Consider the following 57,671-nt stretch of genomic DNA (forward strand, 5'->3'; position numbering starts at 1 on the left):
CGTGCCCTGCTGGTCATGCAGATTGACCTCGACCTTCATCGACAAACCGATGCGCAGCGGATTGCCGGCCAGCTGTTTGGGATCCACTGCAATCCTTACCGGCACGCGCTGCACGATCTTGATCCAGTTGCCACTGGCGTTCTGCGCCGGCAACAGCGAGAAGGCGCTGCCGGTGCCCAGACCAAGGCTTTGGATGCGACCGGTGTAGCTGACGCCACTGCCGTACAGATCCGAATGCAGCTCCACTTCCTGGCCCAGGCGCATGTGCTTGAGCTGGGTTTCCTTGAAGTTGGCTTCCACCCACACCTGCTCCAGCGGTACCACCGCCATCAGCACGCTACCCGGCTGCACGCGCTGGCCGACCTGCGCCGAACGCCGCGCGACATAGCCCGACACCGGCGCAACCACGCCGGTGCGCGCATGATTCAAATAGGCCTGGCGCAGCTGCGCCGCGGCAGTCTGCACGTCCGGCTGATTGGCCAGCGCGCTGTCGTCGACCAGTGCACGGTTACGCTCGAAGCTCTCGCGCGAACCGCTCACAGCGACTTCGGCGGCGGCGAGCTCTTCGCGCGCATGCGCCAGTTCTTCGTTGGAAATCGCACCGCTGGCAGCCAGATTCTTGCGCCGCGCGAAATCGGCACGTGCGCTGCGCAAGGCCACCTCGCGCGACGACAGTTCGGCCTGTGCGCCTTCGACGCTGCGATACAGACCACGCACCTGACGCACGGTCTTGGCGAGGTTGGCTTGTGCCTGCTGCAACGCGACCTCGCTATCGGCCGGGTCCAGCTGCACCAGCAACTGGCCGCGCTCCACGCGCATACCGTCTTCGGCGCCGATGCTGACCACCGTGCCGCCCACCATCGGGGTGATCTGCACCTGGTTGCCCTGCACGTAAGCGTCGTCGGTGTCTTCGTGCCAGCGGCCGACCAGGAAGTACCACGCCACGATGCCGATGATCGCCAGGATCACCACAATGGCCACGAGACGCAGCAGCATGCGGCGCTTGCTCGGGGCAGCGGGCGCGGGTTGGGGAGAAGTTGCAGTGGTCTGGCTCATCGTCGCTGTCTCAGGAATGCGGTTGTGCGGAAGTGGGCGCGGTGCGTGCGGTATCGCGTGCGGGTTCGGGCGTGAATCCGCCGCCCAGCGCACGCTGCAACCTCACCGAGGCCAAAAGTTGTTGCGATTGCAGGCCGGCCATGCGCTCGCGTGCGACCAGCAATTGCTCCTGCACGCTGAGCACTTCCAGGTAACTGCCGATGCCGGCGCGGTAGCGTTGCTGCGCGAGATCGAAGGCCGCAGTCACGGTCTGCACGGCGTCGTTCTGCGCACGCGCACGCTGCTCCAGCGAACGCACCGCAGTGACCTGGTCGGCCACCTCGCGCAGCGCGTCGAGCACCTTCTGGTTGTAATCGGCCACCGCCAGGTCGTACTGCGCATCGCTGCCGGCCAGGCCGGCGCGCAGCTTGCCGCCATCGAAGATCGGCAGGCTCAAGGCTGGCGCCACCAGCCCGAACACCGAACCGCTTTCCAGCAGCTTGCCGACGTCCGGGTTGATTACCCCGCCCAGGGCGGTGAGGTTGAGACTGGGATAGAAGCGGGTCTTGGCGACCGCGATGCCCTTGTCGGCCGCCTCCACACGCCAGCGCGCGGCGACCACGTCCGGGCGACGGCCGAGCAGATCGGCCGGCAGGTTGCTCGGCAACTGCAGCGCGATCGTTGCAGCCAATGTCGGGCGGGCAATGTCCAGCCCGCGATCCGGGCCCTGCCCGACCAAGGCGGCCAGCGCGGTACGGGCTTGGTCGATCTGCTGTTGCGCGGACTGCACCTGTTGCTGCGCGGCGGGCACGCGCGCCTGTGATTGGCGCACCTGCAATTCGCTATCGATGCCGGCACTGCGACGCTGCCGGGTCAGCTCCAGGGTCTTCTGCGCGCGGGCCAACTCATCGTTGGCCACATCGTGCAGGTTCCATGCGTAGGCGAGCTGCGCGTAGCCTTCGGCGATTGCGGCCGACAGGTTGAGGCGCGCCGCCTGCGCGTCCACTTCGGACGCATGCGCCTGGTCGACAGCCGCTTCCCACGCAGTACGCTTGCCGCCCCACAGATCGATGCCGTAACGGAAATCCAGCGCCGCCTGCGCGCTGCCACCGTAGCTGCCGCCGAGTTCGTCGCCGACCATCGATTCGGGCAGTTGCAGACCGGTGTAGCCGCCAGACACCGACAGGCTCGGGCCACGATCGGCCTGCGCGGTGCCGGTGCGCGCCTGGGCCTGGCGCAGGCGCGCGTCGGCGGCCGCCAGGCTGGGGCTGTGCTGCAGGCCTTCGGCAATCAGGGCGTCCAGTTGCGGGTCGCCCAGGGCGCGCCACCAATCGCTGGCCGGCCATGCGGCCGGGCTCAGGGTGGCGTGCGCCAGGGTGCGTTCGGCGTGTAGTGCGCCAGGTTCGAGCACGCTGCCTTGCGGGGCCAGGCCATGGCTGCTGGCGCAGGCCGCCAGCGCCAACGTCAGCGCGGTGAGGACCAGCGGCCGCAGCAAGCGCGGGCGCGACGTCTGGATCGGGGAACTAGCAGCGTTCATGAGTTGAGTGCATCGCGGACACGGATAAGAAGAGAAGTGAGTTGCTCGCGTTCGGGCACGGCCAGATCGCGCAGACCGTGCTCGATCGCACGCTCGCCGCGCAGCTTCAGCCGCTCCCACAGCGCCACGCCCTGTTCGGTCATCACGATCTGCAGCGCGCGCCGATCCTGCGCATGCGGCTCGCGGCGCACCGCGCCGAGCGCTTCTAGCTTGTCGAGCAGGCGGGTGACCGCGCTCGGGGTCTGGTCCAGCGCCAGCGCCAGTTCGTTGGCCGTGCACGGCGAGCGCACCGCCAGGATCTTCAGCCCGACGTAGTGGCTGAAACCGAAATCGGGCAGCTCGCCCTTCATCTCGGCATCGAGCTGGCGCATCAGTGCATCGCGCACTTGGCGCAACAGCAGGCCGAACGACGGCGAGGTGGCGGAGAGATCATCCATAGCGGCACATTTTGTTCCGAAAAATATATTTGTCAACGCAAATATCCCGGAAGGGATTAAACCGCCAGCAAGGATCGCCACCTTACGCGCCTGTTGCGCTGGCCCGGTAATACAATTGCGCCAATGACTATCGAAAACCCGCCAACCACCATCGACGCGCTGCCACCAGGCGTGCGCGCCAGCTTTGAATGGGCCGATGGCCCGGAAGTGATCGCGTTCCTGGCCGATCTGCGCGCGGTATGGGCACCGGAGACCGACTGGCATGCGCACGTGCGCGGCCAGCTGATGTATGTGGAGCAAGGCGTACTGACCGTGCACACCGAACAAGGCACCCTGTCGCTACCGCCGGGGTGTGCCGGCTGGATGCCGCCCGGCCAGAAGCACACGGTCGAGTTGGCCGGGCCGATGCGCGGCTGGGGCGTGGTGGTCAGGCCGGATGCCTGCGCCACGCTGCCGACGCAAGGCGGGGTGATCCGTCTGACCGGGTTGGCGCGCGAAGTCATCATGCGCGCGGCCGGCTGGCCGCTGCACCAGCCGCTGGATGCCGCCCGGCAACGGCTGGCGGCAGTGCTGCTGGACGAACTGTGCCAGGCGCAGATCGACCACCTGCATCTGCCGATGCCGGCCGACCGCCGGCTGTTGCGCATCGCCCGGCAGCTGCTCGACACCCCTGCCGACCCGCGCCCGCTCGACGCCTGGGCCGACTGGGGCGGGTTGTCGGCACGCAGCCTGAGCCGGCATTTTCGCCACGAGACCGGGCTGAGTTTCGCGCAGTGGCGGCAACAGGCGCGGCTGGCCGAAGGCCTGCGGCGCCTCAGTCAGGGCACGCCGGTCGCACAGGTGGCCGACCAGCTCGGATACAGCAGCCCCAGCGCCTTCGTCAGCGTGTTCCACCGCCATTTCGGCGCTCCACCGACGCGGTATCTGGCCGGCACGCACGCGCGCGGCTTGGCATCCCCCGCCGCATCAGGATAATCGGCGCTCTTCGAGCTCGCGCTACGGCGCAGGCTCTTCTTTCGTAGGACCTGGCTTTACATGACCGATCTGACCCGCCCCACCTTCCACGGCTTCGAACAGCTGCCGCTGCGCGAGTACGCCGAACGCGCCTATCTCGACTATTCGATGTACGTGGTGCTCGACCGCGCCCTGCCGTTCCTGGGTGACGGCCTGAAGCCGGTGCAGCGGCGCATCATCTTCGCAATGAGCGAGCTGGGCCTGAACGCAGCCGCCAAGCCGAAGAAGTCCGCACGCACCGTGGGCGATGTGATCGGCAAGTACCATCCGCACGGCGACAGCGCCTGCTACGAAGCGCTGGTGCTGATGGCGCAGCCGTTCTCCTACCGCTATCCGCTGATCGAGGGCCAGGGCAACTTCGGCTCCACCGACGACCCCAAGTCGTTCGCGGCGATGCGCTACACCGAATCCAAGCTGACCCCGATCGCCGAAGTGCTGCTGGGCGAGATCAGCCAGGGCACCACCGACTGGGCCGCCAATTTCGACGGCACCCTGGAAGAGCCGACCTGGTTGCCCGCGCGCCTGCCGCACCTGCTGCTCAACGGCACCACCGGCATCGCGGTGGGCATGGCTACCGACGTGCCGCCGCACAACCTCAACGAGATCGTCAGCGCGCTGCTGCGACTGCTCGACAACCCCGATGCCACGGTCGCCGAACTGTGCGAGCACGTGCTGGGCCCGGACTACCCCACCACTGCCGAGATCATCACCCCGGTGGCCGACCTGCGCGCCATCTACGAGACCGGCCACGGCAGCGTGCGTGCGCGTGCCACCTACAAGAAAGAACACGCCAACATCGTCATCGACGCGCTGCCCTATCAGGTGTCGCCGTCCAAGGTGATCGAGCAGATCGCCCAGCAGATGCGCGCCAAGAAGCTGCCGTGGCTGGAAGACATCCGCGACGAGTCCGACCACACCAGCCCGGTGCGGGTGGTGCTGGTGCCGCGCTCCAACCGCGTCGATGCCGAACAGCTGATGGGCCACCTGTTCGTCACTACCGATCTTGAGCGCAGCTACCGCGTCAACCTCAACGTGATCGGCCTGGATGGCCGCCCGCAGGTCAAGAACCTGCGCCAGTTGCTGAGCGAATGGCTGACCTTCCGCAGCGATACCGTCACCCGCCGCCTCAACCATCGCCTGCAGAAGGTCGAGCGTCGCCTGCACCTGTTGGAAGGCCTGTTGATCGCCTTCCTCAATCTGGACGAAGTGATTCGCATCGTCCGCAGCGAGGACGAACCCAAGCCGGTGTTGATCGCCCGTTTCGCGCTCAGCGAGGAACAGGCCGAATACATCCTGGAAACCAAGCTGCGTCAGCTGGCGCGCCTGGAAGAAATGAAGATCCGCGGCGAGCAGGAAGCATTGGCCAAGGAACGCGCGCAGTTGATGGCGATCCTGGAAAGCAAGACCAAGCTGAAGAAGCTGATCAAGGACGAGCTCACCGCCGACGCCAAGAAGTTCGGCGATGCGCGTCGCTCGCCGCTGGTGCAGCGTGGCGCCGCGCAGGCGATCGACGAAACCGAAATGGTCGCCAGCGAACCGATGACCGTGGTGTTGTCGGAGAAGGGCTGGGTGCGTGCGGCCAAGGGCCATGAGGTCGATCCGGCCGGCATGGCCTACCGCGATGGTGACAGCCTGCTGGCGGCGGTGCGTAGCCGCAGCACGCATCAGGTGGCCTTCCTGGATTCGGAAGGCCGCGCCTATTCGACCGCCGTGCATACCCTGCCCTCGGCGCGTGGCAATGGCGAACCATTGACCGGGCGTTTCTCGCCGGGCTCGGGCGCCGCGTTCCAGGTCATGGCCAGCGCCGACAACGCCACCCGCTTCGTGCTGGCGTCCTCGCACGGCTATGGCTTCGTCACCCGCTTCGAAAACCTCACCGGCCGCAACAAGGCCGGCAAGGCAATGCTCAACCTGACCGCCGGCTCGCACGTACTCACACCCGCGCAGGTGAGCAACCCGCAGACCGACCGCATCGTCGCCGTCACCAGCGCCGGCAACCTGCTGGCGGTGCCGGCCACCGACGTGCCCGAGCTGGACAAGGGCAAAGGCAACAAGATCATCGAGATCCCCAAGGCCAAGCTCGGCACCGAGCGCGTGGTGGCGGTGGTCGCGGTGGCGCCCGGCAACACGCTGCTAGTGCGCAGCGGCGCGCGCACCATGAGCCTGTCGTTCAAGGATCTGGACACGTATGTGGGGACGCGTGCGAGTCGTGGGGCGTTGTTGCCGAGAGGGTGGCAGAAAGTGGATGGACTGGAAGTGCAGTAACGGGCTGTCATCCAATCGGCGCGCGGCGGCGCGTTCGCCAGTGTCGCCGCCGCGTTTCACCGAGGCGCGGCAGAAGCTAGGAGGACGGGATCTTCCATTGCAATGAATCACCAACGCACCGCGTTGCGGCGCATTGGCTGGGAGGTTCAATGCTGTACGCGGATGGCCAAGCATCAAAAGCCGGTGATCTCATCGAGATCGACGCGCAATACCGCGGGAATGTCGTTGCCTGCATGGACACGGCCGATTATCTTCCGGGCCACGAGAGCTGGAGCTATCTTGGCCACGGCATCATGGTCGACACGGATTTTTGTGGCCTGGTTCATTACGACCAGGCCTCTGCCGATGCAGAGGGACTGCTGCTCATTGCGCGTCTGCCAGCCAGTTGAATCACGCAGTCAGATCCATCGGTGGCGCGCGGCTTGATTGAAGCAATTGCTGTAGCGTCGCGGCGGAAGCGCCGGACAGAGTTCGGTGCGCCCTCCTCCCGGCATGCAACCACCCAGCCGGCGATTTGATCGATGCGCTTGGCTGAAAAAACGAACTTCATCACCTGCAGCACTGAGCAGCCGCGCCGCGCTACGCACACAGGCACGATTTTTTCATAAGCGCGATGCCGCACTGCGTTGCACCAACACGACGAGACCATGAACACAGATTTCTGGCTGCAACGCTGGCAGGACGGACAGACCGGCTTCCATCAGGACGAGGTGATGCCGCTGCTGCAGAAGCACTGGCCCGCGTTGCAGTTGCCACACGCTGCACGCGTGTTGGTGCCGCTCTGCGGCAAGACGCTGGATATGCATTGGCTGGCTGCGCAAGGCCATCGTGTGCTGGGCGTAGAGGTCTCGCCGCTGGCGGTGACGCAGTTCTTCGATGACGCCAACCTGCAACCGCAGCGCCACACCAGCAGCGCGGGCGAACATTTCATCGCCGGCCCGATCGAGATCATCTGCGGCGACGCCTTCGCGCTGGACGCGCAGGTGCTGGCCGAGTGCATGGCGGTCTACGACCGCGCCGCGCTGGTGGCCTTGCCGGCGGACCTGCGCCAGCAGTATCTGCAAACCACCTACGCGCGCTTGCCTGCAATGTGTCGCGGGTTGCTGATCACGCTGGACTATCCGCAAGTCGAAAAGGCCGGCCCGCCTTTCGCGGTGGATGCTGCCCAGGTGCAGGCGCTGTTTCAGGCGCAATGGCAGGTGCAGCAGCTGGAACAGCGCGACATCCTGGATCAGGAACCGCGCTTCCGTGCCGACGACGTCACCGCGCTATCCACCGCGGTGTATCGACTGCAACGCCGCTGACAGCGTCGAGACAAGGTCTGCAGCGCCAATTCCGGAGTCGGCAAGGCCGCAATGAAAAACGCCGGCATAGGGCCGGCGATCTGCAGCAATTGAGCGAATGGCGTCACCACGAAGGTCGGCACATCTCAGCAAGCCAGTGCAACCCGCTGGCCATGCCTCACATCCCGTTGCAGCCTCAACCACCAGCGTGCGGCCTTGCACCGCACGCTGGTCCAGCAATCCCCCAATCAACCGGCCACGGGGCCCTTGTCGATCTTCGATGTCTGGTACAGCTCCAGACCGATCCGCTTGATCAGGCCCAATTGCTGCTCCAGCCACCAGGCATGGTCTTCTTCGGTGTCCTGCAGCTGCTTGAGCAGGATGTCGCGGCTGACGTAGTCGCCGTGCTCTTCGCACAGCTTCATGCCGGCAGCGAGATTGGCGCGCACTTCGTATTCCACGACCAGATCGCGTTCGAGCATCTCCACCACGGTCTTGCCTGGCGCAAACTCTGTCGGACGCATGTCCGGGTCGCCTTCCAGGAACAGGATGCGCCGCAACAACGCGTCTGCGTGCTCGGTCTCCTCTTCCATCTCGTGGTTGATGCGCTCGTACAGCGCCATCAGTCCCTGATCCTCGTAACGGCGCGAGTGCAGGAAATACTGGTCGCGCGCCGCCAATTCGCCGCGCAGCAGCTGCTTGAGGTAATCGACGACTTCGGGGTGGCCTTTCATGGTGTGCTCCAGTGACGCAATGCGCGCATGGTGCCCTAACCGGCAAGGCAATGATCTAATCGGAATCACTTTCAGTTGCGCTTGCGGCCGGACCCGCCACGGTCATAACCGCAGGCCACACTTTTGAGCGGACTCAAGGAATCGACAATGCGCAAATGGCTTGGACGGCTGATGCCGGTGATCGTGGTGACCCTGCTGGTCATGTTGACCCTGTATCTGCTGATACGCGGCAGCCTGCCGCAGCTGGAGGGCGACAGCCCCCTGTCAGGCCTCGCGGCGCCGGTCAGCGTGCAGCGCGACCAGCGTGGCGTGGTCACCATCGCTGCGAGCAATCAGATCGATGCCATGCGCGCGCTCGGCTACGTGCACGCGCAGGAGCGCTATTTCGAGATGGACCTGATGCGCCGCGCGCCGGCCGGCGAGTTGTCCGAACTGTTCGGGCGCATCGCGCTGAATCTGGACAAACGCAATCGCCTGCACCGGCTGAGGGCGCGTGTACGTGCCAGCCTCGACATCGCCGCCGGCAGCCAGCGCGCCGCATTGCAGGCCTATACCGACGGCGTGAACGCCGGCCTGGCGGACTTGCGGGTGCGTCCGTGGCCGTACCTTCTGCTGTTGAAGACACCCCGCGCCTGGACGCTGGACGATTCCATCCTGACCGGCATGGCGATGTATACCGACCTGCAGGACAACGACAACCAGACCGAACTGGCCAGCGCACGCATCCGCGCAGTGGTGCCGCCGGCGCTGGCGGCGTTGCTCGACCACCAGGGCTCCAGCTGGGACGCGCCGTTGTTCGGACCGGCGCTGGGCGATGCCGCGCTGCCGGATGCTGCCGCAGTGGATTTGCGCCGCTTGCCGCATCCGGCCGTCGCACCGCAAGCCGAGCAACCGACACCCGGCAGCAACAACTTCGCCGTGGACGGCAGTCTCACCCGCGACGGCCGCGCCATCGTCGCCGACGATATGCATCTGGGCCTGCGCGCGCCCAACATCTGGTTCCGTGCGCGCTTGCGCTACCCGGACGCGAGCGCGCCTGGCGGCAAGGTGGATGTCACCGGCTTCACCCTGCCCGGCCTGCCGGCGGTGGTGGTCGGCAGCAACGGGCATGTGGCCTGGGCCTTCACCAACAGCTATATCGACACAGCGGACTTTGCGCGGATTCCGCCGGCCACACCGGGGCATCCGCAGGCGCTCACCACACATGTCGAAACCATCCGCGTGTCCGGTGCCCCCTCGGTGCAGTTGAAGGTGCGCGAGGCCGCATGGGGGCCGATCGTGCATGAAAACGCCGATGGCAGCCTGCTGGCGCTGCGCTGGGCTGCGCAGCTTCCCGGTGCGATCCGCCTGGATTTCGCGCAAATGAGCACGGCAGGCGATCTGGAAGGAGCATTTGCAGTGGCCGATCGCTCGGGCATTCCCGTGCAGAACCTGGTGCTGGCCGATCGCAGCGGGCGCATCGCCTGGCGTCTGATCGGTGCGCGGCCGGCACGCAATGCCGGGTGCGGCCCGAGCGGCATCGCCGAACTCGCATCGTCGTCAATGGGCCCGAACGCGCCATCGCACACGCCTGCGGAGGCGGCAGCGGCACCGACCGGATGCGTGCCGTGGTCTGTGCGCAGCGACGACGCGCCTGCGTTGATCGACCCACCCTCGCACCGGCTGTGGACCGCCAATAGCCGCATCGTCGATGCGCAGCAGTTGGCCACGCTCGGCAACGCCGGCTATGACCTCGGCGCGCGTGCGCAGCAGATCCGCGACGACCTGTTCGCCAAGCAGCGTTTCAACGAGCTGGATCTGCTTGCCATCCAGCTCGACGATCGCGCCCTGCTGCTCACGCGCTGGTGGCAGTTGCTGCGCAGCGTGGTCGAACACAGCAAGGACCCGAAGCTGCAGCAGATCGAAGTCGCCACGCGGCAATGGGACGGGCACGCCTCTACTGGCTCTGCCAGCTACCGGATCGTGCGCAGTTTTCGTGGAGCGACCATCGATGCCGTGGCAGCAGGCTTGCGCGCGCCGGCCCAGGCCGCGCTGGGGGACAGTTTCCTGATGCCACGTCGCACGCCGCTGGAAGGCATCGTCTGGCCATTGCTGCAGCAACGTCCGGCCAATCTGCTGCCACCGACGTACCCAAGCTGGGATCAGCTGCTGATCGAGGCCGCACGCACCGTGCAGACCGATCTAACGGCGAAAGAGGGCCCGCTGAGCGAGCGTACCTGGGGCGAACGCAACACCGCCGCCATCTGCCATCCACTTGCGCGTGCATTGCCGGTGTTGGGCAAGCGCTGGCTCTGCATGCCTGCCGACGAACTACCGGGCGATCGCGACATGCCACGGGTGCAGGGCGCGGACTTCGGCGCCTCCGAGCGCATGGTGGTGTCGCCAGGCCACGAACAGGACGGCATCGTGCATATGCCGGGCGGCCAGAGCGGACATCCGTTGTCGCCGTTCTGGGGCGCCGGGCATGACGATTGGGTGCATGGCCGCCCGACACCGTTCCTGCCGACCGCCACGCGCTATACGCTGCATTTGCAGCCGAAGTAGGCCGCGCCGTTCCCCGCGCTGCTGCAGCAGGGAGATCTGGACCAGAAGAAACCGCCGACCGCCATAAGCCCCTCTCCCGCATGCGGGAGAGGGGTTGGGTGAGGGCACGTTGGGGTGAGGGCACGGAGCAGCGCGACGCAATGCACTGAATGCATGCAACGCGGTTGCGTCGTTCGCGTCAAACGGCGCGCGGCACGCCAGGCAATGCGGCTTGCCGCACCCGCATCCGCTTTTCGGGCACCTTTCTCCCTGAGAGAGAAGGCACAAGCGATGCTGTGCCCTTCTGCACATGCATCTCCCACTGCGCACATGCGCACAGAAGCACCCAGACCGCGCACACCTGGCCATCCATGCGATGAAGCGAGCACAGCATGCTAAGATGCAATTGGTAACCATTCCCATTATCAACAATGCATCCCACGCTTCGCATCACCGCCCTCGCCGCTGCACTCGCGCTGCCCGCATTTCCTGCCTTTGCGCAACACCACGACCATGCCGAAGTCACCGAGCTAGATGGCGTCAACGTGGTCGGTCGTGCGCAGACCTTGTACAAATCCGACGATGCAGCGGTCGCCACGCGCACCGACACGCCGCTAGCGCTGGTGCCGCAGTCGGTGCAGGTGCTGCCGCGCGAGTTGATCGACGACCAGGCCGCGCGCCAGATCACCGATCTGTATCGCAGCATCAGCGGCATCAGCTTCTTCAGTTACGCCGGTGTCACCCTGCGCGGATTCCGCCAGGAAAACGTGCTGTACGACGGTCTGCGCGGCGATCCGTATGCCGGTTTCTCGGTGCCGCAGCTGTTCAATATCGAACGCGTGGAAGTGCTCAAGGGTCCGGCCGGTGCGTTGTACGGTGGCGGCGAACCGGGTGGCCTCATCAACTACGTCACCCGCAAACCCGGCCATCAGGCCGCGCGCCGGGTGGAGCTGCAGGCGGGCAATCAATCCTTCGGCGCGGCCTCGTTCGAAGCAACCGGCCCGGCGCGTGCCGATGGGCGCATTCGCTATCGCATCGGTGCCTATGCCGATGGTGAGGATGGTTTCCGCTGGAACACCGATAGCCAGAGCCAGATCGGCGATGCCTCGGTGGCCTTCGATATCGGCCAGACCGGCGAACTCACCCTGCAATACACCGACATCACCCAGAACCTGGGCGGCAATCGCCTGCGCGGCGTGCCGGTGGACGATGACGGCAACTTCCTCACCGACCGGCGCTGGAATCACAACGAGCCGACCGACTTCCTCGACATGCGCGCCAAGGTGGCGTTTGCGCAGTACCGGTTCGCACCGTCCAGCGCGTGGGACGTGGACATGGCGCTGCGTTGGTTCAAGAACGACGAGCATCAGATCTATCACGAGCCGATGGGCCTGATCGATCGCGATCGCGACGGCACCGCCGAGTGGATGACCCGGCAGCTGCGCAATCAATACCGCGACAACGATGCGATCTCCAGCAACGTCAACGCGGTGTTCCGCACCAGCATCGGCGCGATCGAACACAAGCTGCTGATGGGCGCGGACTACTACCGCCTGGATGCCGATTTCCGCGCGCAGACCGCCAATACCGCCGATACCGGACGCACGCGCGGCCCGGTGCCGGGCATCGATCTGTTCAACCCGGTGTACGGGCGCAGCGGTTTTTACGACTACGGTCTGGACAGCCTGCCCTGGCGGGCCACCAGCACACGCAGTCAGCGCTATGGCGCCTATCTGCAGGACGAACTCACGCTGACCCCGCGCTGGTACGCGATGGCCGGGATGCGTTGGGACGGCTTCAAGGACGACAACCTGCTGGATGGCTCGCGCGTCACCGGCAACGATCTCAGCTGGCGTGTGGGCAGCACCTTCGTGCTGCGCGATGGCATCAATGCCTACGCAAGTTACGCCAGCGGCTTCCTGCCGCAGGATGCGGCCAATCAGGACAGTAGCGTCGGTGGACCGTTCGACCCGGAACGCAGCACGCAGTGGGAACTGGGCCTGAAAACGGCACTCAACGATGGCGGGCTGACGCTCAACACCGCGCTGTACCGCATCGAACGCAGCAATATCGTGCAGGCCAACGGCAGCATCGTCGATGGCGTCAATCAACTCGCCGCACTCGGCCTGGTGCGCAGCGAAGGCCTGGAAGTGGACCTGCTGGCCGACCTCACCGAACGGTGGGTGCTCAATCTGACTTACGCCTACAACGACGCGCGCGTGCTCGATGCAGGTACCGACGGCATCACCAATGCGTCGGGTGACCGCTTCGCCAATGCACCGCGCAACACCTTCGGCCTGTGGACACGCTACGACCTGCCGGCCTGGCGGTCGGCCATCGCCTTCGGTGCCGATTATGTGGGCGAGCGCGTCAGCCTGGACGGGCAACGCGTCAAGCCTTATGCGATCTACGACATCAGCTGGCAAACGCAATGGGATGCGTGGAAGCTGCAGGTCAACGTCAAGAACCTGTTCGACAAGGTCTATGCAGTGAGCGGTTTCAACACACGCGCCGGGCATTTTCCGGGCGAACCGCGGCGTATCTACGCGCAGTTGGCCTATAGCTTCTGACTGCGGACAACCTCGGCGCACGCAGACATGCCGCTGCCTGGACTGCACGCACTCCTGCGGCGCGCACCACCGTACGGCCGACGTCGGTACGCGCTGTGGCATCTACCGCAAGAGCGCTAGTGGAGTGCGCAGCGCGTTCTGATTTGTTGTCCGCGCGGCGCCGCGCCGACTACTCGACGGCGCACGTTTGCAGCGTCATCCATGGCGGCGTAATGAACCTGCGCCGAACCGGATGGGCTGAAATCAGCTAGAACTTAACGTCCGGTGGGACACACTAGAGGCCGTCGCGATCTGGAGAGTCTCTCCGCACGATCGCCCTCATCCCCTCACTGACCGGAATCCGCATGCCTCAGCTTGCCCGCTCCGTTTCCGCCGTATTGCCACTGCTCTTTGCTGCGACCGCCTGCTCGGCCGCGCCGCCGACCAAATCCGGCCCGCCCGACGAACCCGTTGCCAGCTGTACCGCAAAGCTGCGCCCCGGCCAGGATCTGCAAAAAGCCATCGACAAGCTCCCGCAAAGCGACACGCCGGCGGTGTTGTGCCTGGAAAAAGGCGAATTTCCGCTCAACGGCCTGGTCTCGATCCATCGCGGCAACCTCACGCTGCGCGGCAAGGGTCCGAGCACCGTGTTGCGCATGGCCGATGGCGTGCAGCAGCCGGCGCTGGTGGTCGGCGACTACGAAAACCAGCAGCCGACCGGCGTGATTCGCAATGTCAGCATCGAAGACATGCAGATCGTCGCCAGCACCGGCGACAAGGAATTCATGCCAGAGCGCCCGTACCTGAGCAATAGCGCCGTGGTCGTGCGTTCCGGCCAGGGCATCCGTCTGGCCGGCCTGCAGGTCAACAAGTGCCGCAGTGCCTGCCTGCTGAGCGAATACGACACGCGCGAGATCACCATCGAAAACAACGATGTATCCGGTGCGATCTGGGACGGGGTGTCGTTCAACCGCACCGCCAAGGTCACGATGGTCAACAACTACATCCACGACAATGTGGCCGCAGGCTTGACCACCGAGCATCTGGAAGACAGCGAAATCCGCAACAACCGCTTCGAGCGCAACGGCAGCCAGGGCATCTATCTGTCCGATGCGCGGCGCAACCGCTTCAGCAACAACCAGTTCGATGGCAACAAGGTGGCCGGCGTGTTCCTGGCCTGTGCCATCCGCTATCGCACGCCGGAAATCCTGTGCTGGGACAACAGCATGAGTCAGGACAACGTGTTCGAGAACAACCGTTTCTCCAATACGCCGTTCACCTACACGATCGGTGTGGACCGTGCGGCCAACTGCACCGCAGCCGACTTCAAGCCGAACCTGTGGCGCAACAACCAGTCCGATGTGGCCGGTGTGGATATCGAGCCGCAGCGCTACGGCTATTGCGTTCGCCACGAGCAATAAACCACGGATGTAGAGAGCGGCCGGCAGCGCGTGGACGCATGCAGGCCGCTGTCGCCGCAACGTGCGCTACGAGGCCAGTGCCTGTTCGTGCACGCCGGCAATCGCACGGCCCGACGGATCGGCCATCGCGGCAAAACTCGCATCCCAGGCAATCGCGGTCGGCGACGAGCACGCAATCGACTTACCGCCGGGCACGGTTTCTGCCGCCGCCTGGCTCGGGAAAAACTGCTCGAACAGGCTGCGGTAGAAATACGCCTCCTTTGTCTGCGGCGGATTGACCGGAAAACGTCGGTCGGCCGCAGCCAACTCGCGGTCGCTCACATGCGCGGCGGCATGCGCCTTGAGTCCATCGATCCAGCCATAGCCCACGCCATCGCTGAACTGTTCTTTCTGCCGCCACAGGATCGATTCGGGCAGATACCCTGCAAACGCTTCGCGCAACACGCCCTTTTCCATCCGCGTGGCGCCGGTGCTGGTCTTGTCGATCATCTTGAAGCTGGCATCCATGCGCATGGCCACGTCCAGGAACTCGCGGTCCAGGAACGGCACGCGCGGCTCCACGCCCCAGGCCATCATCGACTTGTTGGCGCGCAGGCAATCGTAGTTGTTGAGCGCGTCGAGTTTGCGCACCAGCTCTTCATGGAACTCGCGTGCGTTCGGTGCCTTGTGGAAGTACAGATACCCACCAAAGATCTCGTCGCTGCCTTCGCCCGACAGCACCATTTTGACGCCCATCGCCTTGATCCGCCGCGCCAGCAGAAACATCGGCGTGGAGGCGCGAATGGTGGTGACGTCATAGGTCTCGATATGCCGGATGACCTCGGGCAGCGCATCCAGCCCTTCTTCGAAGGTGTATTCGAAACCGTGGTGCACCGTGCCCAACGCTGCGGCGGCGACCTCGGCGGCGGCTAGATCGGGCGAGCCTTTCAAACCGATCGCGAACGAATGCAGACGCGGCCACCAGGCTTCGGTGGTGTCGTTCTCCTCGATGCGATGGCGTGCGTAGCGCGCAGCCACGGCGGCGACCAGCGACGAATCCAGGCCGCCCGAAAGCAACACGCCGTACGGCACGTCGGTCATCAGCTGCCGATGCACCGCACGCTCGAATGCCTCGCGCAGCTCCTGCAGCTGCACCTGCACGCCTTCCACTTCCGCGTAGTCGCGCCACGCGCGCTTGTAGTAGCGGCTTAACGCGCCGGTGGCGCTGTCGTACCAGTGGCCGGGCGGGAACTGCGCGGCATCGGCGCAATCGTCGACCAACGATTTCAGTTCCGATGCCACGCGCAAGCGGCCTTCGCGATCATGTCCCCAGTACAGCGGCACCACGCCGATCGGATCGCGCGCGATGATCACCCGCCCGGCCGCCTTGTCCCATAGCGCAAAAGCGAAGATGCCGTTGAGGCGGTTGAGGTACGCCTCCGGTGCGTCTTCGCGGTACAGCGCATTGATCACCTCGCAATCGGAGCCGGTCTGGAAAGCGTATGGCTGCGCCAGTTCCTGCTTGAGTTCGCGATGGTTGTAGATTTCGCCATTGACCGCGAGCGCGAGTTGCCCATCTTCGGACAGCAACGGTTGCGAGCCGCCGGCGGGGTCGACGATGGCCAGGCGCTCGTGCACCAGGATCGCACCGGCATCGACATACACACCGCTCCAGTCGGGACCGCGATGACGCTGCCGCTGCGAACATTCCAGCGCCTGCCGGCGTAATGCCTGCAGATCGTCACCTGGTTGCAGGCCGAAAATACCGAAGATGGAACACATGGACACACTCCTGGATAAAGCAGTGGGGGTTGGAGGCCGGTGGAATAGCGTGCTACACGAGAATGACACCCATAAAAAAAACCCGCATCGGCCGATGCGGGTTTTCTGGTTTCCGGGCGTTGAGGTGACTTCGCCTAGTCGCAGACCCGCATCGGCCATGCACGATTATTCGCGCGCAGATTAGTGCGGTTGTTGTTGACGACATTGGACAGGAGCGATGACATGGCTCGACCGTATCCCGCTTTCGGCGACGACGCAACTGTTGCGATGGCAACCAAGCCAGCGATCCAAACCGGCACGCGGTGCGCCGGCTATGGCACGGATGCTGCCCGAGCCACGCTCGGGAGTCCTGGGCTGACCCACGTCGCGGACGCATCGCGCGCCCGACCCTGCAGTACGCCTGGATCTGCGTACTGAAGCGTAGCGCGCGGCAGCGCGCCGCGAACGCTCTGCCCCCCGTCGGAAGACAGCAGCGCCCGGTGGAAACGCACGCGTCCTGGAACAGGACGGGCATGCCACGCGTCGATGCGCGCGGCTATCAGCCTGCGCAATCTGCGGGCTGATAGCCGCAGACCATCTCGCAGCTCAGGCCAGCAGACGTTCGATCAGCGCGCGATACAGCGCCGGCAAGGCGTCCAGATCGGCCACGCGCACGTGCTCATCGACCTGATGGATGCTGGCGTTGACCGGGCCGACTTCGATGCATTGCGCGCCCAGCGGTGCGATGAACCGCGCATCCGAAGTGCCGCCGCCGGTGCTCTCCTCCGGCGACGCGCCGGCAAACTGCGCCAGCACCTCACGCGCGACGCTGCGCAAGCGCCCTTCCGGGGTGTAGAACGGCTCGCCGCTGCGGTGCCAGCGCAGCGAATAGCCCAGGCCGTGACGGTCGAGCAGCGCGGCGATCTCCGCCTCCAGCTGCGGCGCGTCCCAGCACGGGTTGTAGCGCAGGTTGAAGGCCACCTGCAGCTCGCCGGGAATCACGTTGTTGGCACCGGTACCGGCATGGATATTTGAAATCTGCAGGCTGGTGGGCGGGAAGCTCTCGTAGCCGTCGTCCCAATGCCGTGCCACCAACTCGGCCAGCGCAGGCGCAGCCAGATGGATCGGATTGCGCGCCTTGTGCGGATACGCCACATGCCCCTGCAGGCCCTGCACGGTCAGCATGCCCGACAGACTGCCGCGACGGCCCACGCGCAGCAGATCGCCGAGCCGCTCGCTGGAGGACGGTTCGCCGGTGATGCACCAGTCGATGCGTTCGCCGCGCGCGCGAAACGTCTCGGCGACCTTGCGCACGCCATCCAGCGCATCGCCTTCCTCGTCGGACGTCAGCAGCACCGCCAGCGTGCCGGGATGCTGCGGGTACGCGGCGACGAACTGTTCGGCGGCGATCACGAAGGCGGCCACACCGCTCTTCATGTCGGCGGCGCCGCGTCCGTACAGCACGCCGTCGCGGATCTGCGGCACGAACGGATCGCTGGCCCAGGCCTCGCGCGGCCCGGGCGGCACCACATCGGTGTGGCCGAGCAGCGCCAGCACCGGCGCCCCGCTGCCATGGGTGGCCCACAGGTTATCGACCTGGCCAAAGCGCAGCCGCTCGATGGCAAAGCCGGCGCGCGCCAACCGCTGCGCGATCAGTTCCTGGCAACCGGCATCGTCCGGCGTCAGTGACGGACGGGCGATCAGTTCACAGGTGAGGTCAACAATGTCGGACATGCGATGGCACCTTTCGATTGCAAGGACGGAACAGGCGATGTTCGGTTCAACAGGTGTTTCCCGCCCAGTGCAGCACATGCACGCGCACCGCAAAGGACTCGTTGCCCGGCATCCGCCCGCCCTGTATGCCGGTTTCCACGAAGCCGCAGGTCAGGTAGAACGCCAGCGCCGCCGCGTTGCCTTCCAGCAACTCCAGCGACAGGCCGCCGGGATTGGCGGTTTGCACTGCCGCCACCAGCGCCTTGCCCACGCCACGCCGCCGCGATGCCGGGTCCACGTACAGCCAGGCCAGTTCCTGGCCATCGTCGGCAACGAATCCGGCCAGAGACCCATCCCGTTCGGCGACCTGCACACGGTAATCGAACAATCCCTCGCGCTGCGCGGCGACCTGCAGCGGCAGGAATGCATCCGGCAGCGCGGCCGCCTGCAGTTCCTCCATCCGCGCAGCGTCGTGGATGGCGCAGATGCGCGCCCAGTCGCTTGCCTGGTAAGGGCGGATCTTCATTCCACGCCGAAGCGCTGCTTGAAGCCGTTGTCGGAGAAGCCCTGGCTGAGCGTACCGTCGTCGGTCACCACCACCGGGCGACGGATGAGCTGCGGATATTCGCGCAGCAGCAGCTTCCATTCGGCGGCGCTGGCTGCGGCCTTGCGGTTGTCCGGCAACTGCCGCCAGGTGGTCGATGACTTGTTGATCAGCGCATCGAATCCGCCGGCCTGCTCCGCCCATGCCAGCAGCGTCTCCGGTTCGGGTGTGTGTTCGCGGTAATCGACGAAGCGGTAGGCCACGCCGAAGCGGTCCAGCCACTTGGTCGCCTTCTTGCAGGTATCGCAGTTCTTGAGTCCGTACAGCGTGGTCATCTCATGGAGTTCCTGTGGTTGCGCGGCGCGCCTGGGCACGCGCCATCAGGCCGGTGGCAAGCAGTTCGGGCGACTGCCCGCAGGCAGGCAGGAAAATCACCGGCGCGGCGCCGACCCGCATCCGCAATGCCAGACGCACCGGCGGAATCAGCCAGGCTGGCTCGACCGCGCGCAGATCGCGCAGGTCGATGCGCTGCTGCCGTCCCTGACGTTCGATCAGCAAGGCATCGCCAAGGTCGTACACCTGCGCCCAACGCGCCGGTTGCCGCAGCCAGCGCAAGGCCATCGCCGCAAGCAGCGCCGGTACGATCCAATGCCACGCCCCGCCGGCCGTGACAGCCGGGGCGCGGATCAGCATGCCGACCGTATAGAACACGCCCCAGCCCAGCCAAAATGCAGGGATGCCCCACCGCACCCAGCGCGACGCAGTCCTGGACAGGATGCCGTGGCGCGGGCCTGGCTGCGTGCTCAATCGGCCAAACCGCGCAGCAGCTCGTTGACGCTGGTCTTGCTGCGCGTCTTGGCATCCACCTGCTTGACGATCACCGCGCAATACAGCGAGTGCGAGCCATCCTTGGACGGCAGCTGGCCGGAGACGACCACGCTGTACGGCGGCACGTAGCCGTAGGAAATCTCGCCGGTGGCACGGTTGTAGAGACGCGTGCTCTGGCCGATGAACACGCCCATGCCGATCACGCTGTGGTGGCCGACCACCACGCCTTCGACCACTTCCGAACGCGCACCGATGAAGCAATGGTCCTCGATGATGGTCGGGCTGGCCTGCAGCGGTTCGAGCACGCCGCCGATGCCGGCGCCGCCGGACAGATGGCAATGCTTGCCGATCTGCGCACACGACCCCACCGTGGCCCAGGTGTCGACCATGCTGCCTTCGCCCACATACGCACCGATGTTGGTGAAGCTCGGCATCAGCACCACGTCCTTGCCGAAATAGCTGCCACGCCGCGCAACCGCACCCGGCACCACACGCACGCCGGCCTTGCGGAACTCGGCCTCGCCGAAGCCGGCAAAACGCGACTCCACCTTGTCCCAGAACGGCGCCGGCTGCGCGTCGATCACCGCCATCTCGTTAACACGGAAGTACAGCAGCACGGCCTTCTTCAACCACTCGTTGACGGTCCAGCCGCCCTGTCCGTCCGGCTCGGCAACGCGGAATTCGCCGCTCTCCAGGCCGTCGATGACGCGGGTGACGATGGCGCGGGTGGAGCCGTCGATTTCGTCGATGGTCAAGGTGGCGCGGCGTTCGAACGCGCTCTCGATCCCGAACCTGAGTTCGTCGCTCCGCACCTGCGTGGCAGCGCTACGCACCGCCTGTTCGGCAAGCGGCAGCTTCTTCGCAGCGGCGGCCTTCTTGGCGACCGGCGCAGAGACCACGCGGGTCGCCTGCTTGGCCACGCGCGATGCAGCGGCGCCTTTCTGCGCAGCGGAGGGCTTGGTAACGGCTTGCTTGGCGGCGATTTTCTTGCCAACGGTTGCGCCAGGCTTGGCCTTGGCGGCGACAGGTGCCTTGGCAGCCTTGCTGACCGGCGCGGCCGTGCGCTTGGACGCTGCGCTGACGGTGGTCGCGCTGGGCTTGCGCGTGGACTTCTTGCTGGTGGCCATGGGGGTCTCCGAACGTACTAGGTGGGATCGAGGCAGGCGCACAGCGCATCGCGCAGCGCCTGCCGGGCGGATTCGGGCAACGGGCGATCATGCTCGTCGGTGATCTGGAACTGATCTTCGGCTCGCTCGCCGAAGGTGGCGATGCGCGCATCGTGCACGCGCAGGTGCTGCATGCGCAGTACGTACGCCACGTCGGCCAGCAAACCGGGCCGATCGGGCGCTACCAGGCTGATGCGGGTACGGCGGCCGCCAGCGCTTTCGCTGAATTCCACCCGCGGCGCAAAGCGGAAATGTCGCAGCTGGCGCGGCACGGCACGTCGTGACGGCCGCACTTTCAGCAGGTCGCCGGCCAGCACCTGGCGCAGCGCTGCAGCCAGGCGCTGCGGATCGCCATCGGCATAGTCTTCCTGCGGCAGCACTTCGAACACGTCGAAGATCGCATCGTGCGGCGCATCCAGCACGCGTGCGCGATGGATGCCGTAGCCCTTGCGATCCAGCGTGGCCACGATCGCCGCAAACAGGCCATCGCGATCGGACGAATACACGAACAGTTCCAGCGCATCGTTGTCCGGCACTGCACGGCGCGCCTTGACCATGGTCTGGCCGATCCGCGCTTCGATCAGCGACACCGCCTGCCACGCCAGTTGCTCGGGACGGAAGCGCAGGAAGTTTTCGTCCGGCATGCCGGCGAACTGACGATCGATGGTGGCGTCGTCGTAGCCCTGCTCCTGCATCAACGTGCGCGCCGATTCGCGCGCCTCGCGCAGGCGTTCCTCGCGCGGCGCCGGATGTTCCAGGCCTTCGCGCAGCGCGCGGCGCGCAGCGAAGTACAGATCGGCCAGCAGCCGGTCCTTCCATGCGTTCCACAACTTGGGGCTGGTGCCGGCAATGTCGGCGCAGGTCAGCAGATACAGATAATCCAGCCGTTCGCGCGTACCGACCAGCGTGGCGAAGCGATGAATCACCTCCGGGTCGGAAATGTCCTGCTTCTGCGCGGTCACCGACATGCGCAGATGCTGTTCCACCAGCCAGGCCACCAGCGCGGTATCGTTTTCGCTGAGCCGATGCGCCTGGCAGAACGCGCGCGCATCCACCGCACCCAGCTCCGAGTGATCGCCGCCGCGCCCCTTCGCAATATCGTGAAACAGGCCCGCAAGCAGCAGCAATTCCGGCTTGCGCAAGCGAGGCCAGACTTCGTGGGTGATCGAAAAACGTTCGTCGGCACGACCGGCCGCAAACAGCGCGATGTTCCGCAGCACCATCAGCGTGTGCTGGTCCACCGTATAGACATGAAACAGGTCGAACTGCATGCGCCCGGACACGCTGGCGAACGCAGGAATCCACTGTCCCAGCACACCCAGGCGCGCCATGCGGTTGAGTGTTTCCACCGCACGCGGGCCACGCAGCAGCGCCATGAACCGCTCGCGTGCCACCGTATCGGCGCGGTCGTAGGCCGGCAATTCCCACAGCACCTCGGCCAGCGCGCGCGCGGTCAACGAATGCAGTCCGCGTACCTCGCGATGCGCGGCCCATTGCGCGAACAAGGCGAACACCCGCATGACGTCGCCGGCCGGCCAGTCGTCCGCATCGGCCGCCAGGTAGCCACGGCGCAGGCTGAAGCCGGCACCCAATGGCTCGGGCACCGCTTCGCCATCGAATTGTTCTTCGAAGCGTTGCAGCAGACGATCGCTGATGCGACGGATCAACGCGGCGCTGCGGTAGAAGCGCTGCATCATCTTTTCAACGCCCAGGCTTTCCAGGTCGTCGGCAAACCCCAGTCGCTCGGCCAGGGTCTTCTGGTAATCGAAACGCAGGCGCTCTTCCGGCCGATTGGCAACGATATGCAACCCAAACCGCAGCCGCGCCAGTTCCTCACGCTCGCGCCGCAATGCCGCCGCCTCGTCGAAACCGACATGGCCCAGCCCGACCAGCGCCTCCAGATCCTTGACGCCGAACGCGCGCAGCGCCATCCAGCCCAATGTCTGCAGGTCGCGCAGGCCGCCGGGGCCGTCCTTGATATCCGGCTCCAGGTTGTCGGCGGTATCGCCGAAGCGCTGATGGCGCGCCAGCAACTCTTCGCGCTTGGCCTGGAAGAAGTCGCGCGGCGGCCACACCTGTTGCGGCGAAATCGCCGCCGCCAGGGCAGCACGCGCCCGACTTGCGGCAACCAGCGGGCGCGATTCGATCAAGGCGGTCAGCACCGTCTGGTCGATGGCGGCGACCGTGCACTGGGCGGACGAGCGCACCGCGTGGCTGATCGGCAGGCCGACATCCCACAGCAGTGCGAACAACCGCGCCAGGGCCTGCTCGTGCTGCTGTTGCACGGCGCTCTCGCCCAGCACCAGCACATCCACATCCGAGCGCGGAAACAATTCGCCGCGCCCATAGCCGCCCACGGCATGCAACGACAACGCCGCATCGGCCGGGATGCAGCGCGTCCACGCATTGCGCATCAATTGATCGACCGCGCGTGCGCGCAGCGCCACCAGCCGCTCGATCGGCTCGCCCTGGTCGAAGCGCTTGCACAGCCGCATGTCCGCATGCACCAGCAGCGGACGGGCTTGCGCAGCCCACTCCGCGTCGCCGGCGACGCCCGGATCGGGTCGGTCCGCCGGCGTGGCCGTCATGCCGATGCGGGCGCGTTGGCCGACAACGTGAGCACATCCACGCCGTCTTCGGTCACTGCCACCATGTGTTCCCACTGCGCGGACAACTTGCGGTCCTTGGTGACCACGGTCCACCCATCGGGCAGTGTCTTATGGTGATAGGTGCCTTCGTTGATCATCGGCTCGATGGTGAAGGTCATGCCCGGCTTGAGCACCAAGCCCTCACCGGGACGGCCGTAATGCATCACCTGCGGCTCGTCGTGGTAGATCTTGCCGATGCCGTGGCCGCAATAATCGCGCACCACGCTGAAGCGCTCGGCCTCGGCGAATTTCTGGATCGCATGGCCCACATCGCCCAGCGTCGCACCCGGCTTGACCGCACGGATGCCGCGCCACATCGCTTCATAGGTGGTTTCCACCAGGCGCTTGGCCATCACCGACGGCGTGCCGACGTAATACATGCGGCTGGTGTCGCCGTGCCAGCCGTCCTTGATGACGGTGACATCGATATTGACGATATCGCCTTCCTTCAACACCTTGGCCGCGCTTGGAATGCCGTGGCAGATCACGTTGTTGACCGAGGTGCACACGCTCTTGGGAAAGCCGCGGTAGCCGACGTTGGCCGGGATGGTGCCCTGCACGTTGACGATGTGGTCGTGGCAGATGCGGTCCAGCTCGGCTGTGGTCACGCCCGGTTGAACGTGCGGGGCCACGATGTCGAGCACCTCGGCGGCCAGACGGCCGGCGACGCGCATCAGTTCGATTTCTTCTTTGGTTTTTAGATTGACGCTCATGGCAGCAATTATCGCCGATCCGGGCTGAATCTGAACGCCCGCGGTGCGACGCAGCGCAAGCGGACAGGAGAACAGCAATCTGACACGGAACCAGACATTTCTGTGAACCAGCGCAAATTCCGCCAATCCGATGGCGAACGACGTCAAGCAATGGGCGTCGCACTTTGAAAAAAAGCCTTGCCGGGGGCCTTTAGAGCCATGTGAAAGCGGCGTTAATTAATGGCACGGCTGATGCATTGCCTTCAGCACGACGTCCCGCCGCACTTAAATGACCAGACTGGTCAAGGAAATGTCCATGCGCACTGTCCGCCCTGTCCTGCTGTCCCTCGGCCTGCTGTCGACCATTGGCGTTGCCAGTGCGGCAGATACCACCACATTCAATGTCAAGATCGCCGTCACCAAGGCCTGCACCATCACCGCGGCCTCTGCCACCGACGTCGACTTCGGCTCGGTGCTCTCGACCTCGACCGCCAATGCCGATGCCAACGGCAGCGTGACCGCGCAGTGCACCGCGCTGACCCCGTACAACATCGCGTTGAGCGCGGGCAGCAATGCCGGCACCTCCAACGACGTCACCACCCGCCGGATGAAGAACACCGACGCGCTGGTCACCACCAACAACTTCATTGCCTACCAGCTGTACCAGGACCTGGGACGCAGCACGGTCTGGGGCAGCACCACCGGCACCAATACGCTGAGCCGCACCGCGACCGGCATCAACCAGGTCTACCCGGTCTACGGCCGTGTGACCAACCCGTCCGCCAACAATCCCGCCACCGGTGCCTACCAGGATACGATCACCGCCACGATCGTCTACTGAGCACGCGCATGACACTGCACCAGCTGTCATCACGCCTGCCGACATGGCTGGCTCCGACCGCACTGAGCGTGCTGCTGGCGCTGGCCAGTGCGTGGTCGCTGCAGGCCGCGCACGCCGCCAGTCTGCAGCTGGCACCGACCTCGCTGACGCTGAGCGCGCAGCAATCCGCCGACGGGCTGTGGCTGAGCAACAGCGGCAGTGCGCCGGTGCAGGTGCAGACCCGTGCCTACCGTTGGACGCAGATCGACGGCAAGGACCAACTCGACCCGACCCAGGAACTGCTGATCAGCCCGCCGATGCGCACCCTGGCCGCTGGCGAACGCCAGCTCATCCGGGTGATTCGCGCCGGGCCTGCGCCGACCGGCCAGGAGGCCTGTTACCGCATCATCGTCGACGAACTGCCCAGCGCCGATGCGGACCGCAAGGGCATGCAGTTCGTGCTGCGCTACTCGGTGCCGATCTTCGTGCTGCCGCCCGGCAAGACCGACCCCATGCCGATCTTGCGCACCCAGGTGATCGCCGGCAGCGACGGCAATGCGCAGATCCAGATCAGCAACACCGGCGATGGGCACGCCCAGGTCGCCGACCTGCGGCATCAGGTCGATGGGGCGACCAAAACCGCATTGAGCGGCCTGGTCGGCTATGTGCTGGCCGGCCAGACCATGCGCTGGTCGCTCGGCGCACCGCTGGCCCAGTTCGGGCACGGCACCATCATCGCAAGGATCAATGGTGAGGCGGACGAACGCACCCTGTTGGCAGCGCCAGCAGCGCCGTGATGCGGGCCGGCTGGCGATGACGCTGCTCGCGACCGCCACCAGCCTGGCCTACGGCGCATCCGGCGACCTGGCCGACATGACAACGCTCCCGGATCAGGCGCAGCAAAGCGCTGCGGCCCTGCCGCAGACGCTGTATCTGGACGTCACCCTGAATCAGGCCGAGCGCGGCCTGGCGCCGTTCGAGTTGATCGACGGTCACCTGCGTGGCTCGGTCGAAACGCTGCGCAAGCTGGGCTTCGTGCTGGCCGACCGCACTGCCGGCGAACTGCTCGACCTGGACCGGCTGCCCGATGTGGAAGTGCGTTACGACGCCGCGCTGCAGCGGCTGGCGCTGCAGGTGCCGTTGGCGCAACTGTCGCTCTCCACCACGGTCCTGAAGGCCGAACAGGTCGCTCCGCCGAGCGCTACCGCTTCGCCCGGCATGCTGCTCAATTACGACTTCTATGCAACGCGCAACACCGGCTCCAGCAACGTATCGCTGGCCACCGAATTGCGCGGCTTCGGCATCGGCCGCGGCATGGTCGACACCACCGCCGTGTTCCTGGCCTACGACCGCCCGCAGGACGGGCGCTGGCGCAGTGAAGCGGTGCGCCTGGACAGCGCCTGGCAGATGGATTTTCCCGACAGCGCCACCAGCCTCACCGTCGGCGACTTCTATAGCGGCTTTGTCGACTGGAGCCGCTCGATCCGCCTGGGCGGCGTGCAGATCGGCCGCAACTACGCGTTGCAGCCGTACCGCGTGTTGACGCCAACGCCCAGCTTCCTGGGCGAAGCGGTGGTGCCGTCGACCGTGGAGCTCTACGTCGATGGATTGCGCCAGTACAGCGGCCAGGTGCCGGCCGGCCCGTTCCAACTGGCCGCGCAACCAGGCATCAGCGGCACCGGCCAGGCGCAGATCGTGGTGACCGATGCCTTCGGCCAGGTGCGTCGGCTGGATTTTGCGTTCTACGGCACGCCGCAGTTGCTGGCGCGCGGCATTTCCGAGTGGTCGGCCGGCATTGGCCATCTGCGCCAGGACTACGGCGTGCGTTCGTTTTCTTACGAATCGCGCACCGTGGCCAGCGCCACCTTGCGCAAGGGACTGCGCGAGGACGTCACCATCGAAGCGCATGCCGAAGCCGGCGGTGGCGTGGTCAATGCCGGCGCCGGCGGCGTGTGGCTGCTGGGGCGCGGCGGCGTCGTCAATGCCGCTTATGCGCATAGCCAGATGGACGCGCTGCGCGGCGGCCAGTATGTGCTGGGCTTTGCCTGGAACAACCGTCGCTTCAACTTCAATCTAGGCACCCAGCGCACCCACGGCGACTACCGCGACCTGGGTGCGCTGCAAGGCGCGTTGCCGGCACGCATCAGCGACCGCGCGGTATTCGGCGTCAACGTCAATCCGATCGGCTCGCTGGGCACCAGCTACGTGCGGCTGAGTTATCCGCAGGGCGACACCTCGCGCTACGCCAGCCTGTTCTGGTCGCGCAGTTTCGGGCGCAACTGGGCTGCCAACCTGTCCGGCAATCAAAATCTGGACATCCGCAGCGATCGCAGCCTGTACCTGTCGCTGTCGACCACCTTCGGCGAGTTGCGCCAGGCCAGTGCATCGATGCAGCGCAACGGCAACCGCACCGGATTCGTCGCCGACGTCAGCCAGCCGTTGCCCGGCGACGGCGACCTGGGCGGCCTCGGCTGGCGCGTGCAGGGACGTGCCGGCGACGATGCCAACGGCGGGCTGGCCGAACTGGGCTGGTTGAATCGGATCGGCCGCTACAACCTCGGCGCGGCCAATCAGGACGGCGACAGCTTCGGCTATGCCAGCGCCAGTGGCAGCCTGGTGTGGATGAACGGTCGCGGTTTTGCCGCGCGCGATATCCAGGATGCGTTTGCGGTGGTCTCCACCGACGGCCAGGCCGGCATTCCGGTACGGCTGGAGAATCGCCTGATCGGCGTCACCGACGCACGTGGCATGCTGCTGGTGACACCGCTGCAATCGTGGCAACGCAATCAATTGTCCATCGACACCTTGAACCTGCCGGCAGATCTGCGCGTGGACCGCGTCGATACCGCCGTCACCCCGCGCCAGCAGTCCGGGGTGGCGGTGCGTTTCGGCATCACCCGCGTGCGCGCGGCGATCATCGTGCTGCACGATGCGCAAGGCGTGCCGTTGCCGGTCGGCAGCGTGGTGCAGCGCGAGGGCGACGCCGAGCGCGTGGTGGTCGGCTACGACGGCGAAACCTATCTGGACAACCTGCAGCACGACAACCGCATCCTGGTCGAGTCGCCGAACGGGCGCTGCACCGCGCAGTTCGCCTACCCCTCCAATCCCGGCGGGATTCCGCGCGTCGGTCCGCTGCCGTGCCTGGGTGAGCAGAAGACGCCATGACCAGGCACGCACCCTGGCGCCTGCTGCTGGCGCTGACCATCGCCACGCTGTGGCTTGCACCCAGCCAGGCGGCCCGGGCCGACACTACCTGCACGGCCACCCTGGGCACGGCGCTGGCGTTCGGCAATGTCGCCGCCAATGGCACCACCGATGCGGTGGCAACGCTCAGCGTCTCCTGTGCGACCGCCGCGCTCAGTGTCCTGGGCTACGCACAGGTGAGCCTGTGCCTGGACCTGGGGCCCGGTAGCGCCAGCGGCGGCCTGTATGCACCGCGCCGCATGCGCAACTCCACCAGCGACAGCCTGGACTTCCAGATCTACAGGGATGCCTCACGCACCCAGGTCTGGGGCGCCACCGCATCGACCACCCCCTCGCCGGTTCTGTTGACGCTGTCGTACGGTGTCCCGGTGGTCACCGGCGGCTCGCAAACCACCAGCGTCACGCTGTACGGGCGCATTCCGACCAATCAGATCCTGTCGATCGGCAACCACACCAGCACGTTCGGCGGGGCCGACACGGTGCTGCGCTATTCCTACAACGAGAGCGTCATCGGCGTCCCACCGGCGCCGGGCAGTTGTACGGCCGGTGGCAGCGGCAGCAAGACCGCCAGCAACGCGTTCCCGTTCACCGCCTCGGCCAACGTGCCGGCACGCTGCAACACCTATGTCACCACCGACCTGGATTTCGGCAGCATCGCCGGCAGCATCAACACCGCCATCGACCGCACCTCCACCATCAGCCTGGCCTGCACCAACCGCACCGCCTGGAACATCGGCCTGGACAACGGCGTCAACGCCAGCGGCGGCACCCGACGCATGCGCCACGCCTCCAGCGCCAACTATGTCGCCTACCAACTCTACCGGGATGCCGGTCGCGCCAACCTCTGGGGCACCACGATCGGCGTGGACACGCTCGCCGGCACCGGCAACGGCGCGACCCAGACGGTCACCGTCTACGGGCGTGCGGCAGGCGCGCAATTGCCCATCGCAGGGGCCTACAACGACACGGTGACCGTCTCCATCACTTACTGACAGTTAATAAAGTTCGCTTTGGGAGCGTCGCTATCTGTTACGTCTCCAATGCAAACGATTGCCTCCATGACACTGGTCACCGTCTTTAAAAGTCTGACCCTGGTTGCGCTCGTCCTCACCGCGACGGCCGCCAGCGCGGCTGCCAGCCGTGGCCCGGAGAATTCCACCCTGCATATCGGCTTACGGCTGCTCAGCGGGTGCGAACTGCGCACCACTCCGCCACGCGCCAGCTGCTCCAGGGGCACGCCAATGGCGATCGCCCAGCCCGCACGCGCCACCGAAGCCCCCACCAGCACCGGCCAGGACGCCAGCGCACTCGCCGGGCCAGCGCCCGCCAGTGCGGCACGCATGACCACCATTGCGTTCTGACCATGACCACGCCCCGCCTGCTTGGCTGCTGGCTCGCGCTCGCAATGGCCTGCCTGGCACCGAATGGCAGCGTCGCCGCTGCCGAAATCGCGATTGCCCCCACCACCGCGTATATTCCCGCCGACAGCGACCAGACTGCCGTCTGGCTGTACAACCAGGCCGCAGTGCCGTGGCACGCCGAAGCCAAGCTCTACCGCTGGAGCCAGGACGGCGACCGTGAACTGCTTGAGCCCGCCAAAGGCGCCACCGTCAGTCCCACCCATTTCGAAATCCCGCCGCAAGGGCGGCAGTTGTTGCGGGTGATCCGTCTGGGCCCAAGTCCGGAACAGACCGAAGACAGCTACCGGCTGGTGGTGACCCAGCATGCCTCGGAAGGCGACACCGAACTGTTGCGGTATTCCACCCCGGTGTTCGTCCTGCCCAGCGCGCCGGGCGATGCGCACCCGGCCCTGCGGGCAACCCTGTCGGCCGATGGCGCCGGTCTTGTCTTGAACGTGCATAACGCCGGACCTCACCACGCACGCCTGGCCGACCTGGCCTACATCGATGCCGGCGGCACCCGCCGCAGCATTGGCGACAACCTGGCCGGCTACGTCCTGCCCGGCCAGACCCGCCAGTGGGCATTGCCGGCCAACCTGACCGTCGGCCAGGGCCGTTTCGTGGCACGCGTCAACAGCGATATCGAGACCACGCTGGCGCTGCAGCCCTAGGAAGCGGGAATCGGGAATCGGGAGTGGGAAATCGGCAGGCGCATCGGCGCCGCCGACTGCGTCCGGGGCGTCAGGACGGCCAAGCTCTTGCGACTCCCGACTCCCGATTCCCGACTCCCGACTCCCGATTCCCGACTCCCGATTCCCGACTCCCGATTCCCGATTCCCGACTCCCGATTCCCGATTCCCGATTCCCGATTCACAGGCCTGAAGGCCTCGCGGACGCCGGCATTGAAACGATTGCACCGGACCGCCCCGCCGGCTATACTCCGTCGGCTGTTTTGCGTCTTTCGCGCATCGCGCCGTCCACGTCGGACGTCATCGACGAATTCACACCTGTCGCCGCCATCCGTGCCGGGGTGCCCCCACAAGGGGTTCGTCACGGAGGCAACAGGGAAGCCCAACCCCGGAATCTTGTGCGTTTTGATGCGAGTCCCTCGCAACAGCCCGCACATCCATGTGCGGACTTTTCGACAACAAGCCGCGCACGGCGATTCCGCTCTTACGGAGTTACTTCAATGCCCCAAGTCACCATGCGTCAGATGCTGGAAGCCGGCGTCCATTTCGGCCACCAGTGCCGTTACTGGCACCCCAAGATGGCGCCTTACATCTTCGGCGCGCGCGGCAAGATCCACATCATCAACCTCGAGAAGACCGTTCCGCTCTTCAACGATGCGATGAACTTCCTCTCCTCGATCGCACAGAAGCGCGGCACCATCCTCTTCCTGGGCACCAAGCGCAGCGCGCGCGAGTCGATCAAGGAAGAAGCCGAGCGTTGCGGCATGCCGTTCATGACCCAGCGCTGGCTGGGCGGCACGCTGACCAACTTCCGTACCGTCAAGCAGTCGGTCGCCCGCCTGAAGGAACTGGAATCGGCCGAAACCGATGGCACCTTCGAAAAGCTGGTCAAGCACGAAGTGCTGGGCCTGCGTCGCGAGCGCGAAAAGCTGGATGCGTCGCTGGGCGGCATCAAGGAAATGAACCGTCTGCCCGACGCGATCTTCGTGATCGATATCGGCCATGAAGACATCGCCATCAAGGAAGCCAAGAAGCTCGGCATCCCGGTGATCGCGGTGGTCGATACCAACTACGATCCGGCCCTGGTCGACTACGCCATCCCGGGTAACGACGACGCCATCCGCGCCGTGCAGCTGTACGCACGTGCCGCTGCCGACGCCGTGCTGGAAGGCAAGGCTGCTGCGCCGAACTCCGCATCGGTGCGTGAGGAAGAGTTCTCGGCCGAGTCCGCCGATGAAGGCAAGGGCCGTCGCGCCCCGGCCAAGAAGGCCGAAAAGAAGGCTGAGGCTCCGGCTGCCACCCCCGCTGCCGAATAATCGGCATGCAATGTGGCCGCACCATGCTGTGCGGCCACAGCCCCGACGGGTCCATCGCGCCCCGTCGCCGAGGCCACTAACTATTTACGGGGGCGGCCGGCTGCGCCGTCTCCCCATTGGCGGAACATCCCCGCCGCACGCATTCGTCCATATGAGGTAATTCCATGGAAATCACTGCTTCCCTGGTCAAGGAACTGCGCGAGCGCACCGGCGCCGGCATGATGGAGTGCAAGAAGGCACTCGTCGAAAACGCAGGCGACATCGACGCCGCGGCCGAATGGCTGCGCAAGTCGGGCCTGGCCAAGGCCGACAAGAAAGCCGACCGCGTTGCCGCCGAAGGCCGCATCGCCACCGCACAGGCCGGTGGCAAGGCCGTGCTGGTCGAAGTCAACTCCGAGACCGACTTCGTCGCCAAGGACGAGAACTTCCTGGCCTTCACCGAGACCGTGGCCACCGCCGCGCTGAACTCGGGCGTCGCCGACGCCGAAGCGCTCAAGAGCGTCAAGCTCGACAGCGGCGAGACCATCGAAGAACGCCGCGCAGCCGTCATCGCCAAGGTCGGCGAGAACCTGCAGGTGCGTCGCCTGGTGCGTGTCGACAGCGCCAACAACGTCGCGGCCTATGTGCACGGCGGTCGTATCGGCGTGCTGGTCGAGCTGAAGGGCGGCGACATCGAGCTGGCGCGCGGCATCGCCATGCACATCGCGGCGATGAACCCGCCGCACGTCAAGGCATCCGACGTCCCGGCCGAGTTCGTTGCCAAGGAAAAGGAAATCGAACTGGCCAAGATGTCCGAAAAGGACAAGTCCAAGCCGGCCGAGATCCTGGAAAAGATCATCAGCGGCAAGATCAGCAAGATCATCAACGAGGTGACGCTGTACGGCCAGCCGTACGTGCTCAACACCGATCAGACCGTCGAGCAGGCCGTCAAGGCTGCCGGTGCCGAAGTGATCGGCTTCCAGCGCCTGGCCGTTGGCGAAGGCATCGAAAAGGTGGTGGAAGACTACGCCGCCGAAGTGATGAAGCAGGCCGGTCTGGCCTGATCAGTCGCAAGCGAGGACTTCGCAAGCGCTGATAAAAAGCCGCGGCATGCCGCGGCTTTTTTGCGTTTTGCTTCCCACACTGCAAGCACACCGCAGGTCGCACGCGCAGCGCCACTTTGGCGAACGCGGCTGTATGCTTGCAACAACCGACGGCGACGACTTATGCAACCAGACCTTCAGGCCGCCCTGCACTACTGCCGCAACCTGCCGTCTCCCCCCGGCGTTGCCTTGCGCATCATCGAACTGGCGCAAGACGTCGACGTGGACATGACCACCACGGCCAATGTCATCGCCCTGGACATGGCCTTGAGCGCGCGCATGCTGCGGGTGGCCAACTCGCCGCTCTATGCCAGCCGCCGCTGCATCGACAACCTGGGCCAGGCGTTGAGCATGCTCGGCCTCAACGCGACCTTGAGCCTGGCATTGGGATTTTCGATGGTGCATGGCGTGCGCAGCACCTTCGCCGCGCACCCGCTGCATGAGCGCGTGTGGCGCCGCGCCGGCCTTTGCGCCATGGCCAGCCGCGTGCTGGGACAGGCCTATGGCATTCGCAAGCCCGAAGAATTGATGCTGGCCGGGCTGCTGCAGGACATCGGCAAGCTGGCCTTGCTGCAGGGCGCACCCGAGGTGTACGCACCGCTGCTGGAAGGCGCGCTCGACAACGCTGCCCTGCTGGACACCGAGCGCACGCATCTGGGCGCCACCCACGCCGAGGTCGGCGCCTGGCTCGCGCATCAATGGCAGTTGCCGTCGTATCTGCAAAACGCCATTGCACAGAGCGAAGACGATCCGGCCAGCCTGGAGCCGTTCATGGCCTGCGTCGCGCTATCGGGGCAATTGGCCGACATCTGGCTGTCGGCCAGTACGGTCAGCGCCACCGAACAGGCGCAGCAGCAGGCCCAGAAAGTGCTGAAGCTGGATGCCGAACGCTTCGAGAAGGTGATCGAACGCATCACCGAATCGTTGCCCGAACTGGAAGCGTTGTTCGACATCCGCGTGCCGCAGCCCGAGCACATCCAGATGATCTTCGAGCAGGCGCACGAACTGGCGATGCTGCGCAGCCTGCGCGAACTACAGGAGGTTGCCGAAGCGCGTCGGCAAGCCGACGAATCGGAAAACCGCATGCGCCATCTGGCCGAACAGGCCAGCCGCGATGCGCTGACCGGCGTGTTCAATCGGCATCAGCTCGGCACTGCGCTCGAGCACGAGTTCGAGCTGGCATCGCGCCAGGGCTGGCCGTTGTCGATCGCCTTCATCGACCTGGATGACTTCAAGCAGGTCAACGATACGTATGGCCACCTGATCGGCGACGAGGTGCTGCGCAACTTCGCGCAGACGCTGCAGCGCATGGTGCGCAGCAGCGACCTGGTGGCACGCTACGGCGGCGAAGAGTTTCTGGTGATCCTGCCCAACACCACCGCCGATGCGGCGCTGATGGTAATCGAACGCATCCTGGCCGAGACCGTGCGCACGCCGATGGCACAGGTGCAGGGCGGCCCACTGCACATCACGTTTTCGGCCGGGCTTGCCACCCATGGCGGTGGCGACCGCCAGTTCGAAAGCATCGAACATCTGCTGCAGGCGGCCGACAGCACGCTCTATCGTTCCAAGCATCGCGGTCGCAACCGCGTCACCGCCTACGATGCGACCGATGTGCCGACACCGCCCAACCCGCGCGCGCACTGAGCAGGGCATCGCCACGGTGCCACAAAGGAATTTTTACCACGCCCGGTGACAGGCTTCCGCTAGAATTGCCGGCGTTTGCCGATCCCCCACCCCCGAGGTCTCCCATGTCTGAACTTTCCTATCGCCGCATTCTTCTCAAACTTTCCGGGGAGGCGCTGATGGGAGACGGGGATTACGGCATCGATCCCAAGGTCATCAATCGTCTCGCCCACGAAGTGATCGAAGCGCAGCAGGCCGGCGCGCAGGTTGCACTGGTCATCGGCGGCGGCAACATCTTCCGCGGCGCCGGTCTGGCCGCCAGCGGCATGGACCGCGTCACCGGCGACCATATGGGCATGCTGGCCACGGTGATCAACGCGCTGGCGATGCAGGACGCGCTGGAAAAGCTCGGCGCCAAGGTGCGCGTGATGAGCGCGATCAAGATCAACGACGTGTGCGAAGACTTCATCCGCCGTCGCGCGATCCGTCACCTGGAAAAAGGCCGCATCGCGATCTTCGCCGCCGGCACCGGCAATCCGTTCTTCACCACCGATTCGGGCGCGGCATTGCGCGCGATCGAGATCGGCGCCGACCTGTTGCTCAAGGCCACCAAGGTCGATGGCGTCTACGACAAGGACCCGAAGAAGCACACCGATGCGGTGCGCTACGACAGCCTGACCTACGACGAAGTCATCATGCAGGGCCTGGAAGTGATGGATACGGCCGCGTTCGCACTGGCGCGCGACAGCGACCTGCCGCTGCGCATCTTCGGCATGAGCGAACCGGGCGTGCTGTTGCGCATCCTGCACGGCGAGCAGATCGGCACCCTGGTGCAGGGCCGGAGCTGAGCGTCGGGAATCGGGAATCGGGAATCGCAAAAGCACAGTGCCAGGCACTGCGCTGATGCCTGATCGATGGCGGTGCCGGGCGTGACGCGGCGCCATCAGGTGAACCGGCTGCGCAGGCACCTGCCGGCCGGCGAGTCCCGAAACCCCAGTCCCGGCTATAATCCCCGGATTCAGCTCCACACGGATTCCGGCGATGCTCACCCAGATCAAACAAGACGCGCAGACGCGCATGACCAAGAGCATCGATGCTCTGCGCCATTCCCTGACCACCGTGCGCACCGGGCGCGCCTCCCCGGCGCTGCTGGACGGCATCAAGGTCAAGGCCTACGGCACCGACACCCCCCTCAACCAGGTCGCCAGCATCAGCGTCTCCGAAGGCCGCTCGCTGGTCATCAGCCTGTTCGACAAGGGCATGATCAAGGACGTCGAGAAGGCGATCTACGCCTCGGATCTGGGCCTGACCCCGACCGTGGTCGGCACCGTGATCCGTCTGAACCTGCCGCCGCTGACCGAGGAGCGCCGCAAGGAGCTCAGCAAGTCCGTGCATGGCGAGGGCGAGGACAGCAAGGTGGCCATCCGCAACATCCGTCGCGACGCCAACCAGCAGGTCAAGGATCTGCTCAAGGACAAGGCGGTCACCGAGGACGAAGCGCGCAGCGCCGAAGACGACATCCAGAAGCTCACCGACAAGGCGATCAAGGACGTGGATGAAGTGGTCAAGGGCAAGGAACAGGAACTGATGACGGTCTGATCGTGGCATCCCCTGCCATGCATCCAGTCCCTTCTACCGACGCGATCCCGCGCCACATCGCCATCATCATGGATGGCAATGGGCGTTGGGCGCAGCGTCGGCGCCGTCCGCGCATGATCGGCCATCGCGCCGGCGCGCGCGCGGTCAACCGCACCATCGATTTCTGCCTGGAGAAAGGCGTGTCGGCGCTGACCCTGTTTGCGTTCTCCAGTGAAAACTGGGGGCGCCCGCAGGAGGAAGTCGATGCGCTGATGAAGCTGTTCCTGCACGCGCTCGATCGTGAGGTCGGCGAGCTGCAGCGGCGTGGCGTGCAAGTGCGCTTCATCGGCGATCGCAGCCGCTTTGCTGCGCCGTTGCGCGAGCGCATGGCCGCTGCCGAACGCGCCACCGCCATCAACTCGCGGCTGGTGCTGAGCATTGCCGCCAGCTACGGCGGCCGCCAGGACATCGCGCTGGCCGCGCGTGCGCTGGCCGAGGACGTGGCGGCCGGCCGCCTGCAACCGCAGCAGATCGACGAAGCGCTGCTGGCCAGCCGCGTCGCCCTGGCCGACCTGCCGGCGCCGGACCTGTTCATCCGCACCGGTGGCGACACCCGCATCAGCAATTTCCTGCTGTGGCAGCTGGCCTACACCGAGCTGTGGTTCACCGAAACCCTGTGGCCGGAGTTCGATGCCGGCGTGCTGCAGCAGGCGCTGGATGACTACGCCGGGCGTGAACGCCGCTTCGGCCTGACCAGCGCCCAGATCGCCGACAAGGCGACGGAGAGCTCCTCCGCATGACCAAGACCCGCGTGATTGCCGCGCTGATCATGGCGCCGCTCGCCATCTGCGCGATCGTGCTGCTGCCCACCCAATGGCTGGCGGCGCTGGCGGCGATCCTGTTCCTGACCGGCCTGTGGGAGTGGCTCAAGCTCTCCGGCATCGACGACAGCCTGCCGCGCACCGTGCTGCTGATGCTCAATCTGCTGCTGATGGTGCTGATGGTGTGGGCCTCGGCCGGCTCGATGGTGCTGTTCCAGATTTCGGCATTGGTGGGCGTGGCGTGGTGGTTGCTGGCGCTGCTGTGGCTGCGCTTTTTCACCTTCGGCGCCGATCACGGCAACGGCCAGGCGCGCGCACTCAAGCTCGCCGCCGGCACGCTGGCGGTGCTGCCGGCCTGGGCCGCGCTGGTGCTGCTGCACGCCAGCCCGGACAAGGGCAACCTGTGGCTGCTGACCGCGCTGACCACGGTCTGGGCGGCCGATTCGGGTGCCTATTTCGCCGGCCGCGCGTTCGGCAAGCACAAGCTGGCGCCGCGGGTCAGCCCCAACAAGACCATCGAAGGCCTGCTCGGCGGCATGGTTGCCGGTATCGCGGTGGCCTGCGCGTTCGGCTGGCTGGCCGGGTTGACGCTGGCGCACGTGCCGCAGTTGATCCTGGTCGCGGCGGTGGCGGTGCTGGCCTCGGTGCTGGGCGACCTGTTCGAAAGCCTGCTCAAGCGCCACGCCGGCGCCAAGGACTCGGGCACGGTGATTCCCGGCCACGGCGGCGTCCTGGATCGGATCGACGGCGTGCTCGCCGCGCTGCCGGTGTTCGCACTCGGCAAGGAAATTCTCGGATTCTGAGCATGGCTGCTTCCTCTCCCCGTCAGGTCGCCGTGTTCGGCGCCACCGGCTCGATCGGTGCATCGGCCCTGGATGTGATCGCCCGTCATCCGCAGCGGCTGCGCGCCAGCGTGCTGTCGGCCGGCAGCAAGGTCGACGAGCTGCTGGCGCTATGCGCCACGCATCGCCCTGCGCACGCGGTGATCGCGGACGAATCGCTGTATCCGGCGCTGCGCGATGGCCTGCGCGCGGCAGGATTGGCCACGCAGGCGCATGCCGGCAGCGCCGCGCTGGACGCCCTGGCCGCCAGCGATGCCTGCGACACCGTGGTTGCCGCCATTGTCGGTGCAGCCGGCCTGCCCTCGACCCTGGCCGCCGCCCGCGCCGGCAAGCGCCTGCTGCTGGCCAACAAGGAATCGCTGGTGCTGGCCGGCGAGCTGCTGACCCGCACCGCGGCAGCCGGCGGGTCGGACATCATCCCGATCGACAGCGAGCACAGCGCCATCTTCCAGTGCCTGCGCTCCTGCGACGCCAGCCGCGGCGTGCGGCGGGTGGTGCTGACGGCCTCCGGCGGCCCGTTTCGTGGCTGGAATCGCGCTGCGCTCGGCGCAGTGACCCCCGCACAAGCCGTTGCCCATCCCAAGTGGTCGATGGGACCGAAGATCTCGGTGGATTCGGCAACCTTGATGAACAAGGGCCTGGAAGTCATCGAAGCGCATCATCTGTTCGGCCTGCCCGGCGCCCAGATCGATGTCGTGGTGCACCCGCAGAGCCTGGTGCACTCGCTGGTCGAATTCGTCGACGGCTCCACCCTGGCACAGCTTGGCCTGCCGGACATGCGCACCACGCTGGCGGTTGGCCTGGCGTGGCCGGAGCGGATCGAATCCGGCGTCGCCGGGCTGGACCTGCTGACCCAGGGACGGCTGGATTTCGAGGCGCCGGACACCGACGCATTCCCCTGTCTGCGCCTGGCCTGGGAGGCATTGCGCGCAGGCGGCACTGCGCCGGCGATCCTGAACGCGGCCAACGAAGTGGCTGTTTCAGCGTTTCTTCAGGGCCAAGTGGGTTTCCTAGCGATCTCCGCGTTGGTCGAACACACACTGACAACGCTTCCACGGCACAATGCCGACACCCTCGACGCCCTGCTTTTTGCCGACGCGCAAGCGCGGCAGATCACCGAACGCGCCCTCGCCCATCACAGCCTTCATGCCTGATCGATTTACGCAACCGAGTTGCATCCATGGGTGATTTCATCGGTTCGGTCTGGTGGATGATCGTCAGCCTGGGCGTGTTGGTGACATTTCACGAATTCGGGCACTTCTGGGTCGCGCGCCGCTGCGGCGTCAAGGTGCTGCGCTTCTCGATCGGCTTCGGCAAACCGTTGTGGATGCGCCGCGACCGCCACGGCACCGAGTTCGTGATCGCGGCGATTCCGCTCGGCGGCTACGTCAAGATGCTCGACGAGCGCGAAGGCGATGTCCACCCGGCCGAGCAGGACCAGCCGGCCGAGCAGGACCAGGCCTTCAATCGCAAGACGGTGTGGCAACGCATCGCCATCGTCGCTGCCGGCCCGATCGCCAACCTGCTGCTGTGCATGGCCATGCTGTGGGCGATGTTCGTGGTCGGCAAGCAGGATTATTCGGCCACCATCGGCCGCGCCGACGGCCTAGCCGCCGCCGCCGGGCTGACGCCGGGCGAGCGCATCGTGCGCATCGACGACCGCAGCGTGGTCAGCTGGAGCGATGCCAGCATGCAGCTCACCGCCGCTGCCATGGACAAGCGCGACATCCGCGTGCTGACCGCATCCGAGGGCGCCGGCAACAGCGAGCACACCCTGCGCCTGTCGCAGCTGCCGGCTGGCTTCGACGAGCGCCGCGTGGCCAAGCTGGCCGGCATCGGCTGGCAGTTCATGCTGCAGCCGCCGGTGATCGACAAGGTGGTGCCCGGCTCGGTCGCCGATGGCCTGATCAAGCCCGGCGACCGCATTGTGGCCATCGATGGCCAGCCGATCCGCTCGGCCGAGGACATCATTCCGCAGGTGCAGGCGCTGGGCGCGCATGGCGGGCCGGGCATGATCGAGGTGGCACGCGGCGAAGACCGGCTGGCGCTGGAAATCGCACCACGCAAGTCGCCGCAGGGCCAATGGATGCTTGGCGTGCGCCCGGCGGCCGCGCCAGCGCCGGAATATGACAGCCGCCAGCAGTACGGCATCTTTGCGGCGGTCCCCGCTGCGATCCGCGAAACCGGCCGGATGACCGCCGACTCGCTGGGCATGATGAAACGCATGCTGACCGGCCAGGCCTCGGTCAAGAACATCTCCGGCCCGGTCACGATCGCCCGCGCCGCCAACGCCTCGGCCGAACGCGGGCTCGACTGGTTCCTGTATTTTCTGGGCCTGGTGTCGCTCAGCCTGGCGATCATCAACCTGATGCCCATTCCAATCTTGGACGGTGGGCACCTGCTGTATTACCTTATCGAGTTGGTCAAGGGCAGCCCGATCAGCGAACGGGCCATGATTGCCGGTCAATATGTCGGTCTGGCGGTCCTGGCCGGGCTGATGGGACTGGCGTTCTACAACGACATCCTCGGCCTGGTCCCACGATGAAGCTGCTCCACTCTTTCCGCCTGTTGTCGTCGTCAAACGTCGGCATCCAGCAACACCTGAAATCGACTCCAACCGGATGTGACATGACGCGTCTTCCCACTCGCCGCCTGCTTGCCCTCGCTCTTGCTGCCGGCCTCAGCCTGCCAGCCGTTGCCCTGGCCGCCGAGCCGTTCGTCGCCAGCGACATCCGCGTCGACGGCCTGCAGCGCATTGCCTCCGGCACCGTCTTCACCTATCTGCCGGTGAACCGCGGCGACACCGTGGACGACGCCAAGGTCGCCGACTCGATCCGTGCGCTGTACCGCACCGGCTTCTTCGAGGACGTGCAGCTGGACCGCCAGGGCAACATCCTGGTCATCACGGTCAAGGAGCGCCCGGCGATCAACAAGCTCACCGTGACCGGCAACAAGGACATCAAGTCCGAAGAGCTGCTCAAGGGCCTGGGCGACATCGGCCTGACCGAGGGCGGCACCTTCGACCGCCTTAGCCTGGACCGCGTCACCCAGGAGCTGACCCGTCAGTACAACAACCGCGGCAAGTACAACGTCGAGATCACCCCGACGGTGAGCCCGCTGGACCGCAACCGCGTGGACGTGGCCATCGCAATCAAGGAAGGCAAGGCGGCCAAGATCCGCCACGTCAACCTGATCGGCACCGAGAAGTTCGCCAACGAAGACATCCTGGAGAACTGGGAATCCAAGGAGCACAACTGGGCCTCGTGGTATCGCCGCGACGACCAGTACTCCAAGGAAAAGATGTCCGGCGACCTGGAGAAGCTCAACTCCTGGTACCTGGACCGCGGCTACGTGGACTTCAGCATCGACTCCACCCAGGTGTCGATCAGCCCCGACAAGCGCGACATGTTCGTCAGCGCCGGCGTCACCGAAGGCGAGCAGTACAAGATTTCCGAGATCAAGGTCACCGGCGACACCGTGCTGCCGCAGGCAGACATCGAGCGCCTGGTCATTCCCAAGGCCGGCGACATCTTCTCGCGTGCGCTGCTGGAATACACCTCCGATGCGATCACCAATACGTTGAGCAACGTCGGCTACGCGTTCGCCAAGGTCAACCCGATCCCGACCCCGAACCGCGAGGACCGCACCGTTGCGGTCAATCTGCAGGTGGTGCCGGGTCCGCGCGTGACCGTGCGCCGCATCCTCTACAAGGGCAACAGCCGCACCTCCGACGAAGTGCTGCGCCGCGAAATGCGCCAGTTCGAGAACACCTGGTACTCGCAGGCCGCGATCGACCGTTCCAAGATCCGTCTGCAGCGCCTGGGCTACTTCGAGAGCGTGGATGTGGAAACGCCGCAGGTGCCCGGCAGCAACGACGAGGTCGACGTGGTCTACAACGTCAAGGAAACCACCTCCGGCAGCTTCGTGTTCGGCCTGGGTTACTCGCAGAGCTTCGGTGTGACCACCTCGGTGCAGCTGTCGCAGAACAACTTCCTGGGTGGCGGTAACCGGGTGGCGGTGGAGGCCTCGCGCAGCAGCTATCAGCAGCGCTATGCGTTCTCCTACACCAACCCGTTCTTTACCGACGACGGTGTGTCGCTGGGTTACAACCTGTCCTGGCGTGCCTTGGACTACTCGGACTTCAATACCGCCCAGTACAACAGCAAGAACGGCTCGGCGCAGGTGGTGTTTGGCGTGCCGATCACCGAGAACGACACCATCTCCGCGATGGTCGGCGTCGACAGCAACCAGATCAACACGTTCCCGACCCAAACCCCGCAGGCGATCATCGACTACATCGACGCGGTCGGCACGAGTACCTTCCATGCCTGGCGTACCGAGCTGGGCTGGGCACGCGACACCCGCAACGACTTCTTCATGCCGACCCGCGGCATGTACCAGCGCGTCGGCCTGGAGACCACCCTGCCCGGCTCCACGGTCGAGTACTACAAGCTCAACTACCAGATCTCCAACTACTGGCCGATCATCCCCGCGATCGTGTTGAACACCCGCTTCGAGCTGGGCTACGGCGACAGCTATGGCAACGACAGCTCGCGCGACGTGTGTGGCGTCGTTGCCAATAACGCTTATACGGAACAGGCTTGCGACGGTAACAACCGGCTTCGCACCGTCACCGCCACCGGCTTGCCGTTCTACGAGAACTTCTACGCTGGTGGTACCAACTCGGTGCGCGGCTTCGAAGACAACACGCTGGGTCCACGCTCGGAGCGAACGGTAAATTACTCGCGCGGCCAGCCATTGGGCGGCTCGTTCAAGACCGTCGGTTCGGTGGAAATGTACTTCCCGAAGCTGTTCGACAGCCCGTCGGCACGCGTGTCGGCATTCGTCGACTTCGGTAACGTCTTCAACGGCGTGGACAACTTCAAGACCAACGAACTGCGCGCCTCCACCGGCGTGGCGTTGTTGTGGCGCGCACCGGTCGGTCCCATTTCGATCAGCTACGCGTTCCCGCTGAAGAAGGAAGACAACGACGAGATCGAGCGTCTGCAGTTCACCTTCGGCGGCCAGTTCTAAAAGGCGCAGGCAAGACGATGGCGGCCCGATGACTCGGGCCGCCATCGTTTGTTGAAACCGCCGCGTCTGGAGACCGGACTTGCAAGCAGGTGTTGCAGACATCGCCCAGGCAGGTGGGCCACGGCGCCGCAGTCGGATGCGTCCACACACTGAAGCGGCTAGTCCCAGAAGCCCTGAACGCGGGCGCGCTGTTCTGCGACATCGCCGGTCCATGCACTGGCGACCGCGTCACGCAGGAGTCCGTTACCGAACAGGGGGAGGCCAGGTTTCATATGCTTGTCCCTGCAGTTGACCGCACGGTTGCGGCCCGACAACAGATACACCTGCCTGCTGGGCCACCTTTCGACCAAGTTTCCTTGTAAAACCAGCCACTTACTGTTTACACGAGGTTCACCCTGATGCGCTTGACCGCCAGTGCGATTGCCGAACAATTTGGGTTGACCGTCGTCGGCGATGGCGCCATCGAAGTCGATGGCGTCGCCACCCTGGCGCATGCCGGCGCAGGACAACTCAGCTTTCTGTCCAATCCGCGTTATCGGGCACAGTTGAGCCAGACCCAGGCAGCGGTGGTGGTCTTGCGCGCAGACGATGCGCCGGACGCACGCGGGACTGCACTGGTCGCCAAGGATCCCTACACCGCGTTCGCCAAGATCGCGGCCTTGTTCGATGTGGCGCCGGTGCGCGCACCGGGCATCCACCCTTCTGCGGTGATCGACCCCAGCGCACAGGTCTCGCCAACCGCGCATGTCGGCCCGTTCGTCAGCATCGGTGCGCGCAGCCGCGTGGGCGAGGGCTGCGTGATCGGTACCGGCAGCATCATCGGCGAAGACTGCGTGGTGGATGACGGCTGCGAACTGCTTGCCCGCGTCACCCTGGTCACCCGCGTGCGCCTGGGCAAGCGGGTGCGGATTCATCCCGGCGCAGTGATCGGCGCCGACGGCTTCGGCCTGGCGATGGATGCCGGCCACTGGATCAAGGTGCCGCAGCTGGGCGGTGTGGTGATCGGCGACGATTGCGAGATTGGCGCCAACACCTGCATCGACCGCGGCGCGCTGGAAGACACCGTGCTGGAAGAAGACGTGCGCGTGGACAATCTGGTCCAGATTGCGCACAACTGCCACATCGGTGCGCACAGCGCCATCGCCGGCTGCACCGGCATTGCCGGCAGCGCCAGGATCGGCCGCTATTGCCTGCTTGGCGGGCATGTCGGCGTGGTCGGCCACCTGGAGATCTGCGACAAGGTCGTGATCACCGGCAAGTCGGTGGTGCGCAATTCCATCCATGAGCCAGGCGAGTATTCGTCCGGCACCCCTCTCACCGACAATCGCACGTGGCGCAAGAATGCCGCGCGCTTCAAACAACTCGATGCGCTGGCAAGGCGCATCCTGGCTGTGGGCAAGGAGAACGCATGAGTCACCCCGTTTACGAGCTGCCGATCGACGTCAGCCAGATCCAGACGCTGCTCCCGCACCGTTACCCGTTTTTGCTGGTCGACCGAGTGCTGGAACTCGATCTGGAAACCAAGTGGATCGTGGCGCAGAAGAACGTCAGCATCAACGAGCCGTTCTTCCAGGGCCATTTCCCGAGCCGTCCGGTGATGCCGGGCGTGTTGATCATCGAAGCGCTGGCGCAGGTCGGTGGCGTGATGACCCAACTCGGCCTGGGCCGCGACGCGTTGTCCCAGCTGTTCTACATGGTCAAGGTGGACAATGCCCGCTTCAACAAGCAGGTGATCCCAGGCGATGTGCTGATCATGGAGGTGCAGATGAAGCGCCTGATCCGCAACGTGGGATGCTTCTATGGCGAGGCCAAGGTGGATGGCGAAGTGGTGGCCAGTGCCGAGGTGATGTGCGCTGGCGCCAGGTAACCACCCGCTCCCGGAGTGAGACACGATGCGTGATTCGACACCTTTGATCCATCCCACCGCCGTCATCGATCCATCGGCCACGCTGGCCGAGGATGTGCGCGTGGGTGCGTTTACGCTGATCGGCCCCGATGTGCAGATCGGGGCGGGCACCGAGGTCGGGCCGCATTGCTCGATCCACGGCCCGACCCGGATCGGCCGCAACAACCGCTTCATCGGCCACGCCGCGATCGGCGGCGAACCGCAGGACAAGAAATACGCCGGCGAGCGCACCGAACTGGTGATCGGCGACGGCAACGTGATCCGCGAATTCGTCACCATCAATCGCGGCACCGGCGGCGGCGGCGGCATCACCGTGGTCGGCGACGACAACTGGATGCTGGCCTACACCCACGTGGCGCACGACTGCCATGTCGGCAACCACTGCGTGTTCTCCAACAACACCACGCTGGCCGGCCACGTCACCGTGGGCGACTACGTGATCATCAGCGGCTTCGCCGGCGCGCATCAGTTCTGCCGGATCGGCGCGCACGCCTTCCTGGGCATGGGCGCGCTGACCAACGGCGACGTGCCGCCATTCACCATGGTCGGCAGCGAATCGCTCGGCCGCCCGCGTGGCATCAACAGCGAAGGTCTGAAGCGTCGCGGCTTCGATGCCGAGCGCATCGCCGCGATCAAGCGCGCCTACCGCACGCTGTACGTCACCGGCCTGCCGCTGGCCGACGCCAAGGCGCAGCTGGCCGAACAGGCCAAGAGCAGCGAGGACGTACGCGGGCTGCTCGCGTTCATCGACGCGGCGGAAAGGCCGTTGTTGCGATGAAGGCCGGGAGCCGGGATTCGGGATTGGAGATGGAAAACCTCCACGCCACACCGGGCGAGGCCGTGCACGACACGCTGGCCAATCCCCAATCCCTAATCCCCAATCCCCGCTCCCCACGCATCGCCCTGATCGCCGGCGAAGCCTCCGGCGACATCCTGGGCGCGGGGTTGATCGACGAATTGCGTCGTCGCTACCCGGCTGCCGAGTTCGTCGGCATCGGCGGCGATGCGATGCGCGATGCGGGCTGCCAGACCTGGTTCGATGCCAGCGAGCTGGCGGTGATGGGGCTGACCGAAGTGCTGCAGCACCTGCCGCGGCTATTGAAGCTGCGCCGTGCATTCCGGGAGCGTGTGCTGGCATGGAAGCCGGACGTGTTCATCGGCATCGACGCACCCGATTTCAATCTTTCGGTCGAGCGCTGGCTCAAGCAGCGTGGCGTGCGCACCGTGCATTACGTCAGCCCCTCGGTGTGGGCGTGGCGCGAGAAACGGGCGGAAAAGATCGCTGCCAGCGCCGATCTGGTGCTGTGCCTGTTTCCGATGGAACCGCCGATCTACGCCAGGCATGGCATCGACGCGCGTTTCGTCGGCCACCCGATGGCCGACGACATCGCCTACCAGGCCGACCGCGACGCTGCGCGCGCCGCGCTGGGCCTGCCTGCCGCCAGCACCGTACTGGCGGTGCTGCCCGGCAGCCGACATGGCGAAATCAGCCGGCTGGGCGATACGTTTTTTCAGGCTGCCTGGCTGGTGTCCCAGCAGTTGCCCGACCTGCAGGTGCTGGTGCCGGCAGCCAACCCGGGCTGCAAACCGGTGTTGACCGAACAGCTATCACGCTCGTCGCTCCCGGCGGCGCGCACGCACCTGCTCGACGGCCAGGCGCGCACCGCGATGCTGGCCGCCGACGTGGTGCTGCTGGCCTCCGGCACCGCCACGCTGGAGGCGATGCTGGTCAAGCGCCCGATGGTGGTCGGCTACAAGGTCGCGCCGCTGACCTACCGCATCGTCAAGACGCTGGGCCTGCTCAAGGTCAACCGCTACGCGCTGCCCAACATCCTGGCCAACGACGACCTGGCCCCGGAGCTGATGCAGGACGACTGCACCCCGGAACGGCTGTCCGCTGCGCTGCTGGACTGGTTCACGCACCCGGACAAGGTTGCCGCCCTGCAACCGCGTTATCTCGCCCTGCACGCCGAGCTGCGCCGCGATGCCTCCGCGCGCGCGGCCGATGCGGTGGCCGGGCTGCTTGAATTCAGGGATTCGGGAGTGGGCATTCGGGATTCGGCAGGAGCAAAGGCGTGAAAATCCTGGCTCCGCGCGCGCAGAAGGATGGAGATAACACAGACATCAGCCAGTCGCCGTTGTTTGGCCAATCCCAAATGCCCAATCCCCAATCCCGGCGCTTGATCGCCGGCGTCGACGAAGCCGGCCGCGGGCCGCTCGCCGGGCCGGTGGCGGTGGCTGCGGTGGTGTTCGACCCGAGCAAGCCGCGCATCAACGGGCTGGACGATTCCAAGCAACTGACTGCCGAGCGCCGCGAGCAGTTGTATGCGCGCATCGTCGAGCGGGCATTGGCCTGGTCGGTGGTGTTGATCGACAGCGAGGAAATCGACCGCATCAATATCTACCAGGCGACCATGCTGGGTATGCGGCGTGCGGTGGAAGGGGTGGCGCATGTGGCCGGGTTTGCGCGCATCGACGGCAACCGGGTGCCCAAGGGGCTGCCCTGCCCGGCCGAGGCGCTGATCGGCGGCGATGCGCTCGACCGCGCCATCATGGCCGCCTCGATCGTGGCCAAGGTCACCCGCGACCGCCTGATGCATGCGCTGCACGCGCAGCATCCCGAATACCGCTTCGACCAGCACAAGGGCTACGCCACACCGGTGCATCTGGCCGCGCTGCGCATCCATGGGCCCTGCCCGCAGCATCGCCGCAGCTTTGCGCCGGTGCGGCGTGCATTGGGAATCGACGGGTCGCAGTCACCGTGGGACGCGCCCTGCGTGGCCCCGGCCGATGGCCTGCTGCTGGCCGACTGACCGACCGCCCCCAGGCCGACCTGGCCTGGTAGTGGCGCCATCCATCCATTCGCGCGCATGCGGCCAGTGCGACCATGGCTGCTAGCATCGAGTCCCGCACGCGAAGCCCCGCACGGCCCCGATCCGCGCAATCGCCACCGCTGCACTCCACGCAGCTAGCCAACGCCTGAATCGGCCACACCGCCCAGCCCCCGTGGCAGCTGGCCGCGGCGCCACACAGAAGCTGTCAAGCCTTGTTCGGCCCGGCCACGCTCGCTACCCTGACCCCGCATTATTCCGGTCTCGCATGTCCACTTCCCGCTTCGTCCATCTGCACGTCCACACCGAGTTCTCGCTGGCGGATTCCACCATCCGTGTGCCCGAGAAACCGGATCAGGCTGACCCGAAAAAGGCCCAGCAGGCCAACCTGCTCAGCCGGGCGGTCGAGCTCGACATGCCCGCGCTGGCGGTCACCGACCTCAACAACCTGTTCGCGCTGGTCAAGTTCTACAAGGCCGCCGAAGGCGTGGGTATCAAGCCGATCGCCGGCGCCGACGTGATGATCGCCACCCCGGACATGACGCCCTGGCGCATGACCCTGCTGTGCCGCGACCGCGAAGGCTACCTGAGCCTGTCGCGGCTGCTGACGCGCGCCTGGATGGAAGGCCACCGCCCCGAAGGCGGCGTGGCGATCCACCCCGAATGGCTGCAGAGCGGCAACGCCAACCTGTTCGCCCTGGCCGGGCGCGAGAGCCTGGCCGGGCGCCTGTTCGGCGAAGGCCGTGCGGATCTGGCCGAGCAGCAACTGGCCGACTGGCAACGCGTGTTCGGCGATGGCCTGCATCTGGAACTCACCCGCACCGGCCGCGAGGGCGAGGAACGCTTCAACCAGTTCGCGCTGCATGCAGCCGGTGTGCGCGGCCTGCCGGTAGTGGCCAGCAACGATGTGCGCTTTCTGTACGCCAGCGACTTCAATGCGCACGAAGCACGCGTGTGCATTTCCTCCGGCCGCGTGCTGGACGATCCCAAGCGCCCGCGCGAGTACAGCGACCAGCAGTACCTGAAGTCCGGCGACGAAATGGCCGCATTGTTCGCCGACGTGCCCGATGCGATCGACAACACGCTGGCGCTGGCGCAGCGCTGCAACGTCGAGATGCGCCTGGGCACCTACTTCCTGCCCGCCTATCCGGTGCCGGAAGACGAAACGCTGGACAGCTGGATCCGCAGCCAGGCGCGCGACGGTCTGGCCGCACGCCTGGAAAAGAGCCCGATCGCGCCCGGCAAGACCCGCCAGGACTATGTGGACCGGCTCGAATTCGAGCTGGACACCATCATCAAGATGGGCTTCCCCGGCTACTTCCTGATCGTGGCCGACTTCATCCAGTGGGGCAAGAATCAGGGCATCCCGATCGGTCCGGGCCGCGGTTCCGGCGCCGGTTCGCTGGTGGCCTGGGCGCTGCAGATCACCGATCTGGACCCGCTGCCGTACAACCTGCTGTTCGAGCGCTTCTTGAATCCAGAGCGCGTGTCGATGCCCGACTTCGACATCGACTTCTGCATGGATCGCCGCGACGAAGTCATCGACTACGTGGCGCGCAAGTACGGCCGCGAACGGGTCAGCCAGATCATCACCTACGGCACCATGGCGGCCAAGGCGGTGGTGCGCGACGCCGGACGCGTGCTCGGCTTCACCTACGGGCTGGTCGACAGCGTGGCCAAGCTGATCCCCAACATCCTGGGCATCACGCTCAAGGATGCGATGGGCGAAGGCAAGGATTCGGAGATGGCCTCGCCGGACCTGATCCAGCGCTACCAGGTCGAAGACGACGTGCGCGACCTGATGGACCTGGCCCGTCAGCTCGAAGACCTCACCCGCAACGCCGGCAAGCACGCCGGCGGCGTGGTGATCGCGCCCGAGCCGCTTTCCGAATTCTGCCCGCTGTTCGCCGAACACGACGAGGACGGCCGCGGCAAGAACCAGGTCACCCAGTTCGACAAGGACGACGTCGAAGCGGTGGGCCTGGTGAAGTTCGACTTCCTCGGCCTGCGCACGCTGACCATCATCGATTGGGCGGTCAAGGCGATCAACGTGCGCCATGCCCGCGCCGGCATCGACCCGGTCGACATCACCACCATTCCGCTCGACGACGTGCCCACCTACAAGGGCGTGTTCGCCTCGGGCAATACCGGTGCGGTGTTTCAGTTCGAATCCTCGGGCATGCGCCGCCTGCTCAAGGACGCGCGCCCGGACCGTTTCGAAGACCTGATCGCGCTGGTGTCGCTGTATCGCCCCGGCCCGATGGACCTGATCCCGGACTTCAACGCGCGCAAGCACGGCCAGCAGGAGATCGTCTACCCGGATCCGCGCACCGAAGTCATCCTGAAAGACACCTACGGCATCATGGTGTACCAGGAACAGGTGATGCAGATGGCGCAGATCGTCGGCGATTATTCGCTGGGCGGCGCCGACCTGTTGCGTCGTGCGATGGGCAAGAAGGTGCCGGCCGAGATGGCCAAGCACCGCGAAATCTTCCGCGAAGGTGCGGCCAAGGGCGGGGTGAGTGCGGCCAAGGCCGACGAAATCTTCGACCTGATGGAGAAGTTCGCAGGCTACGGCTTCAACAAGTCGCACGCGGCCGCCTACGCGCTGGTCAGCTACCAGACCGCCTGGCTGAAACGGCATTACCCGGCCGAGTTCATGGCCGCCACGCTGTCCTCGGACATGGACAACACCGAGAAGGTGGTCGGCTTTCTCGACGAGGTGCGCAACCTCGGCTTGACCGTCAAGCCGCCGCGCGTCAACGAATCGGCCTACATGTTTGAGGCCGCCAGCCCGGACACGATTCAATACGGCCTGGGCGCGATCAAGGGCGTCGGCCAGGGCGCCTGCGAAGCGATTGTCGAAGAGCGCCAGCGCGGCGGCCCCTACACCACGCTGCTGGATTTCTGCACGCGCGTGGGCACCGCAAAGCTCAATCGGCGCACGCTGGAAGCGATGATCAACGCCGGCGCGATGGACGGGCTGGGCAAGAACCGCGCCTCGCTGATGCTGCAGCTGCCGGAGGTGGTCAAGGCCACCGAGCAGATGGCGCGCGAGCGCGCCTCCGGGCAGAACTCGCTGTTCGGCGGTGCCGATACCAGCGCGCCGGCGCTGCGCCTGGACCTGCCCGAGAGCAAGGAATGGCCGCTGGGGCAATTGCTCACCGGCGAGCGCGAAACGCTGGGGTTCTACCTCAGCGGCCACCCGTTCGATCCGCACCGCGACGAAGTGCGCGAGCTGGTCGGCTGCGACCTGAGCTCGCTGGAGAAGATCCTCGCCTCGCAACAACGTGGCGGCGGCGGCGGTGGGGGCGGCGGCGATGGCGAAAAACGCGCCTGGCGCCCGGAAGTCAGCGCCATTCTGGCCGGCCAGGTGATCGGCGTGCGCCGCAAGGGCGACAGCCAGGTGTTCGTGCAGCTCGAAGACGGCCGCGGCCGGGTCGAATGCAGCGCGTTTTCCGATGCGATGGCCGAGTTCGGCCACCTGCTCACCCGCGACCGCATCCTCATCGTCAAGGGCGGCCTGCGCGAGGACGAATTCAACGGCGGCTACAGCCTGCGCATCCGCCAGTGCTGGGACTACGAGCAGATCTGCGCCGACCACGCGCAACGCCTGTCGCTACGCCTGGACCTGCGCGAGAAGCAGGCCTGGAAGCGCATCGACGCCCTGCTGGCCAAGCACCGCCCCGGCAAGACCCCCCTGCGCCTGGACCTGCTGCTGCGCGCCCCGACCGGCGGGGTCGCCGGTATGCTCGACCTCAATGGCAGCCACTCGGTGCGCATCGACCAGCATCTGATGGACAGCCTGCGCGCCGACCCGGCGGTGCGGATGGTGAAGATCAAGTACAACCCTCCGTGGGCGTGAGAATAGGGAATGGGGAATGGGGAATCGCAAAAGCGAGGCCGCCGGATAACTTGCTCTGATTCCCGATTCTCCATTCCCGATTCCTCTCCCAACCCCACCGTACGGGTTCATCGGACGCATTCCGCTACACTCCCCGCCTTACGTTGACGACACCACTGCATGAATCCTAACTACCTCGACTTCGAGCAACCCATCGCCGATCTGGAAGCCAAGATCCAGGAACTGCGCAAGGCCAGTACCGGCCCTGCAGTCAACGTGGACACCGAGGTGCGTGCGCTGCGCGACAAGTTGCGCGTCCGCACCGCGCAAATCTTCCGTGATCTCTCCGCCTGGCAGGTCTCGCAGCTGGCGCGCCACCCGCAGCGCCCGTACACGCTGGACTACATCGGCACCATCTGCGACGAATTCCAGGAACTGGCCGGCGACCGCGCCTATGCCGACGACAAGGCGATTGTCGGCGGCCTGGGCCGCATCGATGGCCGCGCAGTGGTGATCATCGGTCACCAGAAGGGCCGGGACACCAAGACCAAGGTCGCGCGCAACTTCGGCATGCCGCGCCCGGAGGGCTACCGCAAGGCGCTGCGTCTGATGAAGCTGGCCGAGCGTTTCCGGCTGCCGCTGCTAACCTTTATCGATACCCCGGGCGCCTACCCGGGCATCGGCGCCGAGGAGCGCGGCCAGTCCGAAGCCATCGCGCGCAACCTGCTGGAAATGGCCGAGTTGAAAGTGCCGGTGATCTGCACCGTGATCGGCGAAGGTGGCTCCGGTGGCGCATTGGCCATCGGCGTGGGCGACCGCACCTTGATGCTGGAATACGGCACCTATTCGGTGATCTCGCCCGAAGGTTGCGCCTCGATCCTGTGGAAGGACGCGGCCAAGGCCAAGGACGCGGCCGAGCAGCTCGGCTTGACCGCCAAGCGCCTGAAAGGCCTGGGCCTGGTCGACAAGGTGATCCGCGAACCCACCGGCGGCGCGCACCGCAATCCCGAGCAGATGGGCAAGCGCCTCAAGGCGGTGTTGCTCAACGAGCTGGAAGCGCTCGAAAAGCTGCCGGTCGAAGGCCTGCTGCAGCGTCGTTACGAGCGCCTGCGCAGCTACGGCGCCTACGAAGGCAACTGATCGGCGGTGTGCCGAGGCGATGGTGCCCAGCGCACCATCGCCAGCCAGCAAGACGATTGGCCATCATGGAAGGATCTTTTCGGATATGAGCCCGCTACTTCTCCTGTCGCTGGTATTGCAGGCCGCCTGCTGTGTGCACGTAGTGCGCAGCGGCCGCCCGCTGTACTGGATCTTCATCCTGCTGGCGTTTTCGTTCCTGGCGGTCCTGATCTACGTGTGCGTGGCAGTGATCCCCGACCTGCGCAACGACCCGACGGCGCGCCGCGGGCTGCGCAAGGTGCGTCAACGCATCGACCCGCAGCGCGAACAACGCGATGCCTCGCGTCAGCTGGATGTGGCCGACACCCCGGAAAACCGCCGCCGGCTCGCGCAGACGCTGCTGGAACAGGGCGATTACGCGCGTGCGGCCGAGCTATATCAGGGTGCGCTGCGCGGCATCTACCAGGACGACCCGGACCTGATGCTGGGCCTGGCCAAGGCCCAATACGGCCTGGGTCAGGCAGCAGACACACGCAAGACCCTGGACGCGCTGATCGCGGCGAACCCGAATTTCCGTTCGCACGACGGGCACCTGCTGTATGCGCGCGCAGTCGAAGACAGCGGCAGCATCGACGAGGCGTTGCACGAATACGAAACGCTTGCACAGGGCTATCCGGGCGAAGAAGCGCGCGTGCGCTATGCGCAGTTGTTGTTGCGCGCATCGCGCCCGCAGGACGCCAAAACCGTCTTCGCACAGGTACTGCGACACGCAGCCGCCTCGCCCAAGCATTACCAGCGCGAGCAACGCGCCTGGATCGAGATGGCACGCAAAGGACTGAGCGAGTTGGACGCCAGCGCATGATCGCCGCCTGAGGCGATACTCAAGCGGCGAAACATACAGCGTGCGCGCGCACCCTGTGTCGCCAAGACCGGGTACGCAACCAAGGGGACCAGCATGCCCAGAAAGCCCGAGATCGAGACAAGCCTGAAGGCCGAGATCGATCGCCTGCTGGACTTGTCCGCACAGGCGTTTCGCAGCGGCGCTGCGGCGGAATCGCTCGACTTGGGATTGCAGGCCTGGGCGCTGATCCCCGAGCCCAAGAACGCATGGGATTATTATCCGCAAAGCCTGTCTGCTGGCTTTGTAAAAGACTATGTCGATCTAAACGACAAGGACAACGCGTCCAAATGGATCGACGTGATGGCAACGATGTACGACGACCCGAATCACGAGGACCATCTTGTGTTGATGACCGAGGGGGAAGCGATGTTCCAGCTCGGAGACAAAAAGCGCGCCTGGTATGTTTTCGGCAGGATTTACGAGATCTACGGGAAAAAGGGATTTGTCGGACACCAGAAAACGTATCTCGAGTTCCATCTCGATGAGAAGGCAAGGTACGCATGACGCCGTGCAGGATCTCTCCAAAGATCCATCACGTCACCGTTCGCTGTTGATCCTTCGACACATAAACCGAAAGTGACGCATCGATGCATGCCGTCACTGCGTTGCCGCATGCGATCCAATGCAGGAAATCGGGACGACTGTCCGCCCCACAGCACTGCCGCTCTTGCGCGAACACGGCACCGACCACAGCCGCCTGCGGCAAGCGCATCCACCGCCCAGGCGCTGCCTCAGAACGGCTTGGCCAACACCAGCCAGATCACACCGACCAGCAGCACCACCGGCACTTCATTGAACAGCCGCAGCGCGCGGCCGCTGGGCACGGCGCGCCCCTGATCCACGCCCTTCAGCCAGCGCCCGGACACGATGTAGTGCGCCAGGATCAGCGCCACCGCAAAGAGTTTTGCGTGCAGCCAGCCACCGGCCACCATCGTCGGAAAATCGGGGATCACCCGATAGCCCTGCCACAGCACCGCACCCAACAGCAGCGCCAGACCCAGCATGCTGTGGCCGAACTTATAGAGGCGACGCCCCATCAGCACCAGGCGTGCGCGCACCGCGCTGTCGTTACCGGCCTCGGCGATATTGACCAGGATGCGTGGCAGGTAGAACACCGCCGCCATCCAGGCGATGACGAACAACAGATGGAAAGTCTTGATCCACAGATACAGGGTCATGTGCTGGCTTCGCTGGCTGGCGTAGGATGACCCGCATTTTCACCCATCCGCTTGCGCGAAAGCACATCCGTCCATGCATCAACCCGACGACAAACAGTACGACGCTCACTATTTCAGCCGCTGGTACAGGCAGGCGGGGCTGGCCGACCCTGCACGCCTGCGACGCAAGGTCGCACTGGCGGTGAGCCAGGCCGAGTACTACCTGGAACGCCCGATCCACAGCGTGCTGGATATCGGTTGCGGCGAGGCCGCGTGGCGCGCCCCGTTGCTGGCGCTGCGCCCCAAGCTGCGCTATCTGGGCTTCGACAGCAGCGCCTATGCAGTGCAGCGCTACGGACGCAGCCGGCAGATCCACCCTGCCCGCTTCGGCGATTTCGCCTGGTTGCGCCCGTGCGCGCCGGTGGATCTGCTGATCTGCTCGGACGTACTGCATTACGTGCCCACGCGCGAGTTCAATCAGGGCCTGCCCGGATTGGCCGACATGTGCGCAGGCGTGGCGTTTCTGGAGACGTTTGCCGAAGAGGACGCCTTCGAGGGCGATCACGACGGTTTCCAGGCCCGGGCGGCACGCTGGTATCGCCGCCGCTTCGCCAGTGTGGGGTTCGGCGCATTGGGATCGCACTGCTGGCTATCGCCGCAGTTGACTGCAGATGCATCGGCATTGGAGCGCGGCTAGCACGCCGGCTCCCCGCAGTCGCCTGCGGTGGGGTTGACCAGGCGCATCGACCCGAACTCGGGGCACTGCGACTGAATCCACCTGCTCGATGACTGCGACTTGCGGGGGATGGCGATACGCAATCGACAGGGATGTCTGCAGCGTGTATCTACTTTGACGTGAGTGCGAAGCGGCCTGCGGCGCGTCGGGACGATGTCGCAGTGCATCGCTGACCGCTCCCAAGCGCAGATGGATCGCATACGGTAGGCGTATACCGCATCGACACGCTTGTCGACGCCAGCCCGCACGTACGAAACACGCTCCACTTGCCTCACCGCTCGCAGCAAGGCCAACACCTCGTGATGGATAACCGACATGGCATGCTCCGATTACAATGACGCGTCCAAAATCGCGGCTGCACGCCAGGCGATACGGCAACTGCCGCGTCGCGTTGATGCTGGCGGACGCCTCGTTCACTGGCGTCGACGACGATGTGAATCCGGCTGACGCATCGACGCGACGACTGACGCGATGGATTAAACCGACCCGAGTGACCCACACAGACATGGCTTCCACTTTCTTCAGGCCTGCCGCCCTGGCGCTGGCGCTCATCATTGCCGGATCGCAACTTTGCGCGCGTGCGTCTGTGCAAACGGTGGCCGACAGTCCGGGCACATCGACTCGGCGGGAACATGCTTCGCTGCTGGATGGGAAAATCCGGTTTGACTTGCCGCCTGATTTCGTCGGCACGGCGTTGCCGCCCGATCCACCCGAGAACGGGGCTGCGGGCGTGACCGGCACCGCCTACACAAATGCGCGGCAACAGATGGTCCTCGCCAGCGAGGAGGCGTCGATGCCCGACGGTGTGCGCGTTCAGGATAACGATGCAAGGTTCCTGGACGGCGTCATGGCAAGCTTCATCGAACAGCAGCAAGCATCGTGGCAGCACTATCAACGCGCAGGCGAAAAATCCATCACCATCAAGGGATTGGGCTTGCGCCAAGTGGACGCAATCGCCAGCTTCAGCGATATCCCCATGCGCGTGACCATGCTGTTGGCGGGTTCGGGAAGGACATTGGCGCTCATCCGTATCACATCGAAAGCCGACGATGTCGACAGCCACAACATGCTGGTGTCCAACGTGCTTGATGGAATTCGGGCCGGGCGCTGATTCGACCGGCAGTTTGCAGCGGACCTGCGCATCAAGCCGACCCAGTTGACCATTACCGGTTGCGGTTGCGGACTCCGCATCGTGCCGGCGACGGCGCTGGGCGGCGTGGACAGCGTGACTGACCAGCCCACGCGCCTCAACGTCTGCCGCGTTCTGACAGCAATGCCGGCTCGACCGTGCGCAGCCCCATTAAGGTGCAAATGCGCCAAAGGGGGTATGCTGCGTGGCAGCAATGAGCCGCACGGATGGGTGGAATGCTTTATCAATTGCACGAGCTGACCCGCAATCTGCTAGCCCCTTGGGTGCACCAGGCCCAGGCGAACGCCAAGATGTTCTCCGACCCCGACAGCCTGTGGGCTTCGCTCCCGGGCGCTGAACGCATGGCCGCTGGCAACGAGTTGTTCCACCGTCTGGGCAAGGAATACGAAAAGCCGGCCTGGGCGCTCGACGATGTCGAGGTCGATGGCCACTCGCTGCCGATCATCGAACGCGAAGTATTGAGCAAGCCGTTCTGCCGCCTGCTGCGCTTCAAGCGTTTCAGCGACCATGTCGAGCTGATCGGCACGATGAAGCAGCAGCCGGCGGTGCTGGTGGTGGCGCCGTTGTCCGGCCACCACGCCACCCTGCTGCGCGACACCGTGCGCACCCTGCTGCGCAACCACAAGGTCTACGTGACCGACTGGGTGGACGCGCGCATGGTGCCGCTGGAAGCCGGTGCGTTCCGGCTCGAGGACTACATCACCTATATCCAGGACTTTATCCGCCATATCGGCGCCGAGCGCCTGCATGTGGTGAGCGTGTGCCAGCCCACCGTGCCGGTGTTGGCGGCGGTGTCGCTGATGGCGTCCAACGATGAGCCCACGCCGCGCTCGCTGGTGATGATGGGTGGCCCGATCGATGCGCGCCGCAGCCCCACCCAGGTCAACAACCTGGCCACCGAAAACGGCATCGAGTGGTTCCAGAACAACCTGATCCACACCGTGCCGTTCCCGTATCCGGGGCATGGCCGCCAGGTGTATCCGGGCTTCCTGCAGCACGCCGGTTTCCTGTCGATGAATCCCAACCGGCACGTGATGTCGCACTGGGATTTCTACACCGATCTGGTCAAGGGCGATCTGCAGGATGCGCAGGCGCATCGGCAGTTCTACGACGAATACAACGCCGTGCTCGACATGCCGGCCGAGTATTACCTGGACACCATTCGCGTGGTGTTCCAGGACTTCCTGCTGCCGCAGGGCAAGTGGAAAGTGGACGGGCAGCTGGTCAAGCCGTCGGCGATCCGCAACACCGCGCTGCTCAGTATCGAAGGCGAACTGGACGACATCGCAGGTCTCGGCCAGACCGAAGCGGTGCACGATCTGTGCACCGGTATCGATGCGGCGCATCGTCGGCATCTGGTGGTGGAAGGTGCAGGCCATTACGGCATCTTCAGCGGCCGTCGCTGGCGCGAGGTGGTGTATCCGCAGGTGCGCGAATTCATCGGCCGCTACGATGCAGACCCGGTGGGCAGCCGCGATCCAGCCAC

General features: G+C 65.6%; 47 protein-coding genes and 1 pseudogene (2 of these 48 only partly in view). 35 read left to right on the top strand and 13 right to left on the bottom strand.

Translation table 11 applies throughout. The features are described 5' to 3' along the window. The 3 genes in view from GGR61_RS01435 to GGR61_RS01445 are tightly spaced (at most 10 nt apart) and all read right to left on the bottom strand, a layout consistent with a single transcriptional unit that may run on beyond the window. Positions 1 to 1,056: the 5' portion of an efflux RND transporter periplasmic adaptor subunit gene (locus GGR61_RS01435; protein WP_184620223.1), read on the bottom strand. 138 nt of this gene lie to the left of the window's left edge; only the first 1,056 of its 1,194 coding nucleotides appear in the window; its start codon is at positions 1,054 to 1,056; its stop codon lies off the left edge, out of view. A 10-nt stretch (positions 1,057 to 1,066) separates the two neighbouring features. Beyond that, on the bottom strand, positions 1,067 to 2,572 hold the full coding sequence (locus GGR61_RS01440) for an AdeC/AdeK/OprM family multidrug efflux complex outer membrane factor (protein WP_184405976.1): 1,506 nt from the start codon (positions 2,570 to 2,572) through the stop codon (positions 1,067 to 1,069). Further along, positions 2,569 to 3,009: a MarR family transcriptional regulator gene (locus GGR61_RS01445; protein WP_184405974.1), complete on the bottom strand. Its 441-nt coding sequence runs from the start codon at positions 3,007 to 3,009 to the stop codon at positions 2,569 to 2,571. Before GGR61_RS01445 ends, GGR61_RS01440 begins: the two co-directional genes overlap by 4 nt. Positions 3,010 to 3,132: 123 nt before the next feature. Between GGR61_RS01445 and GGR61_RS01450 the strand changes: the two genes are divergently transcribed. The 4 genes from GGR61_RS01450 (at position 3,133) to GGR61_RS01465 (ending at position 7,592) form a co-directional block, all read left to right on the top strand. Next, positions 3,133 to 3,984: a helix-turn-helix transcriptional regulator gene (locus GGR61_RS01450; protein ID WP_184620224.1), complete on the top strand. Its 852-nt coding sequence runs from the start codon at positions 3,133 to 3,135 to the stop codon at positions 3,982 to 3,984. 60 nt (positions 3,985 to 4,044) lie between these two features. Further along, the gene (gene parC / locus GGR61_RS01455; protein WP_184620225.1) at positions 4,045 to 6,288 is read left to right on the top strand and encodes a DNA topoisomerase IV subunit A; all 2,244 of its coding nucleotides are present in this window, start codon (positions 4,045 to 4,047) and stop codon (positions 6,286 to 6,288) included. 149 nt (positions 6,289 to 6,437) lie between these two features. Continuing rightward, complete coding sequence (locus tag GGR61_RS01460; protein ID WP_184405969.1) at positions 6,438 to 6,677, top strand: hypothetical protein; 240 nt, start codon at positions 6,438 to 6,440, stop codon at positions 6,675 to 6,677. Positions 6,678 to 6,935: 258 nt separating this feature from the next. Next, a complete protein-coding gene (locus GGR61_RS01465) occupies positions 6,936 to 7,592 on the top strand; it encodes a thiopurine S-methyltransferase (protein ID WP_184620226.1) in 657 nt (218 codons plus the stop codon). A gap of 227 nt (positions 7,593 to 7,819) precedes the next feature. Here the strand turns inward: GGR61_RS01465 and bfr are convergent, their stop codons facing one another. Next, positions 7,820 to 8,305, bottom strand: coding sequence for a bacterioferritin (gene bfr, locus GGR61_RS01470; RefSeq protein ID WP_221228970.1), 486 nt, complete (start codon positions 8,303 to 8,305; stop codon positions 7,820 to 7,822). Between the two features lie 147 nt (positions 8,306 to 8,452). Between bfr and GGR61_RS01475 the strand changes: the two genes are divergently transcribed. The 3 genes from GGR61_RS01475 to hpaM all read left to right on the top strand — a co-directional run bounded on the left by GGR61_RS01475 (position 8,453) and on the right by hpaM (position 14,798). Next, positions 8,453 to 10,849: a penicillin acylase family protein gene (locus GGR61_RS01475; protein ID WP_184620227.1), complete on the top strand. Its 2,397-nt coding sequence runs from the start codon at positions 8,453 to 8,455 to the stop codon at positions 10,847 to 10,849. A gap of 410 nt (positions 10,850 to 11,259) precedes the next feature. Next, positions 11,260 to 13,398: a TonB-dependent siderophore receptor gene (locus tag GGR61_RS01480; RefSeq protein ID WP_184620228.1), complete on the top strand. Its 2,139-nt coding sequence runs from the start codon at positions 11,260 to 11,262 to the stop codon at positions 13,396 to 13,398. Between the two features lie 344 nt (positions 13,399 to 13,742). Further along, positions 13,743 to 14,798, top strand: coding sequence for a type III secretion-associated outer membrane-bound protein HpaM (gene hpaM, locus GGR61_RS01485; protein ID WP_184620229.1), 1,056 nt, complete (start codon positions 13,743 to 13,745; stop codon positions 14,796 to 14,798). 66 nt (positions 14,799 to 14,864) lie between these two features. Here hpaM and asnB read toward each other — a convergent pair whose 3' ends face one another. From asnB to map, 8 genes are all read right to left on the bottom strand, one after another. After that, positions 14,865 to 16,559 carry an asparagine synthase B gene (gene asnB / locus GGR61_RS01490; protein WP_184620230.1) on the bottom strand — a complete coding sequence of 565 codons (1,695 nt, stop codon included), beginning with the start codon at positions 16,557 to 16,559 and terminating at the stop codon, positions 14,865 to 14,867. A 585-nt stretch (positions 16,560 to 17,144) separates the two neighbouring features. Further along, positions 17,145 to 18,272 carry a succinyl-diaminopimelate desuccinylase gene (gene dapE, locus GGR61_RS01495; protein ID WP_184620231.1) on the bottom strand — a complete coding sequence of 376 codons (1,128 nt, stop codon included), beginning with the start codon at positions 18,270 to 18,272 and terminating at the stop codon, positions 17,145 to 17,147. Positions 18,273 to 18,318: 46 nt separating this feature from the next. Then, on the bottom strand, positions 18,319 to 18,777 hold the full coding sequence (locus GGR61_RS01500) for a GNAT family N-acetyltransferase (RefSeq protein ID WP_184620232.1): 459 nt from the start codon (positions 18,775 to 18,777) through the stop codon (positions 18,319 to 18,321). After that, on the bottom strand, positions 18,774 to 19,130 hold the full coding sequence (locus GGR61_RS01505) for an arsenate reductase (protein WP_184620233.1): 357 nt from the start codon (positions 19,128 to 19,130) through the stop codon (positions 18,774 to 18,776). The genes GGR61_RS01500 and GGR61_RS01505 overlap by 4 nt, the downstream gene beginning before the upstream one ends. A gap of 1 nt (position 19,131) precedes the next feature. Then, positions 19,132 to 19,602 (bottom strand): hypothetical protein, encoded by a 471-nt coding sequence (locus tag GGR61_RS01510; protein ID WP_184620234.1) that lies wholly within the window; start codon positions 19,600 to 19,602, stop codon positions 19,132 to 19,134. Beyond that, positions 19,599 to 20,750, bottom strand: coding sequence for a 2,3,4,5-tetrahydropyridine-2,6-dicarboxylate N-succinyltransferase (gene dapD, locus GGR61_RS01515; protein ID WP_184620235.1), 1,152 nt, complete (start codon positions 20,748 to 20,750; stop codon positions 19,599 to 19,601). The genes GGR61_RS01510 and dapD overlap by 4 nt, the downstream gene beginning before the upstream one ends. A gap of 17 nt (positions 20,751 to 20,767) precedes the next feature. Next, positions 20,768 to 23,377, bottom strand: coding sequence for a [protein-PII] uridylyltransferase (locus GGR61_RS01520; RefSeq protein WP_184620236.1), 2,610 nt, complete (start codon positions 23,375 to 23,377; stop codon positions 20,768 to 20,770). After that, positions 23,374 to 24,150 carry a type I methionyl aminopeptidase gene (gene map / locus GGR61_RS01525; protein WP_184405937.1) on the bottom strand — a complete coding sequence of 259 codons (777 nt, stop codon included), beginning with the start codon at positions 24,148 to 24,150 and terminating at the stop codon, positions 23,374 to 23,376. The genes GGR61_RS01520 and map overlap by 4 nt, the downstream gene beginning before the upstream one ends. A gap of 268 nt (positions 24,151 to 24,418) precedes the next feature. On the opposite strand from map, the gene GGR61_RS01530 reads away from it, so the two are divergent. From GGR61_RS01530 to GGR61_RS01650, 25 genes and pseudogenes are all read left to right on the top strand, one after another. Next, complete coding sequence (locus GGR61_RS01530; RefSeq protein WP_184405935.1) at positions 24,419 to 24,970, top strand: spore coat U domain-containing protein; 552 nt, start codon at positions 24,419 to 24,421, stop codon at positions 24,968 to 24,970. Positions 24,971 to 24,978: 8 nt separating this feature from the next. Next, positions 24,979 to 25,746 carry a molecular chaperone gene (locus GGR61_RS01535; RefSeq protein ID WP_184405933.1) on the top strand — a complete coding sequence of 256 codons (768 nt, stop codon included), beginning with the start codon at positions 24,979 to 24,981 and terminating at the stop codon, positions 25,744 to 25,746. Between the two features lie 16 nt (positions 25,747 to 25,762). Further along, entirely contained in the window at positions 25,763 to 28,114 is a 2,352-nt protein-coding gene (locus GGR61_RS01540) for a fimbria/pilus outer membrane usher protein (protein ID WP_184405931.1), read from the top strand. After that, on the top strand, positions 28,111 to 29,145 hold the full coding sequence (locus GGR61_RS01545; RefSeq protein ID WP_184405928.1) for a spore coat U domain-containing protein: 1,035 nt from the start codon (positions 28,111 to 28,113) through the stop codon (positions 29,143 to 29,145). Before GGR61_RS01540 ends, GGR61_RS01545 begins: the two co-directional genes overlap by 4 nt. A gap of 48 nt (positions 29,146 to 29,193) precedes the next feature. Beyond that, on the top strand, positions 29,194 to 29,514 hold the full coding sequence (locus GGR61_RS01550; RefSeq protein WP_184620237.1) for a hypothetical protein: 321 nt from the start codon (positions 29,194 to 29,196) through the stop codon (positions 29,512 to 29,514). Between the two features lie 2 nt (positions 29,515 to 29,516). Then, positions 29,517 to 30,224 carry a fimbria/pilus periplasmic chaperone gene (locus GGR61_RS01555; protein WP_184620238.1) on the top strand — a complete coding sequence of 236 codons (708 nt, stop codon included), beginning with the start codon at positions 29,517 to 29,519 and terminating at the stop codon, positions 30,222 to 30,224. 518 nt (positions 30,225 to 30,742) lie between these two features. Then, the gene (rpsB, locus tag GGR61_RS01560) at positions 30,743 to 31,558 is read left to right on the top strand and encodes a 30S ribosomal protein S2 (RefSeq protein ID WP_184405922.1); all 816 of its coding nucleotides are present in this window, start codon (positions 30,743 to 30,745) and stop codon (positions 31,556 to 31,558) included. Positions 31,559 to 31,722: 164 nt separating this feature from the next. After that, positions 31,723 to 32,601: a translation elongation factor Ts gene (gene tsf / locus GGR61_RS01565; protein ID WP_184405920.1), complete on the top strand. Its 879-nt coding sequence runs from the start codon at positions 31,723 to 31,725 to the stop codon at positions 32,599 to 32,601. Between the two features lie 162 nt (positions 32,602 to 32,763). After that, positions 32,764 to 34,287 carry a GGDEF domain-containing protein gene (locus GGR61_RS01570; protein ID WP_184620239.1) on the top strand — a complete coding sequence of 508 codons (1,524 nt, stop codon included), beginning with the start codon at positions 32,764 to 32,766 and terminating at the stop codon, positions 34,285 to 34,287. Between the two features lie 104 nt (positions 34,288 to 34,391). Continuing rightward, the gene (gene pyrH, locus GGR61_RS01575) at positions 34,392 to 35,114 is read left to right on the top strand and encodes a UMP kinase (protein ID WP_184405917.1); all 723 of its coding nucleotides are present in this window, start codon (positions 34,392 to 34,394) and stop codon (positions 35,112 to 35,114) included. Between the two features lie 193 nt (positions 35,115 to 35,307). Then, positions 35,308 to 35,865, top strand: coding sequence for a ribosome recycling factor (gene frr / locus GGR61_RS01580; protein WP_184620240.1), 558 nt, complete (start codon positions 35,308 to 35,310; stop codon positions 35,863 to 35,865). A 17-nt stretch (positions 35,866 to 35,882) separates the two neighbouring features. Then, positions 35,883 to 36,644, top strand: coding sequence for a polyprenyl diphosphate synthase (uppS, locus tag GGR61_RS01585; protein WP_184620241.1), 762 nt, complete (start codon positions 35,883 to 35,885; stop codon positions 36,642 to 36,644). Then, positions 36,641 to 37,468 carry a phosphatidate cytidylyltransferase gene (locus GGR61_RS01590; RefSeq protein WP_184405912.1) on the top strand — a complete coding sequence of 276 codons (828 nt, stop codon included), beginning with the start codon at positions 36,641 to 36,643 and terminating at the stop codon, positions 37,466 to 37,468. Before uppS ends, GGR61_RS01590 begins: the two co-directional genes overlap by 4 nt. Positions 37,469 to 37,470: 2 nt before the next feature. After that, positions 37,471 to 38,661 carry a 1-deoxy-D-xylulose-5-phosphate reductoisomerase gene (locus GGR61_RS01595; RefSeq protein WP_184620242.1) on the top strand — a complete coding sequence of 397 codons (1,191 nt, stop codon included), beginning with the start codon at positions 37,471 to 37,473 and terminating at the stop codon, positions 38,659 to 38,661. A 26-nt stretch (positions 38,662 to 38,687) separates the two neighbouring features. Continuing rightward, positions 38,688 to 40,052, top strand: a complete 1,365-nt coding sequence (gene rseP, locus GGR61_RS01600) for an RIP metalloprotease RseP (protein ID WP_184620243.1) — start codon at positions 38,688 to 38,690, stop codon at positions 40,050 to 40,052. An 83-nt stretch (positions 40,053 to 40,135) separates the two neighbouring features. Further along, positions 40,136 to 42,541 (top strand): outer membrane protein assembly factor BamA, encoded by a 2,406-nt coding sequence (bamA, locus tag GGR61_RS01605; protein ID WP_184620244.1) that lies wholly within the window; start codon positions 40,136 to 40,138, stop codon positions 42,539 to 42,541. A 398-nt stretch (positions 42,542 to 42,939) separates the two neighbouring features. Next, entirely contained in the window at positions 42,940 to 43,953 is a 1,014-nt protein-coding gene (gene lpxD, locus GGR61_RS01610) for a UDP-3-O-(3-hydroxymyristoyl)glucosamine N-acyltransferase (protein WP_184620245.1), read from the top strand. Next, complete coding sequence (gene fabZ, locus GGR61_RS01615) at positions 43,950 to 44,408, top strand: 3-hydroxyacyl-ACP dehydratase FabZ (RefSeq protein ID WP_184405899.1); 459 nt, start codon at positions 43,950 to 43,952, stop codon at positions 44,406 to 44,408. Before lpxD ends, fabZ begins: the two co-directional genes overlap by 4 nt. A 25-nt stretch (positions 44,409 to 44,433) precedes the next feature. Further along, complete coding sequence (gene lpxA, locus GGR61_RS01620; RefSeq protein ID WP_184620246.1) at positions 44,434 to 45,225, top strand: acyl-ACP--UDP-N-acetylglucosamine O-acyltransferase; 792 nt, start codon at positions 44,434 to 44,436, stop codon at positions 45,223 to 45,225. A gap of 29 nt (positions 45,226 to 45,254) precedes the next feature. Next, the gene (lpxB, locus tag GGR61_RS01625; RefSeq protein WP_260286797.1) at positions 45,255 to 46,526 is read left to right on the top strand and encodes a lipid-A-disaccharide synthase; all 1,272 of its coding nucleotides are present in this window, start codon (positions 45,255 to 45,257) and stop codon (positions 46,524 to 46,526) included. A 44-nt stretch (positions 46,527 to 46,570) separates the two neighbouring features. Continuing rightward, complete coding sequence (locus GGR61_RS01630; RefSeq protein ID WP_326520614.1) at positions 46,571 to 47,260, top strand: ribonuclease HII; 690 nt, start codon at positions 46,571 to 46,573, stop codon at positions 47,258 to 47,260. Between the two features lie 286 nt (positions 47,261 to 47,546). Further along, positions 47,547 to 51,143 carry a DNA polymerase III subunit alpha gene (gene dnaE / locus GGR61_RS01635; protein WP_184620248.1) on the top strand — a complete coding sequence of 1,199 codons (3,597 nt, stop codon included), beginning with the start codon at positions 47,547 to 47,549 and terminating at the stop codon, positions 51,141 to 51,143. Positions 51,144 to 51,302: 159 nt separating this feature from the next. Continuing rightward, positions 51,303 to 52,262, top strand: coding sequence for an acetyl-CoA carboxylase carboxyltransferase subunit alpha (locus GGR61_RS01640; protein WP_184405885.1), 960 nt, complete (start codon positions 51,303 to 51,305; stop codon positions 52,260 to 52,262). Positions 52,263 to 52,347: 85 nt separating this feature from the next. Next, on the top strand, positions 52,348 to 53,103 hold the full coding sequence (locus GGR61_RS01645; protein ID WP_184620249.1) for a tetratricopeptide repeat protein: 756 nt from the start codon (positions 52,348 to 52,350) through the stop codon (positions 53,101 to 53,103). A gap of 90 nt (positions 53,104 to 53,193) precedes the next feature. Further along, a pseudogene (locus GGR61_RS01650) lies at positions 53,194 to 53,646 on the top strand (hypothetical protein); the annotation flags it as partial. Between the two features lie 227 nt (positions 53,647 to 53,873). On the opposite strand, the gene GGR61_RS01655 reads toward GGR61_RS01650, so the two are convergent. Then, entirely contained in the window at positions 53,874 to 54,320 is a 447-nt protein-coding gene (locus GGR61_RS01655) for a CopD family protein (protein ID WP_184405876.1), read from the bottom strand. Positions 54,321 to 54,393: 73 nt separating this feature from the next. On the opposite strand from GGR61_RS01655, the gene GGR61_RS01660 reads away from it, so the two are divergent. The 3 genes from GGR61_RS01660 to GGR61_RS01670 all read left to right on the top strand — a co-directional run. Then, on the top strand, positions 54,394 to 54,996 hold the full coding sequence (locus tag GGR61_RS01660; RefSeq protein WP_184405874.1) for a class I SAM-dependent methyltransferase: 603 nt from the start codon (positions 54,394 to 54,396) through the stop codon (positions 54,994 to 54,996). Positions 54,997 to 55,369: 373 nt separating this feature from the next. Then, positions 55,370 to 56,146, top strand: coding sequence for a hypothetical protein (locus GGR61_RS01665; protein WP_184620251.1), 777 nt, complete (start codon positions 55,370 to 55,372; stop codon positions 56,144 to 56,146). A 254-nt stretch (positions 56,147 to 56,400) separates the two neighbouring features. Beyond that, positions 56,401 to 57,671 carry the 5' portion of a polyhydroxyalkanoate depolymerase gene (locus tag GGR61_RS01670; RefSeq protein WP_184405868.1) on the top strand. It continues 37 nt past the right edge of the window, so the window shows 1,271 of its 1,308 coding nt (coding positions 1-1,271); it begins with the start codon at positions 56,401 to 56,403; the stop codon falls past the right edge of the window.

It is taken from the genome of Xanthomonas sp. 3058, from assembly GCF_014199765.1.
Classification (GTDB): Bacteria; Pseudomonadota; Gammaproteobacteria; order Xanthomonadales; family Xanthomonadaceae; genus Xanthomonas; species Xanthomonas campestris_B.

What these genes read in the sequence shown, in the direction of transcription:
- GGR61_RS01440 (WP_184405976.1), bottom strand. Translation starts at nt 2,572, where the DNA reads ATGAACGCTGCTAGTTCCCCGATCCAGACGTCGCGCCCGCGCTTGCTG.
- GGR61_RS01640 (WP_184405885.1), top strand. Translation starts at nt 51,303, where the DNA reads ATGAATCCTAACTACCTCGACTTCGAGCAACCCATCGCCGATCTGGAA.
- pyrH (WP_184405917.1), top strand. Translation starts at nt 34,392, where the DNA reads ATGTCTGAACTTTCCTATCGCCGCATTCTTCTCAAACTTTCCGGGGAG.
- GGR61_RS01475 (WP_184620227.1), top strand. Translation starts at nt 8,453, where the DNA reads ATGCGCAAATGGCTTGGACGGCTGATGCCGGTGATCGTGGTGACCCTG.
- GGR61_RS01520 (WP_184620236.1), bottom strand. Translation starts at nt 23,377, where the DNA reads ATGACGGCCACGCCGGCGGACCGACCCGATCCGGGCGTCGCCGGCGAC.
- bamA (WP_184620244.1), top strand. Translation starts at nt 40,136, where the DNA reads ATGACGCGTCTTCCCACTCGCCGCCTGCTTGCCCTCGCTCTTGCTGCC.
- asnB (WP_184620230.1), bottom strand. Translation starts at nt 16,559, where the DNA reads ATGTGTTCCATCTTCGGTATTTTCGGCCTGCAACCAGGTGACGATCTG.
- GGR61_RS01595 (WP_184620242.1), top strand. Translation starts at nt 37,471, where the DNA reads ATGGCTGCTTCCTCTCCCCGTCAGGTCGCCGTGTTCGGCGCCACCGGC.
- lpxB (WP_260286797.1), top strand. Translation starts at nt 45,255, where the DNA reads ATGGAAAACCTCCACGCCACACCGGGCGAGGCCGTGCACGACACGCTG.
- GGR61_RS01530 (WP_184405935.1), top strand. Translation starts at nt 24,419, where the DNA reads ATGACCAGACTGGTCAAGGAAATGTCCATGCGCACTGTCCGCCCTGTC.
- GGR61_RS01500 (WP_184620232.1), bottom strand. Translation starts at nt 18,777, where the DNA reads ATGAAGATCCGCCCTTACCAGGCAAGCGACTGGGCGCGCATCTGCGCC.
- GGR61_RS01645 (WP_184620249.1), top strand. Translation starts at nt 52,348, where the DNA reads ATGAGCCCGCTACTTCTCCTGTCGCTGGTATTGCAGGCCGCCTGCTGT.
- GGR61_RS01480 (WP_184620228.1), top strand. Translation starts at nt 11,260, where the DNA reads ATGCATCCCACGCTTCGCATCACCGCCCTCGCCGCTGCACTCGCGCTG.
- lpxA (WP_184620246.1), top strand. Translation starts at nt 44,434, where the DNA reads ATGCGTGATTCGACACCTTTGATCCATCCCACCGCCGTCATCGATCCA.
- lpxD (WP_184620245.1), top strand. Translation starts at nt 42,940, where the DNA reads ATGCGCTTGACCGCCAGTGCGATTGCCGAACAATTTGGGTTGACCGTC.
- GGR61_RS01445 (WP_184405974.1), bottom strand. Translation starts at nt 3,009, where the DNA reads ATGGATGATCTCTCCGCCACCTCGCCGTCGTTCGGCCTGCTGTTGCGC.
- bfr (WP_221228970.1), bottom strand. Translation starts at nt 8,305, where the DNA reads ATGAAAGGCCACCCCGAAGTCGTCGATTACCTCAAGCAGCTGCTGCGC.
- rseP (WP_184620243.1), top strand. Translation starts at nt 38,688, where the DNA reads ATGGGTGATTTCATCGGTTCGGTCTGGTGGATGATCGTCAGCCTGGGC.
- dnaE (WP_184620248.1), top strand. Translation starts at nt 47,547, where the DNA reads ATGTCCACTTCCCGCTTCGTCCATCTGCACGTCCACACCGAGTTCTCG.
- GGR61_RS01460 (WP_184405969.1), top strand. Translation starts at nt 6,438, where the DNA reads ATGCTGTACGCGGATGGCCAAGCATCAAAAGCCGGTGATCTCATCGAG.
- GGR61_RS01590 (WP_184405912.1), top strand. Translation starts at nt 36,641, where the DNA reads ATGACCAAGACCCGCGTGATTGCCGCGCTGATCATGGCGCCGCTCGCC.
- fabZ (WP_184405899.1), top strand. Translation starts at nt 43,950, where the DNA reads ATGAGTCACCCCGTTTACGAGCTGCCGATCGACGTCAGCCAGATCCAG.
- frr (WP_184620240.1), top strand. Translation starts at nt 35,308, where the DNA reads ATGCTCACCCAGATCAAACAAGACGCGCAGACGCGCATGACCAAGAGC.
- map (WP_184405937.1), bottom strand. Translation starts at nt 24,150, where the DNA reads ATGAGCGTCAATCTAAAAACCAAAGAAGAAATCGAACTGATGCGCGTC.
- dapD (WP_184620235.1), bottom strand. Translation starts at nt 20,750, where the DNA reads ATGGCCACCAGCAAGAAGTCCACGCGCAAGCCCAGCGCGACCACCGTC.
- GGR61_RS01555 (WP_184620238.1), top strand. Translation starts at nt 29,517, where the DNA reads ATGACCACGCCCCGCCTGCTTGGCTGCTGGCTCGCGCTCGCAATGGCC.
- GGR61_RS01655 (WP_184405876.1), bottom strand. Translation starts at nt 54,320, where the DNA reads ATGACCCTGTATCTGTGGATCAAGACTTTCCATCTGTTGTTCGTCATC.
- GGR61_RS01545 (WP_184405928.1), top strand. Translation starts at nt 28,111, where the DNA reads ATGACCAGGCACGCACCCTGGCGCCTGCTGCTGGCGCTGACCATCGCC.
- GGR61_RS01535 (WP_184405933.1), top strand. Translation starts at nt 24,979, where the DNA reads ATGACACTGCACCAGCTGTCATCACGCCTGCCGACATGGCTGGCTCCG.
- rpsB (WP_184405922.1), top strand. Translation starts at nt 30,743, where the DNA reads ATGCCCCAAGTCACCATGCGTCAGATGCTGGAAGCCGGCGTCCATTTC.
- tsf (WP_184405920.1), top strand. Translation starts at nt 31,723, where the DNA reads ATGGAAATCACTGCTTCCCTGGTCAAGGAACTGCGCGAGCGCACCGGC.
- GGR61_RS01550 (WP_184620237.1), top strand. Translation starts at nt 29,194, where the DNA reads ATGCAAACGATTGCCTCCATGACACTGGTCACCGTCTTTAAAAGTCTG.
- dapE (WP_184620231.1), bottom strand. Translation starts at nt 18,272, where the DNA reads ATGTCCGACATTGTTGACCTCACCTGTGAACTGATCGCCCGTCCGTCA.
- parC (WP_184620225.1), top strand. Translation starts at nt 4,045, where the DNA reads ATGACCGATCTGACCCGCCCCACCTTCCACGGCTTCGAACAGCTGCCG.
- GGR61_RS01540 (WP_184405931.1), top strand. Translation starts at nt 25,763, where the DNA reads ATGACGCTGCTCGCGACCGCCACCAGCCTGGCCTACGGCGCATCCGGC.
- GGR61_RS01450 (WP_184620224.1), top strand. Translation starts at nt 3,133, where the DNA reads ATGACTATCGAAAACCCGCCAACCACCATCGACGCGCTGCCACCAGGC.
- hpaM (WP_184620229.1), top strand. Translation starts at nt 13,743, where the DNA reads ATGCCTCAGCTTGCCCGCTCCGTTTCCGCCGTATTGCCACTGCTCTTT.
- GGR61_RS01570 (WP_184620239.1), top strand. Translation starts at nt 32,764, where the DNA reads ATGCAACCAGACCTTCAGGCCGCCCTGCACTACTGCCGCAACCTGCCG.
- GGR61_RS01660 (WP_184405874.1), top strand. Translation starts at nt 54,394, where the DNA reads ATGCATCAACCCGACGACAAACAGTACGACGCTCACTATTTCAGCCGC.
- GGR61_RS01665 (WP_184620251.1), top strand. Translation starts at nt 55,370, where the DNA reads ATGACGCGTCCAAAATCGCGGCTGCACGCCAGGCGATACGGCAACTGC.
- GGR61_RS01465 (WP_184620226.1), top strand. Translation starts at nt 6,936, where the DNA reads ATGAACACAGATTTCTGGCTGCAACGCTGGCAGGACGGACAGACCGGC.
- GGR61_RS01505 (WP_184620233.1), bottom strand. Translation starts at nt 19,130, where the DNA reads ATGACCACGCTGTACGGACTCAAGAACTGCGATACCTGCAAGAAGGCG.
- uppS (WP_184620241.1), top strand. Translation starts at nt 35,883, where the DNA reads ATGCATCCAGTCCCTTCTACCGACGCGATCCCGCGCCACATCGCCATC.